Origin of the sequence: Kineosporia mesophila (assembly GCF_021129235.1) — a bacterium.
GTDB lineage: Bacteria > Actinomycetota > Actinomycetes > Actinomycetales > Kineosporiaceae > Kineosporia > Kineosporia mesophila.
Genome location: NZ_JAJOMA010000002.1, coordinates 228,133 through 285,803 on the forward strand (window position 1 = coordinate 228,133; position 57,671 = coordinate 285,803).

General features: G+C 69.0%; 44 protein-coding genes and 2 pseudogenes (2 of these 46 only partly in view). 33 read left to right on the forward strand and 13 right to left on the reverse strand.

Annotation, left to right across the window (positions count from 1 at the left end; genetic code table 11):
• The 3 genes from LR393_RS04125 to LR393_RS04135 form a co-directional block, all read left to right on the forward strand.
• On the forward strand, window positions 1-431 hold the 3' portion of the coding sequence (locus tag LR393_RS04125) for an ABC transporter ATP-binding protein (protein WP_231481630.1). 406 nt of this gene lie to the left of the window's left edge; 431 of the gene's 837 nt are visible here — the last part of the coding sequence; its start codon lies off the left edge, out of view; its stop codon occupies window positions 429-431.
• A gap of 74 nt (window positions 432-505) precedes the next feature.
• Window positions 506-1,192, forward strand: coding sequence for an ABC transporter ATP-binding protein (locus LR393_RS04130; RefSeq protein WP_269326668.1), 687 nt, complete (start codon window positions 506-508; stop codon window positions 1,190-1,192).
• Between the two features lie 324 nt (window positions 1,193-1,516).
• Complete coding sequence (locus LR393_RS04135; protein ID WP_231481632.1) at window positions 1,517-2,149, forward strand: GNAT family N-acetyltransferase; 633 nt, start codon at window positions 1,517-1,519, stop codon at window positions 2,147-2,149.
• A 209-nt stretch (window positions 2,150-2,358) separates the two neighbouring features.
• Here LR393_RS04135 and LR393_RS04140 read toward each other — a convergent pair whose 3' ends face one another.
• Entirely contained in the window at window positions 2,359-2,793 is a 435-nt protein-coding gene (locus LR393_RS04140) for a hotdog fold thioesterase (RefSeq protein ID WP_231481633.1), read from the reverse strand.
• Here LR393_RS04140 and polA point away from each other — a divergent pair.
• Window positions 2,792-5,536 (forward strand): DNA polymerase I, encoded by a 2,745-nt coding sequence (gene polA, locus LR393_RS04145; RefSeq protein WP_407937287.1) that lies wholly within the window; start codon window positions 2,792-2,794, stop codon window positions 5,534-5,536. The genes LR393_RS04140 and polA overlap by 2 nt on opposite strands.
• Before the next feature lie 133 nt (window positions 5,537-5,669).
• Here polA and LR393_RS04150 read toward each other — a convergent pair whose 3' ends face one another.
• Window positions 5,670-6,476 carry a class I SAM-dependent methyltransferase gene (locus LR393_RS04150; protein WP_269326608.1) on the reverse strand — a complete coding sequence of 269 codons (807 nt, stop codon included), beginning with the start codon at window positions 6,474-6,476 and terminating at the stop codon, window positions 5,670-5,672.
• A 250-nt stretch (window positions 6,477-6,726) separates the two neighbouring features.
• Here LR393_RS04150 and rpsA point away from each other — a divergent pair, with 250 nt between their 5' ends.
• From rpsA to LR393_RS04170, 4 genes are all read left to right on the forward strand, one after another.
• A complete protein-coding gene (rpsA, locus tag LR393_RS04155) occupies window positions 6,727-8,241 on the forward strand; it encodes a 30S ribosomal protein S1 (protein WP_231481636.1) in 1,515 nt (504 codons plus the stop codon).
• A 151-nt stretch (window positions 8,242-8,392) separates the two neighbouring features.
• Window positions 8,393-8,989 (forward strand): dephospho-CoA kinase, encoded by a 597-nt coding sequence (gene coaE / locus LR393_RS04160; RefSeq protein ID WP_231481637.1) that lies wholly within the window; start codon window positions 8,393-8,395, stop codon window positions 8,987-8,989.
• 56 nt (window positions 8,990-9,045) lie between these two features.
• Window positions 9,046-11,151, forward strand: coding sequence for an excinuclease ABC subunit UvrB (uvrB, locus tag LR393_RS04165; protein WP_231481638.1), 2,106 nt, complete (start codon window positions 9,046-9,048; stop codon window positions 11,149-11,151).
• Window positions 11,152-11,252: 101 nt separating this feature from the next.
• On the forward strand, window positions 11,253-11,780 hold the full coding sequence (locus LR393_RS04170) for a barstar family protein (protein ID WP_231481639.1): 528 nt from the start codon (window positions 11,253-11,255) through the stop codon (window positions 11,778-11,780).
• 52 nt (window positions 11,781-11,832) lie between these two features.
• Here the strand turns inward: LR393_RS04170 and LR393_RS04175 are convergent, their stop codons facing one another.
• Both LR393_RS04175 and LR393_RS04180 read right to left on the reverse strand, forming a co-directional pair.
• A complete protein-coding gene (locus tag LR393_RS04175; protein WP_231481640.1) occupies window positions 11,833-12,873 on the reverse strand; it encodes a homocysteine S-methyltransferase family protein in 1,041 nt (346 codons plus the stop codon).
• Between the two features lie 26 nt (window positions 12,874-12,899).
• A complete protein-coding gene (locus LR393_RS04180) occupies window positions 12,900-14,105 on the reverse strand; it encodes an NAD(P)/FAD-dependent oxidoreductase (RefSeq protein WP_231481641.1) in 1,206 nt (401 codons plus the stop codon).
• Between the two features lie 491 nt (window positions 14,106-14,596).
• Here LR393_RS04180 and LR393_RS04185 point away from each other — a divergent pair, with 491 nt between their 5' ends.
• The 4 genes and pseudogenes from LR393_RS04185 (at window position 14,597) to LR393_RS04200 (ending at window position 18,517) form a co-directional block, all read left to right on the forward strand.
• On the forward strand, window positions 14,597-16,366 hold the full coding sequence (locus tag LR393_RS04185) for a DUF4012 domain-containing protein (RefSeq protein ID WP_231481642.1): 1,770 nt from the start codon (window positions 14,597-14,599) through the stop codon (window positions 16,364-16,366).
• Window positions 16,367-16,412: 46 nt separating this feature from the next.
• Window positions 16,413-17,021, forward strand: a complete 609-nt coding sequence (locus LR393_RS04190; protein ID WP_231481643.1) for a hypothetical protein — start codon at window positions 16,413-16,415, stop codon at window positions 17,019-17,021.
• Window positions 17,022-17,297: 276 nt separating this feature from the next.
• The gene (locus LR393_RS04195; RefSeq protein WP_231481645.1) at window positions 17,298-17,876 is read left to right on the forward strand and encodes a hypothetical protein; all 579 of its coding nucleotides are present in this window, start codon (window positions 17,298-17,300) and stop codon (window positions 17,874-17,876) included.
• A 34-nt stretch (window positions 17,877-17,910) separates the two neighbouring features.
• A pseudogene (locus tag LR393_RS04200) lies at window positions 17,911-18,517 on the forward strand (cysteine hydrolase).
• Between the two features lie 107 nt (window positions 18,518-18,624).
• On the opposite strand, the gene LR393_RS04205 reads toward LR393_RS04200, so the two are convergent.
• The 3 genes from LR393_RS04205 to LR393_RS04215 form a co-directional block, all read right to left on the reverse strand.
• Complete coding sequence (locus LR393_RS04205; RefSeq protein ID WP_231481649.1) at window positions 18,625-19,485, reverse strand: aldo/keto reductase; 861 nt, start codon at window positions 19,483-19,485, stop codon at window positions 18,625-18,627.
• A 207-nt stretch (window positions 19,486-19,692) separates the two neighbouring features.
• Window positions 19,693-21,654: an HNH endonuclease signature motif containing protein gene (locus LR393_RS04210; RefSeq protein WP_231481650.1), complete on the reverse strand. Its 1,962-nt coding sequence runs from the start codon at window positions 21,652-21,654 to the stop codon at window positions 19,693-19,695.
• Between the two features lie 134 nt (window positions 21,655-21,788).
• Window positions 21,789-22,550: a TetR/AcrR family transcriptional regulator gene (locus tag LR393_RS04215; RefSeq protein ID WP_231481652.1), complete on the reverse strand. Its 762-nt coding sequence runs from the start codon at window positions 22,548-22,550 to the stop codon at window positions 21,789-21,791.
• 61 nt (window positions 22,551-22,611) lie between these two features.
• On the opposite strand from LR393_RS04215, the gene LR393_RS04220 reads away from it, so the two are divergent.
• From LR393_RS04220 to LR393_RS04240, 5 genes and pseudogenes are all read left to right on the forward strand, one after another.
• Entirely contained in the window at window positions 22,612-23,247 is a 636-nt protein-coding gene (locus LR393_RS04220) for a hypothetical protein (RefSeq protein ID WP_231481653.1), read from the forward strand.
• 49 nt (window positions 23,248-23,296) lie between these two features.
• Window positions 23,297-23,608 carry a hypothetical protein gene (locus LR393_RS04225; protein WP_231481655.1) on the forward strand — a complete coding sequence of 104 codons (312 nt, stop codon included), beginning with the start codon at window positions 23,297-23,299 and terminating at the stop codon, window positions 23,606-23,608.
• 131 nt (window positions 23,609-23,739) lie between these two features.
• Window positions 23,740-24,544 (forward strand): annotated as a pseudogene (locus tag LR393_RS36910) (transposase family protein).
• An 82-nt stretch (window positions 24,545-24,626) separates the two neighbouring features.
• The gene (locus LR393_RS04235) at window positions 24,627-25,466 is read left to right on the forward strand and encodes a helix-turn-helix transcriptional regulator (protein WP_231481658.1); all 840 of its coding nucleotides are present in this window, start codon (window positions 24,627-24,629) and stop codon (window positions 25,464-25,466) included.
• Window positions 25,463-26,365 carry an alpha/beta hydrolase gene (locus LR393_RS04240; RefSeq protein WP_231481660.1) on the forward strand — a complete coding sequence of 301 codons (903 nt, stop codon included), beginning with the start codon at window positions 25,463-25,465 and terminating at the stop codon, window positions 26,363-26,365. The genes LR393_RS04235 and LR393_RS04240 overlap by 4 nt, the downstream gene beginning before the upstream one ends.
• Window positions 26,366-27,060: 695 nt before the next feature.
• On the opposite strand, the gene LR393_RS04245 is transcribed toward LR393_RS04240, so the two are convergent.
• Window positions 27,061-27,726: an MBL fold metallo-hydrolase gene (locus LR393_RS04245; protein ID WP_231481662.1), complete on the reverse strand. Its 666-nt coding sequence runs from the start codon at window positions 27,724-27,726 to the stop codon at window positions 27,061-27,063.
• A 184-nt stretch (window positions 27,727-27,910) separates the two neighbouring features.
• On the opposite strand from LR393_RS04245, the gene uvrA reads away from it, so the two are divergent.
• The gene (gene uvrA / locus LR393_RS04250) at window positions 27,911-31,081 is read left to right on the forward strand and encodes an excinuclease ABC subunit UvrA (RefSeq protein WP_231481668.1); all 3,171 of its coding nucleotides are present in this window, start codon (window positions 27,911-27,913) and stop codon (window positions 31,079-31,081) included.
• Between the two features lie 547 nt (window positions 31,082-31,628).
• On the opposite strand, the gene LR393_RS04255 is transcribed toward uvrA, so the two are convergent.
• Entirely contained in the window at window positions 31,629-32,270 is a 642-nt protein-coding gene (locus LR393_RS04255; RefSeq protein ID WP_231481669.1) for a GNAT family N-acetyltransferase, read from the reverse strand.
• 92 nt (window positions 32,271-32,362) lie between these two features.
• Between LR393_RS04255 and LR393_RS04260 the strand changes: the two genes are divergently transcribed.
• A complete protein-coding gene (locus tag LR393_RS04260) occupies window positions 32,363-33,352 on the forward strand; it encodes a class I SAM-dependent methyltransferase (RefSeq protein WP_231481674.1) in 990 nt (329 codons plus the stop codon).
• 483 nt (window positions 33,353-33,835) lie between these two features.
• Here the strand turns inward: LR393_RS04260 and metH are convergent, their stop codons facing one another.
• Window positions 33,836-37,471, reverse strand: a complete 3,636-nt coding sequence (metH, locus tag LR393_RS04265; RefSeq protein ID WP_231481679.1) for a methionine synthase — start codon at window positions 37,469-37,471, stop codon at window positions 33,836-33,838.
• Between the two features lie 312 nt (window positions 37,472-37,783).
• On the opposite strand from metH, the gene pepN reads away from it, so the two are divergent.
• Window positions 37,784-40,216, forward strand: coding sequence for an aminopeptidase N (gene pepN, locus LR393_RS04270; RefSeq protein ID WP_231481685.1), 2,433 nt, complete (start codon window positions 37,784-37,786; stop codon window positions 40,214-40,216).
• 120 nt (window positions 40,217-40,336) lie between these two features.
• On the opposite strand, the gene LR393_RS04275 is transcribed toward pepN, so the two are convergent.
• Complete coding sequence (locus tag LR393_RS04275) at window positions 40,337-41,533, reverse strand: MFS transporter (protein WP_231481686.1); 1,197 nt, start codon at window positions 41,531-41,533, stop codon at window positions 40,337-40,339.
• Between the two features lie 153 nt (window positions 41,534-41,686).
• Between LR393_RS04275 and uvrC the strand changes: the two genes are divergently transcribed.
• The 10 genes from uvrC (at window position 41,687) to LR393_RS04325 (ending at window position 52,182) form a co-directional block, all read left to right on the forward strand.
• Window positions 41,687-43,723 (forward strand): excinuclease ABC subunit UvrC, encoded by a 2,037-nt coding sequence (gene uvrC, locus LR393_RS04280; protein ID WP_231481687.1) that lies wholly within the window; start codon window positions 41,687-41,689, stop codon window positions 43,721-43,723.
• A gap of 341 nt (window positions 43,724-44,064) precedes the next feature.
• On the forward strand, window positions 44,065-45,006 hold the full coding sequence (gene rapZ, locus LR393_RS04285) for an RNase adapter RapZ (protein WP_231481693.1): 942 nt from the start codon (window positions 44,065-44,067) through the stop codon (window positions 45,004-45,006).
• Window positions 45,003-45,980, forward strand: coding sequence for a gluconeogenesis factor YvcK family protein (locus tag LR393_RS04290; protein WP_231481699.1), 978 nt, complete (start codon window positions 45,003-45,005; stop codon window positions 45,978-45,980). Before rapZ ends, LR393_RS04290 begins: the two co-directional genes overlap by 4 nt.
• A 109-nt stretch (window positions 45,981-46,089) precedes the next feature.
• On the forward strand, window positions 46,090-47,070 hold the full coding sequence (whiA, locus tag LR393_RS04295; RefSeq protein WP_231481708.1) for a DNA-binding protein WhiA: 981 nt from the start codon (window positions 46,090-46,092) through the stop codon (window positions 47,068-47,070).
• Between the two features lie 250 nt (window positions 47,071-47,320).
• Complete coding sequence (gene gap, locus LR393_RS04300) at window positions 47,321-48,328, forward strand: type I glyceraldehyde-3-phosphate dehydrogenase (protein ID WP_231481715.1); 1,008 nt, start codon at window positions 47,321-47,323, stop codon at window positions 48,326-48,328.
• 5 nt (window positions 48,329-48,333) lie between these two features.
• A complete protein-coding gene (locus tag LR393_RS04305; protein WP_231481717.1) occupies window positions 48,334-49,545 on the forward strand; it encodes a phosphoglycerate kinase in 1,212 nt (403 codons plus the stop codon).
• Entirely contained in the window at window positions 49,545-50,351 is an 807-nt protein-coding gene (tpiA, locus tag LR393_RS04310) for a triose-phosphate isomerase (protein ID WP_231481719.1), read from the forward strand. The genes LR393_RS04305 and tpiA overlap by 1 nt, the downstream gene beginning before the upstream one ends.
• 138 nt (window positions 50,352-50,489) lie before the next feature.
• Window positions 50,490-50,744, forward strand: a complete 255-nt coding sequence (gene secG / locus LR393_RS04315; RefSeq protein WP_231481725.1) for a preprotein translocase subunit SecG — start codon at window positions 50,490-50,492, stop codon at window positions 50,742-50,744.
• A gap of 52 nt (window positions 50,745-50,796) precedes the next feature.
• A complete protein-coding gene (locus LR393_RS04320) occupies window positions 50,797-51,147 on the forward strand; it encodes an RNA polymerase-binding protein RbpA (RefSeq protein WP_285598766.1) in 351 nt (116 codons plus the stop codon).
• 117 nt (window positions 51,148-51,264) lie between these two features.
• Window positions 51,265-52,182, forward strand: a complete 918-nt coding sequence (locus LR393_RS04325) for an LLM class flavin-dependent oxidoreductase (RefSeq protein ID WP_231481728.1) — start codon at window positions 51,265-51,267, stop codon at window positions 52,180-52,182.
• A 197-nt stretch (window positions 52,183-52,379) separates the two neighbouring features.
• Here the strand turns inward: LR393_RS04325 and LR393_RS04330 are convergent, their stop codons facing one another.
• A complete protein-coding gene (locus LR393_RS04330; protein WP_231481730.1) occupies window positions 52,380-53,099 on the reverse strand; it encodes a class II aldolase/adducin family protein in 720 nt (239 codons plus the stop codon).
• Window positions 53,096-54,388, reverse strand: a complete 1,293-nt coding sequence (otnK, locus tag LR393_RS04335) for a 3-oxo-tetronate kinase (protein WP_231481731.1) — start codon at window positions 54,386-54,388, stop codon at window positions 53,096-53,098. The genes LR393_RS04330 and otnK overlap by 4 nt, the downstream gene beginning before the upstream one ends.
• A 145-nt stretch (window positions 54,389-54,533) precedes the next feature.
• On the opposite strand from otnK, the gene LR393_RS04340 reads away from it, so the two are divergent.
• The 3 genes in view from LR393_RS04340 to LR393_RS04350 are tightly spaced (at most 16 nt apart) and all read left to right on the forward strand, a layout consistent with a single transcriptional unit that may run on beyond the window.
• A complete protein-coding gene (locus tag LR393_RS04340; RefSeq protein ID WP_231481732.1) occupies window positions 54,534-55,889 on the forward strand; it encodes a hypothetical protein in 1,356 nt (451 codons plus the stop codon).
• Complete coding sequence (locus tag LR393_RS04345) at window positions 55,886-57,238, forward strand: GntT/GntP/DsdX family permease (protein WP_231481734.1); 1,353 nt, start codon at window positions 55,886-55,888, stop codon at window positions 57,236-57,238. Before LR393_RS04340 ends, LR393_RS04345 begins: the two co-directional genes overlap by 4 nt.
• A gap of 16 nt (window positions 57,239-57,254) precedes the next feature.
• On the forward strand, window positions 57,255-57,671 hold the 5' portion of the coding sequence (locus tag LR393_RS04350; protein ID WP_231481735.1) for a DeoR/GlpR family DNA-binding transcription regulator. It continues 387 nt past the right edge of the window; the window shows 417 of its 804 coding nt (coding positions 1-417); the start codon lies at window positions 57,255-57,257; the stop codon falls past the right edge of the window.

The window sequence follows — 57,671 nt, forward strand, 5'->3', positions numbered from 1 at the left end:
AGCGCCGCGAGGAGAAGGAGGCCCGCGAGTTCGCCCGCGAGCTCCTCGACTACATGGGCATCGGCAAGACCGCCGACGACTACGCCCGCAACCTCTCCTACGGTGACCAGCGTCGTCTGGAGGTCGCCCGGGCCCTGGCCCTGCGGCCCAAGGTGCTGCTGCTCGACGAGCCGACCGCCGGCATGAACCCGCAGGAGTCGGCCCAGTTCGTCGAGTTCATCCGGAAGCTGCGCAACGACCGCGACGTCTCGATCCTGCTCATCGAGCACGACATGAGCGTCGTGATGAAGGTCAGCGAGCGGGTCACGGTCCTCGACCAGGGCCAGAAGATCGCCGAGGGGCTGCCCGCCGAGATCCAGTCCGACCCGCGGGTCATCGAGGCGTACCTGGGCAAGACCGGTACCGAAGAGGGATACGGAGGCGACCTGTGAGCACCCCCACGGATGCGGCCCCGGCACAGCCCGGAGTCCGCAAGGCCGGCGAGGATCTCCTCACCGTCACCGATCTGCACGTCTACTACGGCAACATCGCCGCGGTGAAGGGTGTCTCGCTCTCGGTCAAGCAGGGCGAGATCGTCACGCTGATCGGCTCGAACGGCGCGGGCAAGTCCACCACGCTGCGCACCATCTCCGGCCTGCTGCGCCCGCGCACCGGCACCGTCGTCTTCGACGGCAAGTCGCTCGTGGGCATCCCCGGGCACAAGGTCGTCGGGCACGGCATCTGCCAGAGCCCCGAGGGCCGGCGCATCTTCCCGAAGATGACCGTCGAGGAGAACCTCGAACTCGGTGCCTTCCTGCGCAACGACAAGGCCGGCATCGCGGCCGACAAGGAGCGGGTGCTCGACCTCTTCCCGCGCCTGAAGGAACGCATCGCGCAGAAGGCGGGCACGATGTCCGGCGGTGAGCAGCAGATGCTCGCCGTCGGCCGGGCGCTGATGGGCAGCCCGAAACTGCTGCTGCTCGACGAGCCGTCGATGGGTCTGGCGCCGGTTCTCGTCGACCTGATCTTCGACACCATCCGCACTATTCGCGACCAGGGCACCACGGTTCTCGTGGTCGAGCAGAATGCGCTCGCCGCTCTGCGGATCGGGGACTACGCGTACGTGCTGGAATCCGGCCACTTGAAGCAGGAGGGCGTTGCCCGGGAATTGCTGAAGGACGACAGCATCGTCAAGGCCTACCTCGGCGGCTGAGGTTATTTCCTGACGATCAAGCAGGGCAGAACACGTAGGGCCGGACCCCGACCGGGGTCCGGCCCTACGGCATTCCGGGGCCGTTTTCCCGACCCTCCGGCGAACTTAACCGACAGTCGTCGAAGAAAGCATGGGGCCGGGCCGAATTCACTGACATAGGGGAACGTCAGTGATCTCGCGGGCTGAGATTTTCTCCATTCGATCCGCCTGATTCGCCGGGGTTCGCCATGATGTCGCTCGGTCGTGGGATGTCGCGGCCCGGCGCCGGGTGTGGTGCGTCGTGGAGACCGGGGCAGAATTCCGGTCGGGTGGCCAGGAGGCCCAGTGTCCCGAGAACCGGTCGAGATCCGGCGGGTGGTCGAGATCAGGAGGGCGGCGGTGGACGACGTCGGCGAGGTCCTCGCCCTCTGGGAGGCGTCCGCGGCGGAGGGTCCGCGCCAGGTCCGGGCGCTGCACGCCGATCATTCCGGTCAGGCCGCGGAGCGACTGGCCGAGGCGATCGGCAGCGGTGCGCTGGAGGTGCTCGTGGCGCGCTCGGGGGAGCGGGCGGTGGGGTTCCTGGTGATGCGCGAGACCACGCTCAACGTCCTCACCGGCTCGACCGCGCTGTCCATCGACGAGTTCTACGTGGCCCCCGCCGACCGCCGGCACGGAGTGGCCCGGGCCTTGCTGGCCCAGGTCGCCCCGCATGCCGAGCGGCTGGGGGTCGAGCAGGTCGTGGCCGGGGTGCCACCCTGGGCCAAGGAGACGCACCGCTACTTCGCCCGGCTGGGTTTCGCCCCCGTCCTCCTGCGCCGGGCCGCCACCCCGACCGCCCTGCGCCGTCGTCTGGCCGGCACCGACGCCCAGCGGGGTGCCCTGGAGAACCTGCTCGCCCGGCGCCGCTCCCTGCGAGCCCGGGCCCGCCGGCAGGGACCCGTGGGTGGCCCGGTCGACGAGTCTCCGGTCACGGCCTGAAACAGGGGACGCACGGGAGGCTCACGCGGGCGGGTCGCCCAGTCGTCGGCCCGGGAGCAGAGGACGTGGGGGAGACCCGGTCCTGCGGGTCGCCTCGGTCGGGGCGGCCGAGTCAGGAACTGCGGACGTCCACCACGCCTGCGCGGGCCCGCCCACCCGGGTGGGCGGGAAGGTGAGGTGGGGCCGGAAGGCTTACCTCGTCCGCAATTTCAGCTCTTGGCCGGGTCCGGCAGGAACATGCAGGTGAGCCGTGAGGTGCAGACCCGTTTGCCGCTCTCGTCGAGGATCTCGATCTCGTAGGTCGCGGTGCTGCGGCCGCGGTGCACGGCCTGCGCGGTGCCGGTGACGGTGCCGGAACGCAGGCCACGGTGGTGCGTCGCGCTGATCTCCAGGCCCACGGCGACCATGCCCATGGTGCCGGCGTGCACGTTGGCTGCGATCGAGCCGACCGTCTCGGCGAGCACGGCGGACGCACCGCCGTGCAGCAGGCCGAAGGGCTGGGTATTGCCCTCGACCGGCATCGTGGCGACCGTGCGCTCGGCACTGATCTGCGTGATCACGATGCCCATCTTGTCGGTCAGGGCGGAGGAGAAGTCCGGGGCAGCGGCGCCGCCGGCCGTCGGGACACCAAGACTGTCGGACATGGGCCATAGGGTGTCAGACGTGAGCGAGACAACGACCCCGGGGGCATCTGCCACCCGCCCACGGCTTCTGCTGATCGACGGTCATTCCCTGGCCTACCGCGCGTTCTACGCGCTGCCGGTGGAGAACTTCTCCACGGCCACCGGCCAGGTGACGAACGCTGTCTACGGTTTCACGTCGATGCTGATCAACGTGCTGCGCGACGAGGCGCCCGACCACGTCGCCGTGGCCTTCGACGTCTCCCGGCAGACCTTCCGCACCGAGACCTACGCCGAGTACAAGGGCAACCGGTCCAAGTCGCCGGAAGAGTTCGGCCCGCAGGTCTCGCTGATCAAAGAGGTGCTGGCCGCGCTGCGCGTGCCGGTGCTGGAGAAACCCGGCTACGAGGCCGACGACATCCTGGCCACCCTCGCCACCCAGGCGTCCGACGCCGGGTACGAGGTGCTGATCTGCTCCGGCGACCGCGACACCTTCCAGCTGGTGCGCGACAACGTCACGGTGCTGTACCCGACCCGCGGCGTCTCCGAGCTCTCCCGCATGACGCCCGCCGCGGTCGAGGCGAAGTACGGCCTGCTGCCCGAGCGCTACCCCGACCTGGCCGCCCTCGTCGGTGAGACCAGCGACAACCTGCCCGGCATCCCCGGGGTCGGGCCGAAGACGGCCGCCAAGTGGGTCGGCCTGTACGGCGACCTCGACGGCATCGTCGCCAGCGCCGACCAGATCAAGGGCAAGGCCGGGCAGAGCCTGCGCGACCACCTGCCTCAGGTGCTGATCAACCGCCAGGTCAACGGCCTGGTCCGCGACCTCGACCTGCCCCTGGGCCCGGCCGACCTGCGGCTGCCCGGCTGGGACCGCGAAGAGGTGCACCAGGTGTTCGACGGCCTGGAGTTCCGGGTGCTGCGTGAGCGCCTGTTCGCCACCCTGGCCACGCCCGAGCCCGAGGCCGAAGAAGGCTTCGACCTGACCGGTGAGAAGCTCACCGGCGAAGCTGTCGGCGCCTGGCTCCAGGCGAACACCGATGTGCCCGTAGGTATCACGGTGCTCGGCACGTGGAAGGCGGGCCACGGCGACGCCACCGGCCTGGCCATCGCGGCGCCCGAGCCCTCTCCCGGCAAGCCCGGGCCGGCCGCGTTCGTGAACCTGGTCGAGGTTGATCCCGACGCGCTCGCCGCCGTCACCGGCTGGCTCGCCGACGCCTCGAAACCCAAGGTGCTGCACGACGCCAAGGGCCCGCTCACCGCACTGTCCGACCGCGGCCTGGCCGTCGAGGGCATCATCGGCGACACCGCGCTCGCGGCCTACCTGTGCCTGCCCGACCAGCGCAGCTACGACCTGGCCGATCTCACGGTGCGGCACCTGGGCCGGGCGCTGAAGGCTGAGGAGGCGCCGGTCAACGAGCAGCTCACGCTCGACATGGAAGAGACGGCCGGGCCCGACGAGGGCGACCTGGCCATGGTGCGGGCCCGCGCGGTCATCGACCTGTGGGGCGCGCTGCAGTCCGACCTGGCCGCCCGCAACGCCTCCGGCCTGCTCACCGACGTCGAGCTGCCGCTGCTCGGGGTGCTGCGCGTGATGGAGCACCACGGCATCGCCATCGACCAGGACGCCCTGGGCGACCTCGACAGCTACTTCGCCGCGGCCGTGGCCGACGCCGGTAAACAGGCCTTCGAGGCGATCGGCAAGGAGATCAACCTCGGCTCGCCCAAGCAGCTCCAGGTGGTGCTGTTCGACGAGCTCGACATGCCGAAAACCAAGCGCACCAAGACCGGTTACACCACCGACGCCGAGGCACTCGCCGACCTCTTCGCCAAGACCGAGCACCCGTTCCTGGCCCACCTGCTGCGCCACCGCGACGCCACGAAGCTGCGCCAGACCGTCGAGGGCCTGCTCAAGGCGGTCGGTGACGACGGCCGGGTGCACACCACCTACCTGCAGACCATCGCGGCCACCGGGCGCCTGTCGAGCACCGAGCCGAACCTGCAGAACATCCCGGTCCGTACCGAGGAGGGCCGCCGCATCCGCGAGACCTTCGTCGTGGGGCCCGACTTCGAGTGCCTGCTGACCGCAGACTACTCGCAGATCGAGATGCGCATCATGGCGCACCTCTCGAACGACGAGGGCCTGATCGAGGCGTTCCGCAGCGGTGAAGACCTGCACCGCTTCGTCGGCAGCCGGGTCTTCGCGGTCGAGCCGGCCGACGTCACCGCCGAGATGCGCTCCAAGATCAAGGCCATGAGCTACGGCCTGGCGTACGGTCTTTCGGCGTTCGGTCTGTCCCGGCAGCTGAACATCCCGGTCGACGAGGCGAAGACGCTGATGGAAGACTACTTCGACCGTTTCGGCGGGGTGCGCGACTACCTGCGCGGCGTCGTCGACGAGGCCCGCCGCACCGGTTACACCGAGACCATCCTGGGCCGCCGTCGCTACCTGCCCGACCTGGTCAGCGACAACCGGCAGCGCCGCGAGATGGCCGAGCGGATGGCCCTCAACGCGCCGATCCAGGGCTCGGCCGCCGACATCGTCAAGGTCGCCATGCTCGAGGTCGACCGCAAGCTCCGCGAGGAGGGCCTGCGGTCGCGCATGCTGCTCCAGGTGCACGACGAACTGGTGCTCGAGGTGTCGGCGGGGGAGCTGGACCAGGTCAAGACCCTGGTGGGTCAGGCCATGGGCGGCGCCGCGGAACTGAACGTGCCCCTCGACGTCTCGGTCGGCGTCGGCCGGTCCTGGCACGAGGCGGCTCACTGACCAGCCGTGCCCCAGCTCCAACCGCGCCATCCTCACCCAGGGTGATAACAGGCTAAAGCGCCAGGTACCTTCCAGCAGTCGGCTCAGCGTGTGCATTCCTTGCGTCATCAGCGCAAGGAATGCACACGCTGACTCAGTTATGCAGCTCGCTGACGAAGATGGCCGTGCCCGGGATCAGCCAGCCCCGCAGGGGGCTCCACCCGCCCCACACGCGCTGGACGTCGTCCGGCCATTCCGGTTCGACCAGGTCGACGAGCCGGAATCCGGCGGCGGCCAGTTCGCGTACCCGGTCGCCGATCGTGCGGTGGTGCTCGGAGTAGCTGACCGCGCCGGAGTCGTCGGTCTCCACGTAGGGCGTGCGGTTGAAGTAGGAGCGGCTCACGGTGAGGCCGGGCTCGCCCCCGTCGTCGGGGAAGGCCCAGCGCACCGGGTGGGTCACGGAGAACACCCAGCGCCCGCCCGGCCGCAGCACCCGGGCGACCTCGGCGTGCACGCGCTCGGGGTCGGCGACGAAGGGGAGTGCGCCGTAGGCGGTGAAGACGATGTCGAAGGAGGCGTCGGCGAACGGGAGCACCCTGGCGTCGCAGACCAGCCGGGGCGGAGGGCCGTCGGGGTGATCGGGCGAGCGGTGCAGCATGGCGGACGAGATGTCGGTCGCCACCGTGCGGGCCCCCACCGAGCGCAGCCAGGCCGAGCTGTCGGCGGTTCCCGCACCGACCTCGAGCACGTCCCGGCCGTCGACCGGGCCGAGCAGGCGGGCGTCGGCCTCGTCGAGCAGTTCCGGGCCCCAGATCAGCCGGCCGGCCAGATCGGCGCCGTGTTCCTGCTGGTACTCGGCGGCGTTCTCGTCCCACCAGGCGCGGCCGGCGCGCGCACTCTCCTCGGCCCCGGCCTCGCGGTAGCCGGCCGAACGCAGATCGCTTGTGCTCACGCGGAGCATCCAAGCGCACCGGGCTCCGGAACGGGCCGTCCGGGGGTTGCTCAGGTCGACGCGCGTCCCGAGCCCGGGCGTGTCGGGGTGGGGCTGGCTTTGCCCTGCCTTCCTGTGAGCGATAGGCTAGGGAAGGCGCAACTGGGCTTTCTGACTAGCGAGATCAACCGGAGCAATTCGGGTCGATCCCGGGAGCCGGGGTGGCTGCGCCCACATCCATGTCCCATCTATAAACAGTCCGCATCGGAGCCCCTACTTTATGACCACCAGCACGGCCGAGAAGGCTCGTACGCCGCAGATCGCGATCAACGACATTGGTAGCGAGGCCGACTTCCTCGCCGCCATTGACGAAACCATCAAGTACTTCAACGACGGCGACATCGTCTCCGGGACGATCGTCAAGGTTGATCGCGACGAAGTGCTGCTCGACATCGGCTACAAGACTGAGGGCGTCATTCCCTCGCGCGAACTCTCGATCAAGCACGACGTCGACCCCAACGAGGTCGTCACCGTCGGCGACGAGGTCGAGGCTCTTGTTCTCCAGAAGGAGGACAAAGAGGGGCGCCTGATCCTCTCGAAGAAGCGGGCTCAGTACGAGCGCGCCTGGGGCACGATCGAGAAGATCAAGGAAGAAGACGGCATCGTCACCGGTACGGTGATCGAGGTCGTCAAGGGTGGTCTGATCCTCGACATCGGGCTCCGCGGCTTCCTCCCGGCCTCGCTGGTTGAGATGCGCCGCGTCCGCGACCTGCAGCCGTACGTCGGCAAGCAGATCGAGGCCAAGATCATCGAGCTCGACAAGAACCGCAACAACGTGGTTCTGTCCCGTCGCGCGTGGCTCGAGCAGACCCAGTCCGAGGTGCGCCAGACCTTCCTGCAGACCCTGCAGAAGGGCCAGGTCCGCTCCGGTGTGGTCTCCTCCATCGTCAACTTCGGTGCGTTCGTCGACCTCGGCGGCGTCGACGGTCTGGTCCACGTCTCCGAGCTGTCCTGGAAGCACATCGACCACCCGGGTGAGGTTGTCGAGGTCGGCCAGGAAGTCACGGTCGAGGTTCTTGACGTCGACATGGACCGCGAGCGCGTGTCCCTGTCGCTGAAGGCGACCCAGGAAGACCCGTGGCAGCAGTTCGCCCGTACCCACGCGATCGGTCAGGTCGTCCCGGGTAAGGTCACCAAGCTGGTGCCGTTCGGTGCGTTCGTCCGTGTCGACGAGGGCATCGAGGGCCTGGTCCACATCTCCGAGCTGGCCGAGCGCCACGTGGAGATCCCGGAGCAGGTCGTCCAGGTCAACGACCCGATCTTCGTCAAGGTCATCGACATCGACCTGGAGCGTCGCCGGATCTCCCTCTCGCTGAAGCAGGCCAACGAGGCCGGCTCCGGTGCGGGCGCCGAGACGTTCGACCCGGCTCTCTACGGTATGGCGGCCGAGTACGACGAGGCCGGCAACTACAAGTACCCCGAGGGCTTCGACCCGGAGACCAACGACTGGCTCGAGGGCTTCGAGAAGCAGCGTGAGGAGTGGGAGCAGCAGTACGCCGCGGCCCACGAGCGCTGGGAAGCCCACCGCAAGCAGATCGAAGAGGCGAGCGCGGCCGAGGCCGAGGCGCAGGCCGCCGGTGTCGACGAGGCTGCGGCCTCCTCGTCCTCGTCGTCCTCCTCCTCTTCGTCGGGCTCCAGCTCGAGCTACTCCAGCGAGCCGGCGGCGGCCGAGGGTACCCTCGCCACCGACGAGGCGCTGGCTGCTCTGCGGGAGAAGCTGACCGGCGGAAACTGACAGCTGATCCAGCTGTAGGTCCAAGCTCAGGAAGGCCCGGTCCCCTCTTCGGAGGGGGCCGGGCCTTCCGGCTTTTGCGAGGGCTCGCCGGGACGTCGACGTCCGGCCGGTGCTGCGTCATCTCAGTGCCGGGGCCATCTAAACTGCGGGCATGGTGCGAACCGCTCTCACGGGGGGCATCGGGGCCGGGAAGTCGACGGTCTCGCGGCGGCTCTCCGATCTCGGCGCGATCATTCTCGACGCCGATCTGATCGCCCGGGAGGTGGTCGAGCCGGGCACCAGTGGCCTGGCGGAGATCGTCGCGACCTTCGGTAAGAAGATCCTGCGGGACGACGCGACGCTGAACCGGCCCAAGCTGGGGAAGATCGTGTTCGCCGACGAGAAGAAGCTCGCCCGGCTGAACTCGATCGTGCACCCGAGAGTGGCGGCGCGGATGGACGAGATCGTGCATGCCGCCCCCGACGACGCGGTGCTGGTGCACGACGTGCCACTGCTGGTGGAGAACCCCCACCGGGCCGAGTACGAGCTGGTGATGGTGGTGTTCGCACCGGAGGAGGAGCGGATCCGACGGCTGGTCGACGACCGCGGCATGACCCGGGACGATGCCCGGGCGCGGATCGCGGCGCAGGCCACGGACGCGCAGCGGGCCGCCGTCGCGGACGTGGTGCTGGACAACTCCGGCTCGCTCGCGACCACTCTGGCGCAGGTGGATGCCTGCTGGCGCAACCACATCGAGCCACTGAGGTAGCGCGCCGGGACGAGCCGGGAACAAGACTGTCGGTGGCTGCGCTTACGGTATTCGTCATGAGGCCAGTCACCGATCTGAAGCGCACGGTCGCACCGTTCACGGTGGTGTCCGAGTACCAGCCGAACGGCGACCAGCCCAAGGCCATCGCTGAGCTGACGAAGCGGGTGAAGGCGGGCGAGGAGCACGTGGTGCTGCTCGGCGCCACCGGTACCGGTAAGTCGGCCACCACGGCCTGGCTGATCGAGCAGGTGCAGAGGCCCACCCTGGTGATGGCCCCGAACAAGACCCTCGCGGCGCAGCTGGCCAACGAGTTCCGTGAGCTGCTGCCCAACAACGCCGTCGAGTACTTCGTCTCGTACTACGACTACTACCAGCCCGAGGCGTACGTCCCGCAGACCGATACGTACATCGAGAAAGACTCCTCGATCAACGAGGAGGTCGAGCGGCTGCGGCACTCGGCCACCAACTCGCTGCTCACCCGGCGCGACGTGGTCGTGGTCGCCACGGTCTCCTGCATCTACGGCCTGGGTACCCCGCAGGAGTACATCGACCAGATGGTCCGGGTGAAGGTCGGGCAGACCCTCGACCGTGACGTCCTGCTGCGTCAGTTCGTGCAGATGCAGTACTCCCGCAACGACCTGGCGTTCACCCGGGGCACGTTCCGGGTGCGTGGTGACACGGTCGAGATCATCCCGATGTACGAGGAGCTGGCCGTCCGCATCGAGTTCTTCGGTGACGAGATCGACCGGGTCTACACGCTGCACCCGCTCACCGGCGAGATCGTGCACGAGGAGGAAGAGATGTATATCTTCCCCGCCTCGCACTACATCGCCGGGCCGGAGCGGATGGTCCGGGCGATCGAGCGGATCGAGGCCGAGCTGGCCGACCGCCTGGAGGAGATGGAGCGTCAGGGCAAGCTGCTGGAGGCCCAGCGGCTGCGCATGCGCACCACCTACGACATCGAGATGATGCGCCAGGTCGGTTCCTGCTCGGGCATCGAGAACTACTCGTCCCACATGGACGACCGGCCCTCCGGCAGCGCGCCGAACTGTCTGCTCGACTACTTCCCCGACGACTTCCTGCTGGTGCTGGACGAGTCGCACAGCACCGTTCCGCAGATCGGCGCGATGTACGAGGGTGACGCGTCGCGTAAGCGCACGCTGGTGGACCACGGCTTCCGGCTGCCCAGCGCGATGGACAACCGCCCGCTGAAGTGGGAGGAGTTCCAGGACCGGATCGGCCAGACCGTCTACCTGTCGGCCACCCCGGGCAAGTACGAGCTGGGCCGGGCCGACGGTTTCGTCGAGCAGATCATCCGCCCGACCGGCCTGATCGATCCGAAGATCGTGGTCAAGCAGACCAAGGGCCAGATCGACGACCTGCTCGGCGAGATCCGCGACCGGGCGGAGAAGAACGAGCGCGTCCTGGTCACCACGCTGACCAAGAAGATGTCGGAAGACCTCACCGATTACCTGCTGGAGCAGGGCGTGCGCGTGCGGTACCTGCACTCCGAGGTCGACACGCTGCGCCGGGTCGAGCTGCTGCGGGAGCTGCGCCAGGGCGAGTTCGACGTGCTCGTGGGCATCAACCTGCTGCGTGAGGGTCTCGACCTGCCCGAGGTGTCGCTGGTCAGCATCCTCGACGCCGACAAGGAGGGCTTCCTGCGCTCATCCACCTCGCTGATCCAGACGATCGGCCGGGCCGCCCGTAACGTCAGCGGCGAGGTGCACATGTACGCGGACAAGATCACTCCGTCCATGGAATACGCCATCGAGGAGACCAACCGCCGCCGCGAGAAGCAGGTCGCCTACAACACGGCCCACGGCATCGACCCGACGCCGCTGCGCAAGAAGATCCAGGACATCACCGACCTTCTCGCCCGCGAGGACGAGGACACCGAGGAGCTCCTCGGGGGTGGCGGCCGCCAGCGCAGCCGGGGTAAGGCACCGGTCCCGGGAATGAGCAGTGCCGCCGGGGCCAGGGCCCGCGCGGCCGGGGTGGAGAACGTGCCCGCCACCGACCTGGCCGACCTGATCAAGCAGCTGACCGAGCAGATGCACACCGCGGCCACCGAGCTCCAGTTCGAGCTGGCGGCCCGGCTCCGCGACGAGATCCGCGACCTGAAGAAGGAGCTGCGCGGCATGCAGGCGGCGAACGCGTAGGGAGTGAGGGCCGGGCGAGAGCGGGGCGTGGGCAGGTTTCGGGTGCTCCATCCGTGCGTCCGGGTCTCGTGAGGGCGGTCGGCTTGAGAGCATGACCCCTGATGAAGCCCTCGCCTATCCTGCTGCGGACGGAGGACACCTTCCGCCCGCTGCTCCGCCCGGCCGACGAGAGATCCCATGCCCTGGCTCAGCGTGGGTGGTCGGAGGCAGGGCTCGTGGTCCGTGTCGTACGGGGCCGTAAGTGCCGCACGCGGCAAGGACTGTTCGACGAGTTCGCGGCGGCGCTGCAGTTTCCCTGGTTCTTCCCCGAGACCTGGGACGCGTTCGGTGACTGCCTGGCCGACCTGGACTGGATGCCGCACCAGGCCGGGCACGTGCTGATGCTGAAGGAACCCGAGCAGGTCCTGGCCGACGGGCCGGACGCCGACTTCGCCGCGCTCGTCGAGTTCTTCCGTGGGGCGGCCCGGGAGTGGGGGCACCCCGCCGAGCGGGGCACCTGGTACGACCGCTCGCCCGTGCCCTTCCATGTCGTGCTCGCCTGCCTGCCGCACCACACCGACGACACCCGTCGCCGCTGGGAGGCCGCGGCCGAGCTGATCCTGCTCCCCGACCCCGCCACCGACCCATAGAAGACGCCCACCACGACTGTCGTGGTGGGCGTCCTCAACTATTTTTGCTCTTTCAGGCCGCGCTCCAGTCACCCATGACGTCCTGGGCGGAGTGGTCGGCCGGGGTGCCCAGCACCGGGTGCAGCTCGAGGGCAGGGGAGTAGCGGCTGGCCGGCGTCTCGCGGCCCAGGGCCTCGGCCATCGCGCGGACGTAGTGCGGTGCTCCGCCACAGCAGATGCCGACGAACGAGACCCCCAGGTCGGCCGCGCGCCGGGCCCAGTCGGCCATCTCGAAACGGGTGTGCGCGTACGGCTCCAGGGAGATCGGGAAGGCCCGGCCACCGCCGGGAGACTCCAGAGACTCGAACGCCGGGGTGGTGGGGCTCGTGCGGTAGGGCACCGGCTGGGCGGCGATCGGGATGTCGACCGCCGCGCGCAGCTTCTCGAGCATCGGCATCATCGTCCGGGGTCCGCGCGAGCAGTTGAACCCGACCACGGCCGCACCGGCGTCGGCCAGGCGCTTGCAGGCGTCGATGTAGTCGTAGCCGTCGTAGGTCTTCTCGGGCTGCACACTGGCGAAGGTGACCACGGCGGGCAGGTTCAGCTCCTGGCACACCTCCAGGCCGATGAGCGCCTCACCGACGAAGTCGTTGGTCTCGGCAATCACGAAGTCCACTCCCTCGTCAACGGCCCAGGTCAGCTGCTCGCGGTACTGCTCGCGCACCACCGCGCCGGAGGTCTGCGGGTTCGCCGGGTCGTACGACCAGGTGTTGCAGATGTTCCCGGCCACGAGAGCACCACCCTCGGCGGCGATCTCGTTGGCGATGCGGACGGCCTGCCGGTTCAGCTCTTCCAGCTGCCCGTCCCGGCCGACGTCCTTCAGCTTCTCCCGGTGCGCGTAGTAGGTCAGCGCCACCATCACGTCGGCGCCGGCCCGCAGGAACTCGCGGTGCAGCTGCCGCAGCGCGTCCGGGGCGTCGAGGATCACCTCGGGCACGTACGGGCCGGCCTTGATGTAGCCGCGACGCTCGAGTTCGAAGACGTAGCCCTCGGCGCCGATCATCACGCCGTCGGCCAGTCGCTCGGTGAAGGTACGGGAGCTCGGTCGGGTCATTGCTCAGTCCTGTCTGGGAAGAGGTTTCAGGCGGTGACGAACCTGCTGGGCGCGAAACGGGCCACGTCGTAGACGGTTCCTTCCTGACACGAGAGCTCGGCCAGTACCCGCCCGACCCAGGGCGCGTACTTGTAGCCGGTCCCGCGCCAGCCGACGCCGACGAAGACATTGCCGAAACCGGGCACGGCGCCCAGCACGAAGTCGTCGTCGGCGACCAGGTCGTAGTCGCAGCCGTCGACGTCCGTCACCGGAACCGATTCGGCCTCCAGCAGACCGGGCATGCACTGCTCGACGAAGTCGCCCACGCTGTTGATGCTCGTAGTGCCCCGCGGCATGTCCGGCGGGTTGTAGAAACCGATCTTCACGGCGTCGATCACGCCCTCGACGATCGGGTGCAGATAGATCCCGGTGTCCAGGTACGCCATCACCGGCATCCGGTCGGACGTGTACAGGTGCCGCGTCGCGGGCGGCGGTGTGAAGTACTTCGCCTCACTGGGACGGTCTTTCGTGATCGGCACGCGCAGCTGATTGCCCGGCAGCAGAGCCAGCACGTCGTTGGTGCCGTGCCCGGCCGTGATCACCAGCGACCGGGTGGTGAAGGTACCGGCCGAGGTCGTGACCGTCACCAGTTCATCGGTGGACGAGGTCGGGGTGGTCGGGTTGGTCCGGGTGGTCCGGGTGATCTTCGTCGTCGAGGTGCGCTCGTGGACCGTCACCCCCGCGTCCTCCAGCGACTTCTGAAGAGTCCTGGTGACGGTGCGCAGGTCGACCAGACCACCGACCGGGTCCAGGTCGCCGAGATCGGCCTGGAGATACGGATACTCGGCGGCGATGCCCGCGGTGTCGTACGAGGTGACCGGGATGCCCATTTTCTTGAGCACCGTGGTGCTCAGGGTGGCGTAGGTGTTGTCGAGGTCGGGCGTGATCGAGGTACTGGCAATGTTCATGCACCCGCAGCGCACCAGGACATCGGCCCCGGTGGCGGTCTCGAACTCGGTCCAGAGCCGGATCGCCTCGTCGGCGAACCGGGTGTACCCGGCCTCCAGGTAGTCCCGCCGGTAGGAGCGGGTGCGGCCGAACGACGCCGTCATCGGGTCGCCGATCTCACCGGTCTCCACCACTGCCACCCGGGCCTGGGTGCGGCTCGCCTGATAAGCGGTGAACAGGCCCATCACCCCGCCGCCGATCACCAGCAGGTCCAGGACCTCACCACGGCCAGTGCCGTCCGTCATCAACGATCTTCCTCTCGGTCACATCCCTGAGCGCAGATTAAGCCGCCGGGAGGCCGCAACGGGAGAGGGAACGGTGAAGCGGTTCACTGATGTAACAAACGACGCGGTTTCTGCTCCGGCTTCGCTCTCCTCCGGTCCGTACGGCCACCCCTACTGGTGACTGGTGGTCACCAGAGGGGCGACTGTTCAATGATGGACGAGGCGGCCTGCGTCGGGTCGACAGTGCCACTCCCGGTTCCGGAGAGGAATCGGGTTCGCCCGATTGCCTGGTCGCCGGGCTGCCGGATGTCCGGGTTGTCACCCTGTGTCGTCGAAGGTTGTTGATCACCCCTACGACGTTCGGCCCATAGGGTTCGACCAGGAGTGTCTGTTCATTCACTCTGTGTCAGACTCGCGCCGTGGGGCGGCGAGTGAGTGAAGAGCGTCAGGGCCGCAGGCTGCCTGTCGGCAGACTGGGTCGTTTCGGCCGGTTCGGCAGACCAGGGGTCGTCGTGGCGGTCCTCGCCGTGCTCTCCTTCGGGGCCGCCGGAGCCTGGCTGGCCGTGCGCGCTCAGCAGGCCCGGGTCGCCGTCGAGGCACTGAAGACCGACGGCAAGGTGCTCCAGAGCCAGCTCGAGGCCTACGACCTCGTCGCCGCGGGGCAGACGCTCGCCCAGGTGCGCGAGGACGCGCAGCGCGCCCGCGGCCTGACGTCCGACCCGGTCTGGGGTGCCGCTTCCTACGTTCCCGTGCTCGGCCGTGACCTGTACGCCGCGCGTCAGGTCAGCGCGGTCATGAACGACATCACCCAGTCCGCCCGCCCGCTGGAGACCGCCCTGCCGAAGCTGCGGCCCACCGGCACGGCCGGCAACCAGGGGCAGCTCGACACCGCCGCGATCCAGGACGTCGCCGAGGCCATGCCCGCTCTCTCCGCCGCGGTCTCCTCCGGGGCCGTGAAGGTGGGGGAGATCGATCCCGGCCCGCTGCGTCCCGAGGTGGCCGACGGCGTCTCCACTCTCAGCTCCGCCCTGGAGTCCGCCCGCGGCCCGTTCGCCGACGCTGTGCCCCTGCTCCAGCAATTGCCCGGCATGCTCGGGTCCGACGGTCAGAAGACCTGGATCGTGCTGCTCCAGCAAGACGCGGAGGCCCGCGGCACCGGCGGTCTGGTCGGTGCGTTCGCCGAGCTGAAGACCGACCAGGGCCGGATGGTGCTGTCCGACGCCGAGTCCCGCTCCGCACTCGACCGGGGTCCGGCCATCCGGTCGAGCGTGGTGCCGCAGAATCTGCGGGAGCACTACGGCAAGGACCTCACCGAGTGGGCCGGTTTCAACGCCAGCCCGCACTTTCCGCACACCGGCGAGCTCGCGGCCAAGGGCTGGAACGAGCGCACGCAGCAGCGGGCCGACTTCGTCGCGGGGGTTGACCAGAATGTGGTCGCCTCGATGCTCGCAGCCACGGGTCCGGTGAAAGTCCGTGGTGTGACCATCGATTCGTCGAACGCCGCGAACTTCCTGAGCAAGGGCGTATACGCCCGCTGGAACAATCCACAGGTCGTGGACGCCGTGACCACCGAGCTCGTCCAGGCGGTCTTCGGTAAGTTCTCCAGTGGAGAGTTCAGCATGCCGACGCTGATCAAATCGCTGCGCGAGCCGATCCGCGAGCGGCGTCTCCTGCTCTGGGCCAACGACGACGAGGTCCAGGCCCGGCTGGAGCAGCTCAGCATCTCCGGCACCATTCCGGGTGATCCCGGACCGTTTGCCATGACCGTCATCAACAACGGCGGCGGCAACAAGATGGACGCCTATCTGCAGGTGGACACCAAGTACGACCCGGGCACCTGCACGAACAGCGCCAGGGTGGGCCAGATCGCGGTCACCCTGGACAACACGGCTCCCAAGGACGGGGAAGGGCTGCCGTCCTATGTCAACGTCCGGACAGACCTCATACAGCGGGGTTTCACCGGTCGGGCGACGCGTGACGGCAGCAACCGGATCGTTCTGGACATTTATGGCCCGGTGGGGAGCAGTGCCGTGCTCACCCAGCTCGACGGGTCGACGGTCATTCCGGTGACCGGTCTCGACAACAACCACCCGGTGTGGCGCCTCAGCGTGCCCATCGCAGCGGGGCAGACCCGCACGGTGAACGTCGTGATGTCCACCCCGGTCGTCGAGGACGACGCCGGGCAGATCCCGGTCGTGCTGAACCAGCCCATGGTGAAGCCGGCCACCAGCAGCACCGAGCCGCTGAGTGCTTGCAAGACCTCATCCGTCGTCGGGGGATGACCATCGCCCCCGATCTGCCTCCCGTACCAGAGGGGACCAGCGAGTCATGAACTTCAGCAAGATCAACCGAAAAGCCGCCGTGGTGGGGATTCTCGCCATTGCCGGCATCGGCGGAGGGGCGGCCTACGCCTATCCGTCGGGTGTGCCACTGACCATCTCCGCCTCGGCCGTGCGCGTGGACGACAGCAATTCCACGCTCACCGTCACCTTGGGCAACGCCGATCCCCGGTGCTCGACGGCCGTCACCGTCAACGGTGCGCCCTTCGTCACGCTGGGCCCCGGCCAGACCACGGCATCCGGCCCGGCCACCACCGGTTCCGGCCGGAACCGGGTACGGGCCCGCACGATCGACTGCGCGCTGAAGGAGAGCGCCCGCAGCGATTTCGTGGTGCCGAACGCGGTTCTTACGGGCCCCACCTCGGCCGTGGTCAAGGAGCAGGTCCGGTTCAGTCTCACCGGTCTGGAGCCGGGTCTGGACGTCACCGTGCAGGCCGTCAAGGTCGGCGGTGGGGCCACCTACTCCGACACCGACATCTCGAACCGGCGTGGTGAGGCCAAGGTGCGCCTGAAGTTCAAGGTGAAGGGCACCTACGTGGTGACGGCCAGCATCAACGGCAGCGCGGTGGGCAACAGCATCACCATCACCGTCAACTGAACCGGCCCGGCGTAGCCGGTTCCGGCGGCATCTGATCCGTTCCCCTTCCGGGATCGGCGCCGCCTTTCGACGACCGGGCCCGGACCATCCGTGGTCCGAACCGGTCAGCAGCCCGGCCGGCCGTCCCGATCTCACCCCCGGGGCGGCCGACCGGGCCGATCTGTGTGTGCCCCCACGACCGTGTTCGACGAAGTTCCAGACCATCGGGGGAATTGACGCGTGACGTCCTCAGCACCTTCAGGGCCAGACAACTACGCACCCGACGAACCGACCCACGTGAGCAAGATTTTCGTGATCATCGGAACGGTCGGGGTGCTCGGCGCGATCGCCTGGGGATCGCTGGCCCTGGTGAACAACGAGAGTCCGGCCGACGACCGGACCCTGCCCGCGGCCACGGGCCGTCCGCTCTGGCGGCCGACCCCGTCCGGTTCCCCGGACGCGACGACCCCCGCCGCCACCACCCGCCCGGTGGTGCTGTTCGACGGCCCGCTGACCATTGCCGGAGGCCTGGGCATCGACGTCGATCAGGCTGACGAAAGAGCGGCCAAGGCAAAACCAGGCACCAGCCGCAGGTCGAGCGCGCTCGACGTCTACTGGGACCAGAAGACCGGCTTGTCACCCGTCGACGGCAAGCTGTTCATGGACCAGGGTCTGCCCCAGGGCGCGGCCGCCCGCTGCGCCTCACGGGTTGCCTCGGGTAAGCAGGGTTTCCCGTCGCTCGACGTGTTCCCGGGCGACCAGTTCTGCTTGAGGACGTCCGACGGGCGGGTCGCCTGGCTCCGGGTCGGCGAGGGATCGGACCGGCCCGACGAGCTGTCCGTCCAGGTGACCGTGTGGGACGGCGTGCCGGGTTGAAGACAGCACCGATGAAGCTGCCGAAGGAGTCGACATGCCCACCGATCCGTCCAGCACCGCCCTCGTCCTCATCGAGTACCAGAACGATTTGACCAGCGAGGGTGGTGTGCTGCACGGGGCGGACGCGCCGGTGATGGCCGGCACCGGGATAGCTGGCTAAGACACAGGCCGTGGCGAAGGCCGCACGGGCCGCCGGGATCACGGTGATGCACGCGCCCATCAGTTTTGCCGAGGGCTACAACGAGATCGGCTCGCATCCCTACGGGATCCTGAAGGGCGTCGTCGACGGCAAGGCCTTCGTCAAGGGATCGTGGGGCGCCGGGATCGTCGACGACCTCGCTCCGCAAGCCGGTGACATCGTGGTCGAGGGCCAATGGGGCCTGGACACCTTCGCCAGCACCAACCTGAATTTCATGCTGCGCAGCAAAGGAATCCGCACCATCGTCCTGGGCGATTTCCTCACCAACTGCTGCGTCGAGTTGACGATGCGCAGCGGCTACGAGAACGGGTACCGGGTGGTCACGCTGTCCGACTGCATGGCAGCCACATCGGCGCAGGAGCACGAGAACGCTCTGCGTCTCGACTTCCCGATGTTCTCGGTGCCGACAACGGCGGAGGAGTTCCTCGCCGGGCTCCCGTGACCCGCCAGCCAGCTACCTCTCCGCACAGAATGAAGGACGCCGGCGCACCGACGGTTACCGGCGTCCTCCATTCTGCTGGTCGCCATTCTGCTGGTCGCCCCGGAAGATCAGATGGCGTCGGCTAGCGTCGTGAATTCCTCGTCGGTGAGCGTGATGTCGGCCCCACCGAGATTCTCCTCAAGGTGGGAGACCGACGACGTACCCGGGATCGGCACCATCACGGGGGAGCGGCGCAGCAGCCAGGCGAGTGCCAGCTGTGACGTGGTGGTGCCCGGGTGGTTCCCGGCAACCTTCTCCAGCGGGCCGCCCGGACGGGCCAGGGATCCGGCGTTGACCGGAGCCCAGGGGATGAACGCGATGCCCTGCTGCTCACAGTAGTCCAGCACGTCTTCCGCCCGGCGATCGCCCAGGTTGTAGCGGTTCTGCACCGAGGCCACGGGGAGCCCGGCGTCCTGCGCGGCCCGGATCTCCTCGACACTGACCTCGGACAGGCCGACCTGCAACGCCAGCCCTTCGTCGACGAATTTCTTCACCTCGGCGAAGGTTTCCTCGCGAGGCGTCTTGGCGTCGATACGGTGCAGCTGCCAGAGCGGGATCTGCTCCAGACCCAGCCGGCGCAGCGACATCAGGATGCACTGGCGCAGATACTCCGGACGCGCCAGCGGCGGCCAGACGTTCGGCCCGCTCCGAGTCAGGCCGCCCTTCGTCGCGATGATGACGTCGCCGTACCCCGAGCCGTCGTGCAGAGCTTCCCGGATCAGCTCTTCGGAGATGTACGGTCCGTACGAGTCGGCCGTGTCGATGAAGTCCACGCCCAGCTCGACGGCCCGGCGCAACACGCGGATCGCCTCGTCGTGGTCCTTGGGCGGACCCCAGATGCCGTCACCCGTGATGCGCATCGCGCCGTACCCGAGCCGGTGCACCTTCTTGCCACCGAGCTCGATCGTGCCACTGTCAGCCACTGCCATCAGGATTCTGCCTTTCGATCTGCTGCGTGCCGTGCCGTTAACGCCGTTCGTGGCCAACCCGGCCCGGAAGGTTTTCCTTCCCCGCGCTCTGGAAAGTCTTGTCTCCACAGATGACTTTGTCTCCACAGAGGGCCTGGACAGTCTTGCCGCTCTCGACAGTCTCGTCCTCGGTGACTATTCGACTGGCTGGGAGCAGGAGTCGGCGGGTCAGAACGTCGGTTCCCTGAAGTCTGGTGTCGGGGTTGGTGACGAGGCTGAGGGTGAGGCTGCGCGGCGCCTGCCGGAGGCAACCTGCTGAAGTTCGCGGTCCCATTCCTCCTGCCGTGCGGCGGCGGTGTGACTGTCGAGGTCGGCGGAGTCGGGCAGGACGTGTGGACGTTCGACATGAATCTGCCCGAGACGGCTGTTCCAGATGATTGTGCCGGTCGGATAGGGCTCGTCGGGGCGGGTCAGGCGCAGGGTCCAGCCGGCGTGTGTCTTGAGGCGGTGGTGGAAACGGCACAACGGAATCAGGTTGCACGGACACGACTTCCCACCCTTGGCATACGGGATGGCATGGTCGATGTCGCACTGCACGGCGTCTCGGGTGCAGCTGGGATGGACGCATCGCTGGAAGCGCCCGAGGACCTGGTCGATGACGCTCTGGCGGGGCTTGTACCGGGTGGACGGCTCGGCACAGTGAGCCTGGTCGCCCGGCGGATGTGATCTGCCCGTGTCACTGATCACTGTGACTTTCTCGGCCTGGCGGGCGATCTCCCGGGCCAGGTCGGCGGGGACAGCTCCGTGGCGACTGAGCTCTCCGGGTAGGTCGTCCAGTCCCAATAGAGTCGTAGCGCTCATCGTGATGACCAGATGGGGACGGCGCCCCTGCCGGGTCGGAAGCCGTGGGGGCAGCCACCAGGCAAAAACCTGATCATCACTGGTCGGTGAAAGGACGGGGCTTGCCGAGCCTGCTGGTCCTGTCAGACCTAATGAGCCTGTCGGACCTGCCGGGTTTGATGGACGGGATGGGCTTTCTGGGCTTGTCGGGCTGGCCGGGGCGCCAGGCTCTTTCGGAAACTGGGAGCCTGCCGGCTCCTTCGGGGCTGCGGGATCGGCCAGCTCGGTCAGGACCACACCCTCCTCCGGGGTGGCGGGGACCGGAGATGACTTCGGAGCTGACGGAGCTGACGGAGCTGGCGAAGCTGACGGAGCTGACGGAGCTGACGGAGCTGACGGAGCTGACGGAGCTGATGGAGCTGATGGAGCTGATGGAGTGGATGGAGCTGACGGTGCGGATGGTGCGGCGGGATGCCCGGCCGGGACGACACGTCCGGCGAAGGTCGTGTCATCGGGTGAAGGGTTCGCCGGTACGAAGGGTATGGGGTGGTTCTCGTGAATGGCCCGGAAGATCGCTACGAGCGCGTCGGCGCAGCGCTGGTCATGGGTGCGTAGATCCGGAACTCCGGTGCGGGCCTTGTAGTCCCGGCACGCATCGGCCAGCGCATCGAGAACCGACTGGATCAGCTGCGCCTGGTCGGCGCGCAGGGTGGCGGTCACACCACCCATGCCGTCGGCCAGGGGATAGGCCATGACGCAACGCTTCTCGAAGGCCAGCTGGTGGTTGCGCCGGGCCGATTCGGGATCGGCCTTCAGGATCTCCCGCTTGGCCGCGCTGATGGCATTGCGCACGGACTTACCGGCCAGGTTCGCCGCCAGCGCCCGTTGCACTTGGTCCCACAGCGGACTTCCGGGATGCAGGCGATCGATCATCTGCGTGTGCACCGACACCGCTGCACACCAGTCCAGATCTCCCCGCTCCACCAGTGCCAGGATCAGCGGCAGTTCCCGGCAGACGGCGACAGCGGTAGCGACGTAGTTCTCAGCCTGACCACGGGACAGACTCAGGGCCAGACCGATCTCTGCCGCCACCAGTTCCACGGCGTCAATGGCTTCGCGGGGCCCGCCGGGTGTGGCAGGGAGGCTCGCCAGACGAGTCGCTCGCTCCAGAAAACGCGCCATCCGCGCGTCCAGCTGCCTTTGCAGCCGCTTCGCCGCGGCCACTGCCCCCAGGCACTCGCTCTCCCCGGCCGAGGCCCGGTCAACGGCATCGACCGCCCGCATCAATACCCGGGCGGGCAAGCCCTTCAATTTCACGCCGGGCCACCCCGCCAGCATGCTCCCCGTCATGATCGGTACCCCCGCACCGTCGATCGAACGTATGTTCGAATGATACCTCAAAAGGTGACCGCCGACGTCCTCAAAGCATGTGGTCCAGATCGTGCATCTCTCGCTCGATCGAGCCCTCGGCACGCGAGAAGCTTTTACCCCTGAGCTTTTTCTGGGCGCGCCCGACCCGAGCGTTCGACGATGCGCTCCAGCCAGCGTTCCAGGAGGGACTCCTCGGCCGGTTCCAGCGCCTCGCTGCCGGTGAGGGTGAGCTGGGAGTGCAGTTGCCGGGCGGCGTCACCGACCGGGTCTTCGGTGGCGCTCGCGACCGGCTGCGTGAGCACCGCGCCGAAGGCGGCGTCGCGGGCGCGGTGGGAGAGACCGTCGTCGAAGAGGGCGGGCTCGGCGATGCGGCTGAGGGCGACGCCGACATTGGACGAAAGGATGAGCTGGGCAGCGTGACTCACGTCGATCCGCAGGGCGCCGACCGCTGAGCAGCGCAGCAGGGAGGCCTCGAGCAGGCCGAGGATATGTCGGCGGGCCTGGCTGTGGGAGTGCGGACGGGGTGCGAACATCAGCTGATAGAGCGCCGGGTTGGCGACCGCGAAGTCCATGTGGTCGTCCCAGCCGGCATAGAGGTCGACCACCGGGTCGTCGGTCTGCTCGAGCTGCGCCTTGTGCCGCGCGTAGCGTTCGAAGCCCGCGTCGGCCACCGCGTCGAGCAGGCCGCGCTTGTCGCCGAAGAGCCGGTACAGGCGGGGCTGAGTGACGCCAACCGCTTCGCACACAGCCCGGGTCGCGATGTCCTGATCGTCGGAGTGGGCCAGAAGCTTCTCCGCGGCCTCGATCATGGCTGTCCTCAGCAGGTCGTCGTCAGTATGGGGGCCGCGGCGAGTGGCTTCCGGGGACGCAGTCATGGATCAATGATACGGCTTGTTCGTAGCGAGGGTTCCCCGATATCGGTGGGAGAATTTCCCGATGCGTGACTACGTCTCCTGGCACGACGCCTACGACGATCCCGGCTCGGCCCTGTCCTGGCGGTTGTCGCGGGTCCGCCACCACATCACCGCAACCCTGAACGGTAGACCCGGCGAGCCGATCACGGCCGTGAGCCTGTGCGCGGGGGACGGCCGGGACCTGATCGGCGTGCTGTCCGCCCGCCCCGACGCCGACCGGGTCGAGGGCGTGCTGGTGAAGTTGAGCCCGGAACTTGCCGCCCGGGCCCGCGCGGCGGCCGGCGAGCGCGGGCTGCGGATTCGGGTCCTCACCGCCGATGCGGGCGCGGCCGCGACGTACGCCGGCCTGGTCCCCGCCGACCTGGTATTGATGGTGGGCGTCTTCGGCAACATCACCGACGGGGATCTGGAGGAGCTGATCCGTGCGGCTCCGGCGTTCTGCCGGTCCGGTGCCACGCTGGTCTGGTCGCGGGGCCGGGACGACGACATCCGTGATCTGAACGATGCCGTCCGGGGCTGGTTCGCAGAAGCCGGATTCAGCGAACTTGCCTACGAGACCATGGAAGACGGCGAGAAAGCCGCGTTGGGGGTCGTGCGCTACGACGGTGGCCCGGTGCCGATGGACTTCGCGCGTCGGCTCTTCAGTTTCGTCCGCTGAATTCGATCGTTCGGTACCCGCACTGCCCCCAGGATGTAACGCTCCGGACATGAACGACACAGTGGTCGCAACGGTGGCACCACGTCAGGTCCGGGTGGACACGGCCTGGATTCTTCGCGGCGTGGCCGTGGTGGCCTGGATCGTCTCCGGGAGGGCGGGGCTGATCCTGATGTTCGAGGACCGGGTCGTCGGTGGCACCTGGCTCGCGCTGGGGCTGATCGCGGCGGTCGAGCCGACACCCCGAGCCGGCCCCGGCCTCCCGGCGGGCGCGGCCTGTGGTTCGACGTCGGCGAAGGTCATGGTCGACCAAGGAACCGGTGACGGGTCAGGCAGGTCAGGCCGTTCTGTGCTCAGTCATTGAAGACTTCCCCACCTCCTGCGTCACAGGGGTTACGGGGGCGGTAAGAGTGCACGTAGCGGCGGTAGGGACATGAAGAAGCTCCTGGTGAAATCGCGATTGTCGAGATCAAGATCCATCACCAGGAGTTCCGTGTGGTTGTCTGCCGCTCGGGCATGACCGTGTCCACTCAGACGCTGCGGTTCGTTACGAACGCGTTGCGCACCCACCGGCGGACCGGGACCCGGTGGTGTGTGTTGTTCTCGGGGCAGTTGGCTTTGATGGTTTTAGCGCATCCGACGAAGGGTGAGACCTACCGCGATCTGGCCGTGGGATTCAGGGTCGGCACCACCACGGCCTATCGGTATTTGCGTGAGTCGCTGGAGGTCTGGAGTTTCTGGCTGCTCTGGCCCCGACGCTGGAGCAGGCGATCCAATCGGCGGTGAACAGGGCTTAGGTGACGCTGGACGGCATGCTGCTGCGCATCGACCGGGTGGCCATGGTCTCCGGTGGTGACCGGGTCTACTACTCGGGTAACACAAGGCCTCTGGCGTGAATGTGCAGGTCATCGCCGATCCGGCAGGCCGGCTGATCTGGGCCTCACCCGCCCTGCCCGGCGCTCGCCATGATGCCGGAGCGGTTCGGAAGCACGCGATCCCAGCAACTTGGGCCGCGGCCGACGTGACCACCTTCGCCGACGCGGCCCATATCGGAGCCGGATCCGCGATCCGAGCACCATTCCGGCGCCTGCGCCGTGACCCGGCATCTCATCTCTTCACTCGCCGCGAGCTCTCTGCCGGCCAAAAGGCCGTCAACACGTCAATCTCGCAGATGCGTGCTCCAGGCGAGCGAGCTGACGCCGAGCTCAAGAGCTGGCGTCTCCTGCGCAAGATCCGCTCCAGCCCCGCCCACACAGCGTGCCTGGTCAACGCGGTTCGGATTTTGATCCGTAACTCCTAAGGAGGTTGGAAAGTCCTCACTGAGCCTGGCTACCACCAGCAGAGGTATTTTCCCTCTGTCCCGGCATCCCTAGGTTGGCGGCATGGAGTCGAAGGATCTTGGTCAGTATCTACGTGCGTTGCGTAGTCGGTTCGAAGCCGGGGAGCTGGGAGTTCCTGCTGATAGTCGGCGCAAGGTAGCCGGCCTGCGTCGGGAGGAACTGGCCGAGCGCGCCGGTGTGAGCCTCTCGTATTACACGAGTCTGGAGCAGGGGCGGGCCGTGCGCGCATCGCCGGAGGTGCTGCAGGCGATAGCCCGGGCCCTTGACCTTGGCCAGGTCGAGAAGGACCACCTGATGAATCTGGCCAGCACGTTGCAGTCCTGGCGCCCGGCCGGAGCGCGGGTCTCTCGCCCCCTGCAGACGCCGGACACCCTCGACGAACTGCTGGAGGCGATGCCGGACGTCCCGGTCCTGGCCCACGACACCCACCTCGACCTGGTCGCGGCCAACCCCATGGGCCTGGCCCTGTACTTCCCGGACAGCCGCCTGGACACGCCGCTGAACCTGGCCCGAACGTTCTTCCTCGAACCCTCGCAGCGGGAACTCTACGTCGACTGGGAGACGAAGGCACAGAGCCTGACCGCGATGTTCCGCCTCGCCGCCGGACAGCAGCCGGACGACACCGGACTGAGCGGCCTCATCGGCGAACTCATGGTCAAGAGCCCGGAGTTCGAGCGGATGTGGTCACTGCATCAGGTCGTCTCTCCCGGGAGCGGACCGGTGGAGCTGAAGCATCCGCATGTCGGGCGGCTGACGGTGAATCAGCACGCCCTGGCCGTGATGGCCGTTCCCGGGATCTATCTCGTCGCGTCCACGGCCGAACCGGGGTCGCCGTCCGCCGAACGCCTGCAACTCCTGCCCATCTCGGAGAAGGCCTCATGAGCCGGCAGCAGCGCCAGGCAATTGATGCCTTGATGCGGGCGCCACGGATTCCACCGGTCACGGTGGAAGAATTACGCGAGGGATTTGCGGCCGCCCGCGCAAGCATGCCGGTTCCCGATGGCGTCCACACCTCACCCGTGGTCCTGGGTCCCCGGCCGGCGCTGCGCGTGGACCCGCCTGGGGATCCTGCCCCGGGCGCGATCCTGTACCTGCACGGTGGCGGCTTCGTGGCTGGCTCCCCGCGCACCTCCCTGACGATGACCGCGAATCTGGTGGCCAGCACCGGTATCCCGGCCTTCTCCCTGGACTATCGGCTCGCCCCCGAGCATCCGTTCCCGGCAGCCGTGGACGACACACTCGCCGCATACCAGGCCTTGCTGAAAACCGTTCCGCTTCCGGGCGGCGGGAGCCATGCCCAGATTGCTGTGGTCGGTGACTCCGCCGGGGGTAATCTCGCTGTCACCACATGTCTGGGTGCCCGGGCCGGCGGGTTGCCGATGCCCGAGGCCGTCGTGACTTTCTCGGCGGGCCTGGATTTCACCTACTCCGGGTCGAGCATGCGCACCAAGGAAGGGATCGACCCGCTCTTCACCCGGGCCAAGCTCCGGGCGGGACTGGCCCCGTACGTCGGTCATGCCGATCCCGAACACCCTCTGCTGAGCCCGGCCCTTACCGCTGATGTGACCGGGTTCCCGCCCGCCCTGCTCCAGGTCGGCACGAACGAGGTGCTCCTGGACGACTCGGTGCGGATGGCCGCACGCCTGCGGGACGCCGGGGTGGACGTCGTCCTGGACGTGGTAGCCGACGTCCCCCATGTCTTCCAAGCTTTCGCGGGTACTCTCGACGAGGCCGACGAGGCACTGCAGCGGGCCGCCCGGTTCATCGCCCAGTACCTATAGGCACGAACCCCTGTGCTCTTCGCCGGCGCCGGGAATGGGCAACGCGGCACCTGGCGGCCCGAGGTGATGGCCGCAGCGAAGCTACGTCGCGCCTTTGTGGGCGTGAGCCAGCACGAGCAAGGCCTGTAATGGGTATATAGCGCGTTCGGCACAAAGGTGGGCGTCTTGGTGCACGCGTTCAGGGCAGAACGGTGGAGCAGCTCATGCGGCTCCCGGCGGCGCTGATCTGGGCAATCCCTATCCCACCAGGAACTTCTTGATGTTTGTGAACCGCCATGGGCACCCCAGAACCACTGTTACTCAGGAGGTTGGAAAGGGCTCACTTTTCCACAGGCGCGTTCGCCTACGTGGCCGCATGAACCTGGGGACACGAAATCCCGGACTCCGCGCAGTTCGAGGGCTTCCTGACCCAAAAGATTGCGGTCGGTCGCCTTGATCTCGTGGCTCACCTTCTGATGGCCCGACCTGACTCCCAGTCAACCCCGCAGACCCGGCCTGGTTCGGGTTGTGCTTCGTGCAGGTGGGCGGCCGGCCTGTGTAGGCGGTGCGGGGTTGACTGCGAGCCTGCCGGGGCGGGGTTTCTCAGCCCCCGCAGCGGCCACCGACAAGAACATCGAGGCCTACCTCGGGTGGGGAAAGCCGCCGTCAAACGTTCTGGGCGAGAGGTCAAACGTCAACGACTGGTGAGCTGGGAATCACCAGCCGCGCTCCCGCCAGACCGGGATCGCCGGCCGCTCCCGGCCGAGTGTCGAGTCCTTCCCGTGTCCGGGGTAGATCCAGGTAACGTCCGGGTAGACGCCGAAAATCCGCTCCTCCAGGTCATCCATCAGGCTGTTGAACTCGTCCGGATTTGTTGTCCGCCCAGGACCCCCCGGGAAAAGACTGTCGCCCGTGAAGGCGTGCACGCTGCCGTCCGAACTGGTGAGCACCAGCGTGACCGACCCGGGCGTGTGGCCGCGCAGGTGCACGACGTCGAGGGTGAGTTCGCCCACGGTCACCACGTCGGCGTGACGCAGCCGGACGTCGGGCTTGACCGGGAGCTCGTCGGCGTCGTCCTCGCCCGCCAGGGTGGGGGCGCCGGTCACCTCGGCGATCTCCGGCAGAGCCCGGTGATGATCCCAGTGCTGGTGCGTGGTGACGATGCCGCGCAGCGGGCCACCGCCCTCACCGATCAGGGCGCGCACCCGTTCGGCGTCGTCCGCGGCGTCGATCAGCAGCTGGTCCCCGGTCTGCCGGCAGGTGATCAGGTACGCATTGTTGTCCTGGGGCGAGACGCTCGCTTTCCGGATCACCGCGTCGGGGAGCTCGCGGACGTCTGCGTGCCCTCCAGGGGTGACTTCTCCGTTGTAGACCATGGTCATACCCTGCCATCCCCGACAGGCCGCCGGGCAACAGTGGGCCAGAGGACGAGGTGACTGGCGATGTGCGCCGGTCCAGTTTTCACTTCCACAAATCCCGTCAATGCCGTCACTCGCGCACCGGTGTTCGCGCTGCGGGGCCCGCTCGACGCGAAGACTGTCGGTGGGGGCACCTAGCATGGCCTGCGTGAGTGACCGACTGATCGTTCGCGGAGCCCGCGAGCACAACCTGAAGGACGTCTCGCTCGATCTTCCTCGTGACGCACTGGTGGTTTTCACCGGTCTGTCCGGGTCGGGCAAGTCGTCCCTGGCGTTCGACACCATCTTCGCCGAGGGGCAGCGCCGGTACGTCGAGTCGCTGTCCGCCTACGCCCGGCAGTTCCTCGGCCAGATGGACAAACCCGATGTCGACTTCATCGAGGGGCTGTCACCGGCCGTCTCGATCGACCAGAAGTCAACGTCGCGTAACCCGCGGTCCACCGTCGGCACCATCACCGAGGTGTACGACTACCTGCGCCTGCTCTGGGCGCGGGCCGGGCGGGCACATTGCCCCATCTGTGGCGAGCCCATCACCAAGCAGACGCCTCAGCAGATCGTCGACCGGCTGCTCGACCTGCCCGAGGGCACGCGCTTCCAGGTGCTGGCCCCGGTCGTGCGGGCGCGCAAGGGTGAGTTCGTCGACCTTTTCGCCGACCTGCAGACCAAGGGATTCTCCCGGGCCCGGGTCGACGGCAAGGTGGTCTCGCTCGCCGACTCGCCCACGCTGGACAAGCGTTACAAGCACACGATCGAGGTCGTGGTCGACCGGCTGGCGGCCAAGGCCTCGTCCAAGCAGCGCCTCACCGACTCCGTCGAGACGGCGTTGCTGCTGGCCAACGGCATCGTGGTGGCCGACCTGGTGGACGAGCCCGAGGGCGCGCCCGACCGGGAACGGCGCTTCAGCGAGAAGATGGCCTGCCCCAACGAGCACCCGATCGCGATCGACGACGTCGAGCCGCGGGTCTTCTCGTTCAACAATCCGTTCGGTGCCTGCCCCGAGTGCACCGGTATCGGCACGAAGCTCGAGGTCGATGCCGAGCTGCTCGTGCCCGACGAGGATCTCACCCTGGCCGAGGGCGCGATCATCCCGTGGACGCAGGGTTCGGCGGAGTACTTCCTGCGCCTGATGAAGGCCTTGGGCAAAGACCTCGGGTTCAACGTCAACACCCCGTGGCGGGCCCTGCCGGAGCGGGCGAAGACGGCCCTGCTCGAGGGGCAGGACTACCAGGTGCACGTGAAGTTCAAGAACCGCTTCGGCCGGGAACGCTCGTACACCACGGGTTTCGAGGGTGTCGTCCCGTTCATCCAGCGCCGTCACTCGGAGACCGAGTCGGACTGGAGCCGCGAGCGGTACGAGGGCTTCATGCGGCAGATCCCGTGCCCTGTGTGCAAGGGCAGCCGCCTGCGTCCCGAGGTGCTGGCCGTCACGGTCGGTGGCCGGTCGATCGCCGATGTCTGTGCGCTGCCGCTGCGTGAGGCCGCGGAGTTCCTCGGGTCGCTCGAGCTGACCAGCCGCGAGAAGCAGATCGCCGACCAGGTGCTGAAGGAGATCCACGCCCGCGTCGGCTTCCTGCTCGACGTCGGCCTGGAGTACCTGTCGCTCGACCGGGCCGCGGGCACGCTGTCCGGTGGTGAGGCACAGCGCATCCGCCTGGCCACGCAGATCGGGTCCGGGCTGGTCGGGGTGCTCTACGTGCTGGACGAGCCGAGCATCGGCCTGCACCAGCGCGACAACCGGCGCCTCATCGACACTCTCACGCGCCTGCGCAACCTGGGCAACACGCTGATCGTCGTCGAGCACGACGAGGACACGATCCGGGCCGCCGACTGGGCGGTCGACATCGGCCCGGGCGCGGGTGAGCACGGTGGTTATGTCGTGCACTCCGGCACCGTGAAAGAGCTGTACGAGCACCCCACCTCGCTGACCGGCATGTACCTGTCGGGCCGCAAGGAGATCGAGGTGCCGCAGGTCCGGCGCCCGCGTGACCCGAAGCGTCAGCTGACCGTGGTCGGTGCCCGCGAGCACAACCTCAAGGGCCTGGACGTCTCGTTCCCGCTGGGTTGTCTGGTGGCGGTCACCGGGGTCAGCGGTTCTGGTAAGTCCACGCTGGTCAACGACATTCTCTACACCGTGCTGGCGAACAAGCTGAACGGCGCCCGCCAGGTGGCCGGCCGGCACAAGACGGTGAAGGGCCTGGAGCACCTCGACAAGGTGGTCCACGTCGACCAGAGCCCGATCGGGCGCACCCCGCGCTCGAACCCCGCCACCTACACCGGGGTCTGGGACCACGTGCGCAAGCTGTTCGCGCAGACCCAGGAGGCCAAGGTCCGCGGCTACCAGCCAGGCCGGTTCTCGTTCAACGTCAAGGGCGGTCGCTGCGAGGCGTGCTCCGGTGACGGCACCATCAAGATCGAGATGAACTTCCTGCCCGACGTCTACGTGCCGTGCGAGGTCTGCCAGGGGGCCCGGTACAACCGGGAGACCCTCGAGGTGCACTTCAAGGGCAAGACCGTCGCCGACGTGCTGGACATGCCGATCGAGGAGGCCGCAGAGTTCTTCGAGGCCGTCCCGGCGATCGCCCGGCACCTGCGCACCCTGGTCGACGTCGGCCTCGGGTACGTGCGTCTGGGTCAGTCGGCGCCGACCCTGTCCGGCGGTGAGGCTCAGCGCGTGAAGCTGGCCAGCGAGCTGCAGAAGCGCTCGACGGGCCGCAGCATCTACGTGCTGGACGAGCCGACCACGGGTCTGCACTTCGAGGACATCCGCAAGTTGCTGGGCGTGCTCCAAGGGCTGGTGGACAAGGGCAACTCGGTCCTGGTCATCGAGCACAATCTCGATGTGATCAAGTCGTCCGACTGGATCGTCGACCTCGGTCCTGAGGGAGGTAGCGGCGGCGGCACCCTGGTCGCCGAGGGCACGCCGGAAGACGTCGCGACGGTTCCGGAGAGCCACACGGGTCGCTTCCTCGCCGACCTCCTCGACATCGAGAACCCGAACGCGATCGAGGGCCGCGGGGCGGAGATCAAGAAGTCCCGGTCGGTGGCCGCGACGATCACGAGTGTCGGCAAGCCCGCCACCAGTAAGGCGGTTCCGGCCCGGAGCACGGCAACCAAGACCACAGCGGCCAAGGCCACGACCACAAAGAGCGTGACGGCGAAGACCACGGCGGCGAAAACCACGGCGGCCAAGACCGCGGCGGCGAAGAAGGCGCCCGGGGCCAAGAAGACGCCGGCGAAGAAGGTTGCGTCCCCGGCCCGGGCCGCGTCCAGGCGGGTCGACCTGGACGCTTCGGATTCGGTGAGCACGCGGCGTCGGTAGCTCGTGGGGCGGGGTGTCCCCGGCACGTGGACATCCCGCTCCTAAATCGCTGTCGGTGGTGGACCGCTGGGAGAGGGTCCGAGCTGTCCTACCAGCACATATACGCCGCTGAGACCGGCGGCCACCCCCGTGGCCCCGGCTCAGTCATGTTCACCGGTGACGTCCAGGTGCGCGAAGTGCGCCCGTCCACGGAGATCTTCAGGCGGTGTGGGCTCAGGCCTGGTCGGGCCCGGGGGCAGCAGCGGCTGAAAAGAGAGCCTGGGCAGGAGTGCCGGTCCCGTGTCCGTGGTGGACGGGTGGTTGACGCGGTTTCAGGTGTCCGGGTCCGGTGGGCGTGGGGCCTGGAACTGCGTCACCCGGGCGTCGAGGCCTGGGACGAGCGGGATGGGAGTGCCACAGTTCGGACGTGGTGGTGTCCGGACGTGGTGGTGTCCGGACGTGGTGGTGTCCGGACGGCACGGGCTGAGGGGGCTTGGCTAAGGGCCGGTTCCACGTCCGCGGTGGACCGGGCACGTGGTTTCTCAGGGGAGGCCGGACGCGTGGGGTGTCACAGACCGAACGAGGCTCGACAGGGGGCCATCCCCGTGACCGTGACAGTTGGCTGGGTGCTTTCGCGCCAGGCCTCGACGGTCAGGCGCAGCCGATCGGAGATCAGGGCCTCACCGTTGCGGGCGTCCACGCGGATGCCGTCGTGCCGGTAGCCGAGTTTGCGGGAGACGCCCTGAGACGCGTGATTGTCCTGGAACACCTCGGTCAGCGCCGCGGTGGCGCCGAGCTGGTCGAAGGCCAGGGCGAGCAGGCCTGTCCTGGCCTCGGTTCCGTAGCCGTGGCCCTGGTGCGGCAGGCCCAGCCACGATCCGCTGGTGACCTCCCGGACCACGGGGAAATCCCGGGCGCGCAGGCCCACGAGTCCGATCGGCTGCCCGGCCAGGAACACCCCCCGGTTCAGTGCCCACGACGCGACGTCCCAGGCGGCGAGGTCCCGCCAGTGCGCCTGCAGCACGTTCCGGGCCCGGTCGGCCGGGGAACCGTCCGACCACGGGGTCAGGAACGGGCGCTCGTCCGGGGGATGCACGCCCCGGCCGGCGACCTGCGCGATCTCGGCGATCTCCTCCTCACGGGGAAGGCGTAGCTCGAGGCGTGGTGTGACGACGGAGAGCCCGTACAGCGGCCAGAGATCGGGGAGCACACCACGGGAGTCTGCCAGCCGCTGAGGGACGAACGGCGAAGAACACGTTCGTCCGGTGTCCCTTTGGTCGCTTTTTCGGGCACTCTGTAGCTGTGCGAGAAGCATCCGTAACCGAGTCCTCCGTCGTCGGGCCGCCCTCACGGGGCAGCGCCTACTACGACCGCTGGTACTCCGACATGCAGGTGTCGCCGGTCAAGGACGCCATCCTGGCCCGCCGCCTCGGGATCCCCGCCGACTTCGGCCCGGTGGGCGTGCTGCCGTTCGGGGCGCTGGACGACATCGCCGGGAGACTGGCCCTGACCGAGGGCGCTCTGCTGGCCGACATTGCCTGTGGCCGCGGCGGTTACGGGATCGAACTGGCCCGGCGCGCGGATGCGCGGCTGGCGGGCGTCGACTTCTCCGCCGTCGCGCTCGGGCAGGCCCGGAGTACGGCCGCCCGCCGGCTGGGACGGGAAGTGACGGCGGCGGATCTGGGGAGATCGGCACACACCGGTCTGCCGGGGCCGCGGGAGAACGGTGACGGCCTGGACGCTGCGCACGGTCTGGACGCTGCGCACGGTCTGGACACTGCGCACGGCCCGGGCGCTGCGCACGGCACGCCGGCGAGCACCGGCTGGCCCGGTTCGCCGTACCTGGACACGGGCCGCGCACGGTTCTGGCTCGGCACGCTGACCGCCACCGGCCTGTCCGCGGCATCGGTCGATGCCCTGCTGTGCACCGACTCGATCCAGTTCGCCGGGCCACCGGCCGCGGCGCTCGCCGAATTCCACCGGGTGCTGCGTCGTGGGGGCCGCCTCGCGCTCACCACCTGGATGGCTGCGGATCCTGAGGATGCCCGGGTGCCGGAGCGGATCCGGCAGCTCGATCTGCAGCGGGATCTGGTCGATGCGGGATTTGAGGACGTCGTGGTCGAGGAACGTCCGCAGTGGGCGGCTGTGGAGCGCGGCCTGTACGAGGAGGCCGTCGCCACTTCGAACGACGGGAAAGACCTGGCGCTGGCCTCGCTGCAGGACGAGGGGCGCGCGGCTCTGGAAGACTTCGACAAGATGCGGCGGGTCGTGGCCTTCGCGACCCGACCGTAGACCGAACGGTGGACGTCGACGAGAAGCTCGTCGACGTCCACCATTTCAGATTTTACGGATCGTGGGGCGCAGCTTCGGAGGGACGATCCGCGCGGTGTGCGAACGGTGAGGGCCGCTCGCGGTGGGGGTGCGGCGCCGGAGGCGGAAACTCCTGGGGCTCAAGAGCATCCGCCCTCATCGGGTCCGGGGGCTACTTGAAGTACTGGTACACGAGGTAGACGACGAGCAGGATGATCAGGACTTCCATGGGCACCTCACCTTGGCCGAAGGGGTCCTGGAAATAGTCATCCGCGGGAACCGGGCGGACAAGGTGCCCTCGATGCGCCGGCGGGACCGGCCGATGCACCGACCGACAGCCATCCGCAGGACAGGTGCCGTGTGACCGATCCGGTGCCGGGGTGTACGGGGGCAGGATCCGTGCACTGTGGATGCACTCTGGGAACTGCGGCGACGGGCCCTCTCCGGACCCGTCACCGAGCGCGGTTACTTGGGGTCGTAGGCGAGATTCGGGCGCAGCAGCTTCTCTGTCTCGGACTGGGTCAGACCCCGGCGGGCGGCGTAGTCGGCCACCTGGTCGGCACCGATCCGGCCGACCGTGAAGTACTTGGCCTCCGGATGGGCGAAGATCAGGCCGCTGACGGCGGCGGCGGGGCTCATGGCCCAGCTCTCGGTCAGCGTGATCCCCACCTGGTCGGCCTTCAGCAGGTCGAAAAGCTCTTCCTTGAGCTTGTGGTCGGGGGAGGCCGGGTAACCGAGCGCGGGGCGGATGCCGCGGAACCGCTCGGCGTGCAGGTCTTCCAGCAGGGGCTGGGCGTCGGGCTCGAACCACTCCCGGCGGGCCTGCAGGTGGATCTGCTCGGCGAAGGCCTCGGCCAGCCGGTCGGCGAGCGCCTTCACCATGATCGAGCGATAGTCGTCGTTCTGGGCCTCGTACGAGGCGGCGAGCTTCTCCGCGCCCTGGATGGCCACGGCGAAACCGCCCAGGTGGTCACCCGAGCCGCGGGGGCCGATGTAGTCGGACAGGGCCCGGTTGGGGCGGCCCTCGGGCTTCACCGTCTGCTGGCGCAGCATCGGGAAGCGGACGCCGCCCTCGAGGACGATGTCGTCGCCCTCGGTGTGGGACGGCCAGAAGCCGTAGGCACCCTGGGCGGTGAAGTGCCCGGCCGAGATGATTTCGTCCAGAAGGGTGTTCGCGTCGTCGAAGAGTTCCTGGGCCACCGGTTCCTTCAGGATGGCCGGGTACTTGCCCTTGATCTCCCAGGCCAGGAACAGGAAGGTCCAGTCGATCAGGCCCCGCAGTTCGGTGAGGTCGGCGTCGACGGTGCGCAGGCCGGTGAACGTGGGGGTGGGAAGGTCGGAGAAGTCGACCTTCTCGGCGTTCAGCCGGGCCTGTGTGACCGGCAGCAGCGGGTTGGCGCGGCGGTTGGCGTGGGCCACCCGCAGGCGTTCCTGCTCGGTGCGGGTCTCGTCCAGGAATCCGGCGGACTGCGTGGGGCTGAGCAGCGCGGCCGTGACCCCGACGACCCGGGAGGCGTCGAGCACGTGCACGGTGGCACCCTCGTAGGTGGGGGCGATGCGGACGGCCGTGTGCTGGCGTGAGGTGGTGGCCCCGCCGATGAGCAAGGGCATCGTCATGCCCTTGCGCTGCATTTCCTCGGCCACGTTCACCATCTCGTCGAGCGACGGTGTGATCAGGCCGGAAAGCCCGACCACATCGGCGTTCTCGGCAATCGCGGTCTCCAGGATCCTGGCCGCCGGAACCATCACGCCGAGGTCGATGACCTCGTAGTTGTTGCAGCCCAGCACCACACCGACGATGTTCTTGCCGATGTCGTGCACGTCGCCCTTCACGGTGGCGAGCACGACCTTGCCCTGGTTGGCGCGGCCGGTGGGAACGTTGCCCAGCCGCAGAGCCTCTGCCTTCTCGGCCTCCATGTACGGCTCGAGGTAGGCGACGGCGCGCTTCATCACCCGGGCGCTCTTCACCACCTGGGGCAGGAACATCTTGCCCGCGCCGAACAGGTCACCGACGACCTTCATGCCGTCCATCAGCGGGCCCTCGATCACCTCGAGAGGCCGGGCGAACTCCTGCCGGGCCTCCTCGGTGTCGGCCTCGATGAAGTCGACGATGCCGTGCACGAGCGCGTGGCTGAGCCGGTCACCGACGGAGGCCTCACGCCAGGAGAGGTCGATCACGCGCTTGGTGCCCGACCCGCTGACCGAGCCCGCGAACGTCACCAGGCGATCGGTGGCGTCCTCGCGCCGGTTGAACAGCACGTCCTCGATCAGCTCGAGCAGGTCTTTCGGGATGTCCTCGTACACCGCCAGCTGCCCGGCGTTGACGATGCCCATGTCCAGGCCCGCGCGCACTGCGTGGAACAGGAACGCCGAGTTCATCGCCTCGCGCACCACGTTGTTGCCGCGGAAGGCGAAGGACAGGTTCGAGATGCCGCCGCTGATCTTCGCGCCGGGGCAGCGCTCCTTGATGCGCGGCAGCGACTCGATGAAGGCCTTGGCGTAGTTGCTGTGCTCGCTCATGCCGGTCGCGACGGCCAGGACGTTCGGGTCGAAGATGATGTCCTCGGCGGGGAAACCGAGCTCGTGGGTGAGCAGGTCGTAGGCCCGCCCGCACACCTCGACCCGGCGGTCGGCGGTGTCGGCCTGGCCGGTCTCGTCGAACGCCATCACCACGACGCCCGCGCCGTAGCGGCGGATCTGCCGGGCGTGGTCGAGGAAGATCTCCTCGCCCTCCTTGAGGCTGATCGAGTTGACGATGCCCTTGCCCTGCAGGCATTGCAGCCCGGCCTCCAGCACCGTCCACTTGGAGCTGTCGACCATCACCGGGATCCGGGCCACCTCGGGCTCGGTCGCGATCAGGTTGAGGAACGTGACCATCGCCTGCTCGCTGTCGAGCAGGTCGGCGTCCATGTTCACGTCGAGCACGTTCGCGCCGCCGCGCACCTGCTCCACGGCCACCTCGACCGCGGTCTGGTAGTCGTCGGCCTCGATCAGCCGGCGGAACTTCGCCGAGCCGGTGACGTTGGTGCGTTCGCCGATCATCACGAAACCGGTGGTTTCGGTGATGTTCATCGGCTCCAGGCCGCTGAACCGGCTCTGGTGCGGGATCTGCGGCACCGGACGGGGTTTGAGGCCCTTGACCTTCTCGGCGATCTTCGCGATGTGTGCCGGGGTGGTACCGCAGCAGCCGCCGACCACGTTGACCAGGCCGTCGTGTGCGAAACCGGCCACCAGGTGACTGGTCTCGTCGGGGGTTTCCTCGTACTCACCGAACGAGTTCGGCAGGCCGGCGTTGGGGTGGCTCGCCGTGTAGGTGCCCGCCAGCCGCGCCAGATCGGACACGTAGGGACGCATCTCGGCGGCGCCCAGCGAGCAGTTCACGCCCACGACCAGTGGGTTCGCGTGCTCGATGGAGCGCCAGAAGGCCTCGACGGTCTGCCCGGAGAGCGTGCGCCCGCTCATGTCGACGATCGTCACGGAGAACCAGATCGGCAGGCCGGGCGCCACGTCGCGGGCGGCGGCCAGAGCGGCCTTGGCGTTCAGCGTGTCGAAAATGGTCTCGACCAGGAGCAGGTCGACGCCGCCGTCGCGCAGGGCCTCGATCTGCTCGGCGTACGAGTCGTGCACCTGGTCGAACGTGACGGCCCGGTAGGCCGGGTCCTCCACCTTCGGCGACAGGGACAGCGTGACGTTCAGCGGGCCCACCGACCCGGCGACGTACCGCCGCACGCCGGTCTCGCGCTCCGCCTCGTCGGCCGCCTGGCGGGCCAGCTTCGCCGCCTCCAGGTTCATCTCGCGCACCATGGACTCCAGGCCGTAGTCGGCCTGCCCGATGCTGGTGGCGGTGAAGGTGTTGGTAGTGGTGATGTCGGCGCCCGCGGCCAGGTACTGGCGGTGCACGTCGAGCACCACGTGCGGTGCGGTGATGTTCAGCAGGTCCGGGTCACCGGTGACGTCTTTCGGATGATTCGCCAGACGTTCCGTCTGATAGTCGGACGGTGCGAGCTTCGCGTTCTGGAACATCGTGCCCCAGGCGCCGTCCAGCACGGCGATTCTGCTGTCCAGCAGGTCACGCAGCGCACGGGTTCGATCTTCAGCCATCTTGCAACCCCACTCCGACACGGAATCGACATGTTCTGAGAGGGGCGCCCTTCTGTGCTCTGAGCCTCGGTGAGCGTGGCGGGCTCTGATGGTGGCAGTGCCCGTTGCAGCGCCTCTCACGTGCGGCCGACGCACAAGTTTACGAGGTAAGGGCCCAGAAACCGAGTCGCGGGGGACCAACGGGGTGGCAGGTACCCTTCCGGCCGACACTTCCGCACCTGAAAATGAGGGACGCGGGTGCGCCCCGGCAGGTGGTTCGGTCGCGGAACGTTTAGGGTTGGAAACACCCGGATCGTCCGTCGCAGGATTCTCGTGGAGTCGCTGGTCGTGAAGAGCCTGACGGAGGGGGAAGCCCGGGAACGTGCGGACCTGCTCGGGGTGGAGCGGTACGACATCGCGGTGGATCTCACCGATCTGCCGACCGGGCCACGGGTGCGCACCACCTCGACGATCACCTTCTCCTGCCGCACCCCGGGGGCCGCCACGTTCGTGGACGCTGCGGCGACCGTGCTGGGCGCGACGCTCAACGGACGTGCGCTGGGCCCGGCCTCGGAGGGCAGGCTGTCGCTGGACGACCTCGCCGCGCAGAACACGCTGGTGGTGGAGTGCGAGCAGACGAACACCCGGGACGGCGCCGGTGTGCACAAGGCCGTGGACCCGGCCGACGGTGAGGTCTACCTGTGGACGTCGTTCGAGCCGGACCAGGCTCGCTGGGTGTGGGCGTGCTTCGACCAGCCCGACCTGAAGGCGCCGCACGCGTTCACCGTCACCGCTCCGGCGGAGTGGACGGTGACCAGTAACTCGGGCACCGCGCGGGTGTCTGACGGGCCGGGCGGGTCGCGGGTCTGGGAGTTCGGCGCGACGCCCACGCTCTCGCCCTACAACACCGTGGTCAACGCCGGGCCGTTCCACCAGGTGCGGCGCCGGGTCGACGGGTACGACCTGGGCCTGTTCTGCCGCCGGTCGCTGGCCCCGGTGCTCGACCGGGACGCCGAGCAGCTGTTCACGGTCACCTCCCAGGGGCTGCGGTTCTTCGGCGAGCAGTTCGAGATGCCCTTCCCGCAGGCCCGTTACGACCAGGTGTTCGTGCCGGAGTTCGGTGGCGCGATGGAGAACTTCGGCTGTGTCACCTGGAGCGACGGTTTCCTGCGCCGCAGCGCTCCGACGCCGGTCGAGAACGAGCAGCTGGCCCGTGTCCTGCTGCACGAGATGGCGCACATGTGGTTCGGCAACATCGTCACCATGCGCTGGTGGGACGATCTCTGGCTGAACGAGTCGTTCGCCGAGTTCGCCTGCAACTGGGCCGCGGGCGAGGCCACGGAGTACACCGACTCCTGGGCCCGGCACCTGGTGGCCGGCAAGCTCTCGGCCTACCTCGCCGATCAGGGACCGGTCTCGCACCCGATCCGCCAGCCGATCCGCGACGTGGCCGAGGCGATGTCGATCTTCGACTCGATCACTTATCCCAAGGGTGCTTCGGTGCTGCGGCAGTTGCAGGTCTATGTCGGGGAGAAGGCGTTCCGGGCCGGTACGGCCGCCTACTTCGCGAAGTACGCCTGGCAGAACACCACGCTGCAGGACCTGGTCGACGAGCTGGCCGCCGCGAGCGACAAGGACCTGACCACGTGGCGGGACGGCTGGCTGGGCACGGCCGGCACCGACCACTTCACCCTGGACACCTCGGGGGAGCAGCCGGTGCTGGTGGGACGGGGCCCGCAGGGTCCGCCGCGACCGCAGGTGCTCGCGGTCGGCTCCTACCGCTCCGGCCTGGCCCCGGGGAACGGCCTGACCCGCACGCACCGGGCCCTGGTCGAGGTGAGTTCCGCGCGGACGTCGCTCGACCTGCCCGGTGACGCGGACTTCTACCTGGTCAACGACGACGACCTGACTTTCGCGACCACCCGCCCGGCCGACCCGGCCGCGGCCGCGCGACTGCCCACCCCGATCGCCCGCGCGGTCGCCGTCACGAGTCTGTGGGACGCCCTGGTCACCGGTGAGATGAGCGCCGACCGGACCGTGGCCGGTCTGGTCGCGGTGCTCGACGTGGAGACGGTGCCCGTCCTGATCGGGACCTACCTGAACCTGGCCGGTGACGTGGCCGGCGACTGGGCCCCGGCCGCTCACCGGACCGCGATCGAGGCGCAGGTGGCGGAGGTAGCCCGGCGTCTGGCCGCCGACCCGGCCCGGCGGAGCGTGGCGTTGCGCACCCTGGCCCGTGTCACCGGTGATCTCGAGGCCCTGTTCGGTGAGGTCGGTGACGACATCGATCTGGCCTGGCGGGCACTCGTGCGCAAGTCCGAGCTGGGCGGCGACACGACGGCACAGGTCCAGGACCTGCTGGACCGCGACCCGGACCCGGACGCCGGGATACGGTCGATGGCGGTGCGCGCGGCCGCTCCCGACCCGGAGGCGAAAGCCACGGCCTGGCAGGCCCTGGTCGACCGGACCGTTCCCCCTCCCGCCGTCCGGGCGGTCAGCTCCGCCTTCTGGCGCCCCGGTCAGGAGACCGTGCTGGCCGGGTACGCCGAGCGGTACCTGGCCCTGCTGCCCACCCTGCACCGGGGCGGCATGATCCCGGCGCTCCACCTTTCCCGCGACCTGTTCCCGGTCTTCGGCATCGACGAGGCTTACGTGGCGCGGGCGACCGAGGCGGCCGCCGCCGGCGACGTGGCGCCGGTGGTCGCCAAGACCCTGGCGGAACGTGCCGACGAGGTGGCCCGCATGCTGCGGGCCCGGAAGGGGTGAGCCCTGGTTCCCGGGCTGGTTCCCTGATTGCTTCCCGCCCACTGAGACCTGGATGACGGACCCCGCGCGCAGCGGCAGCAGGGTGCCGTCGATGTCTCCGGGGTGCTCACCGGCCATCGTTCACACCTGCCGGAACGGGCGGGAGGAGAACCCCAGCAGGCCACTGAGCAGGAGCAGTGACGCGGCCAGCGCCGTGACGGGCGTGGGGTCGACGGCGTCGGCGAGGGCCCCGACGACATTGTTGGTCACGAGCAGGGCCACGGTCTGGACGAGCACGAGCACCGCCTGCACCCGGGACAGGTGCGTCGGCGGGGTGGCGCCCAGGACCGCGGGGGAGGCATGCCCGGCGAACAGGCCGGTGCCCGCGCCGGAGACGGCGGCGCCGAGGACGGCCAGGGCCGGACTCGGCGCCAGCGCCACGAGCAGGAGCCCGGCGGCGGCGATCACGGTGCCGGCCGCGACCGCCTGCCCGGCACGGGGCAGGGCTCCGCGCCGGGCGATCAGCAGGGCCACCGCGATCGTGCCGAGGGCCTGGGCGCCGACGACCAGGCCCGCGCCGCGGGCACCCCAGCCGTGGTCGCGGGCCAGCAGTGGCACGAGGATCGAGAACGCGGGCAGCACCAGGCCCGCGACGGCCCCGGTCAGCAACAGGATCGTGCGCAGCACCGGGTCGGCCAGGGCGAGACGCAGGCCGTCGAGCGCAGACGCGGCCAGGCTCCCGGTGGCCGGGACGTGGTCACTCATCGGTGTGATCAGGAGCAGGACGGCCAGCACGGCGGCGAACGTGATCGCGTCGAGCAGGAGCACCCCGGAGAGCCCGACCGCCACCACGAGCAGGCCGCCGAGAGGCCCCGCGATCAGCTGGGCCACCTGGCCCCCGGCCTGGCGCAGGCCCAGCGCCCGGGGCAGTTGCCCGGGGGTGACGAGCAGGCGGGGCAGGCTGCCGGAGGCGGGCAGGTAGAAGGCGTCGACGAGACCGAGCACCAGGCCGGTCACCAGGAGGATCCCGGCGGCCGGCCCGGACCGGTGCAGGACGAGGGCCAGGACGAGGCAGAGGCCGATCATCACCGCGTCGCCGGTGATCATCACCCGCCGGGCGCCGACCCGGTCACCGAGCGCCCCGCCGATCAGCAGGAACAGCGCCCGCGGCAGGTTGACCGCGGTGAGCACCAGCCCGGCGAGGGCTCCGCTGTGCCCGGTCGCGGTCCAGCCCAGGGCGAAGTAGAGCACGCCGTTGCCCAGGATCGAGATCACGGCGCCGCTCACCCACAGCAGATATGCCTGGGGCAGAGGTTCTTTCGCGGTGGTGATGGTCACTGTCCGGGCTCCCCGTCGGCCGTGTCCGGTATGTCGGGGTGGAGCCTACGGACGGGGTCCGACAATTTCGGCGGGGTCCTGGCCGGGTCTCGGTGGGGACCGCTGCCGGACGGCGGGACAGAACTGTCGGTGGGGGCACTTAGTGTGGTGGCCGTGGCTGATCCCTCGACGTACCGACCTGCCGTCGGAACCATCCCCGAGCAACCGGGTGTCTACCGGTTCCGTGACGACTCCGGGCGGGTCATCTACGTCGGCAAGGCCAAGAGCCTGCGGCAGCGGCTGAACTCGTACTTCGCCGATCCGGCCGGGTTGCACCCGCGCACCCAGACGATGGTGTTCACCGCGGCGAGCGTGGAGTGGACCACGGTGAACACCGAGGTCGAGGCGCTCCAGCTGGAGTACTCCTGGATCAAGGAGTACGACCCGCGGTTCAACGTGAAGTACCGCGACGACAAGTCCTACCCCTACCTGGCCGTGACCATGGGTGACGAGTTCCCGCGGGTGCAGGTGATGCGCGGGGCCAAGCGCAAGGGCACCCGTTACTTCGGGCCGTACGCGCACGCCTGGGCCATCCGCGAGACCGTCGACCTGCTGCTGCGGGTCTTCCCGGTGCGCACGTGCAGCAACGGCGTGTTCAAACGGGCGGGTCAGGTGGGGCGTCCGTGCCTGCTCGGCTACATCGACAAGTGCTCGGCGCCGTGCGTCGGCAAGGTCACGCCCGAGCAGCACCGGCGGCTGGCCGACGACTTCTGCGACTTCATGGGCGGCAAGACCGAGCGCTACGTGAAGCGGCTCGAGCGCGACATGCTGCAGGCCTCGCACGACCTGGAGTTCGAGCAGGCGGCCCGGCTGCGCGACGACGTCCAGGCGCTGTCGCGGGCGATGGAGAAGAACGCCGTGGTGCTGGCCGACGGCACCGACGCCGATGTGTTCGCGCTCGCCGACGATGAGCTCGAGGCCGCCGTGCAGGTGTTCCACGTCCGCGACGGCCGGATCCGCGGTCAGCGCGGCTGGGTGGTGGAGAAGGTGGAGGACGTCACCACCGCCGACCTGGTCGAGCACCTGCTGCAGCAGGTCTACGGCGACGTGAACGGTGAGGCGGTGCCGCGCGAGGTGCTGGTGCCGCACGAGCCGCCGCTGCTGGACGAGGTGGAGAGCTGGCTGGCCGGTCTGCGGGGTTCCCGGGTCGAGGTCCGGGTGCCGCAGCGTGGTGACAAGCGCACGCTGATGGAGACGGTGGCGCGGAACGCCGGGCAGGCCCTGACGCTGCACAAGACCCGCCGGGCGGGCGATCTCACCACCCGCTCGAAGGCGCTGCAGGAGATCCAGGAGGCCCTGGAACTGCCCTCGGCCCCGCTGCGCATCGAGTGCTACGACATCTCGCACATCCAGGGTTCCAACGTGGTCGCGTCGATGGTCGTGTTCGAGGACGGGCTGGCGAAGAAGTCCGAGTACCGCAAGTTCACGATCAAGGGCCTGAACGGCACCTCCGACGACGTCGCCTCGATCCGGGAGGTGATCACCCGGCGCTTCCGGCGGTACCTGGGGGAGAAGGAGGAGGAGGCCGCGCTGGCGGCGGGCGCCGACCCGGCCACCGGCGAGATCCTCGACGAGGCACCGTCCCTGGAGGAGGACGGCGTGCCTCCGGGCATCGACCCGCAGACCGGCCGGCCGAAGAAGTTCGCCTACGCCCCGAACCTGGTCGTGGTCGACGGTGGCGCCCCCCAGGTGGCGGCCGCCGCGACGGCGATGGCCGAGCTCGGCATCGAGGGCGTGGCCCTCTGCGGTCTGGCCAAGCGTCTGGAGGAGGTCTGGATCCCGGACGACGAGATGCCGGTGATCCTGCCCCGCTCCAGCGAGGGGCTTTACCTCCTGCAGCGGGTGCGCGACGAGGCGCACCGTTTCGCTATCACCCACCACCGCCAGCGTCGCAGCACCGCGATGACGGCCAGCGAGCTGGACACCGTGCCCGGCCTGGGGCCGGCCCGCAAGAAGGCACTGCTGGCGCACTTCGGATCGGTGAAGAAACTGCGCGCGGCCTCGGTCGAGGCCATCGCCTCGGTGCAGGGCGTGGGACCGAAGGTGGCCCAGTCGGTGGTGGACAGCCTCAATCCCCCCGATACCGCTTCGGGGGCGGCCACGGAGAACCGGCCCGCGATCGACATGGCCACCGGGGAGCTGCTCGACTGACGCGCGTCCCGCTGTCCGGAGAACTGCTCGGCCGGCGGCTTCCCGGTCTGCCGTGGCTTTCCGGGGACTGCTCGGTGGACGGCTTCGTGGGCTCGATCTCCGCTGCTCGAGGGAGGGGGTCCGCACCGATCGGCCGGTTCTGCCAGGACCCGGGAATCGGCTAAGAGTGGTCGCGACGCACCAGGGGGCCCACCGGTCCAGTACCGGAAGTCCTACGGGTCAAGGGCCGCCAGGGCCCTCCTGCACGAGCCGGACCGCAGGGGCGCAATAATGACCAGCCCCCACGAATCCGGCACGACATCGACAGCGAACAGACATCCGACAGGTTTGGAGAGCTACAGGTGACGACCACCCCGGAGGCGAACGGGCCGACGGAGCCGGAGGGCCGTGCGGAGCATCGCGCGGAGCAGACCGGTTCGGCGACCACGTCCGAACTGCTCATCATCACCGGCATGTCCGGGGCCGGGCGCAGCACCGCGGCCAAGGCCCTCGAAGACCTCGGCTGGTACGTCGTCGACAACCTGCCGCCGCAGCTGATCGCCGAGCTGGCGATGCTCGCGGGCTCGGCCGAGCCCCGCGTCCGGCGCATTGCGGTGGCCGTCGACGTGCGGGGGCGCTCGTTCTTCAGCGCCCTGGCCGACGCCGTGTCCACGGCCGAGAACAGCGGCATCCGCACCCGCCTGCTGTTTCTCGACGCCACCAACGAGACCCTGGTGCGCCGGTTCGAGTCGGTCCGCCGGCCGCACCCGCTGCAGGGCGACGGTGCCCCGCTGGACGGCATCCGCGCCGAGCGCAAGGTGATGGGTGAGCTGCGGGGCAACGCGGACACCCTGATCGACACCTCGCGCCTGAACGTGCACGAGCTGGCCAGCAAGATCATCGCGATGTTCGGCGACGAGGGCGACCCGGCGATCCGGATCCTGCTGATGTCGTTCGGGTTCAAGTACGGCCTGCCGCTGGACGCCGACCAGGTGGCCGACGTGCGCTTCCTGCCCAACCCGTTCTGGGTGCCGGAGCTGCGCACGCACAACGGGCTGGACGCCGACGTGGCCGACTACGTGCTGGGGCAGGAGGGCGCAGCCGAGTTCGTCGACCGGTACGCCCTGGCCCTGCAGCCGGTGCTGGCCGGCTACGTGCGGGAGAACAAGCGCTACGCCACGATCGCCGTCGGCTGCACCGGTGGCAAGCACCGTTCCGTCGCGATCACCGAGCTCCTGGCCCAGAAGCTGGAGGGCGACGGGGTGGCCGTCACCGCTGTGCACCGTGACCTGGGGCGCGAGTGAGCCCCACCTCCTCCGGCCGGGGCCCGAACGTCGTCGCGCTCGGCGGCGGGCACGGCCTGGCGGCGTCGCTGTCGGCGCTGCGGCACCTGACCGACCGGCTGACGGCCGTGGTCACGGTGGCGGACGACGGCGGCTCGTCGGGGCGGCTGCGGCGCGAGTTCGGCGTGCTGCCGCCCGGTGACCTGCGGATGGCGCTGTCGGCCCTGTGCGACGACAGCGAATGGGGCCTGCTGTGGCGCGACGTGCTGCAGCACCGCTTCGCCAGTGCGGGCGCCATGAACGACCACGCCCTCGGAAACCTCCTGATCGTCACCCTCTGGGAACTGCTCGACGACCCGGTCAGCGGGCTGGACTGGGTGGCCCGGCTGCTCGGGGCCCGAGGACGTGTGCTGCCGATGGCCGCGGTACCCCTGGACATCGAGGGCACGGTGCTCGGCATCGACCCGGACGACCCCGCGGGCCTCACCACGGTGCGTGGTCAGGTCGCGGTGGCGACCACCCCGGGGCGGGTGATCGGGGTGCAGCTCAGCCCGAACGATCCACCGGCCCGGCCGGAGGTGCTCGAGGCGGTGCGCGACGCCGACTGGGCTGTGCTCGGCCCCGGCTCCTGGTACACCAGCGTGCTCCCGCACCTGCTGGTGCCGGAGCTGGCCCGGGCCCTGGCGCGGACCGAGGCCCGGATCTGCCTGACGCTGAACCTGGGGCAGCAGCCCGGGGAGACCGACGGTTTCTCGCCCGAGAACCATCTCGAGGTGCTGGCCGCGCACGCCCCCGACCTGCGGATCGACGCCGTCCTGGTGGACCCGTCCCAGATCGAGGACGCGGTGTCACTGGAGCGCGTGGCGCGGGGGATGGGTGCGGTCGTCGTCAGCCGGGACGTGGCCATCGGTGACGGTACGCCCCGGCACGACCCTCTGCGCCTGGCCGCTGCTTACCGTGACCTGTTCAGCGGGGCGATCGTCCCGAACAGGTGAACTGCTCCCGGCAGAAGGGCTGACGCCGGACGGGCATTCGAAGGGGCTCCCGTCCGGAGCTTTCACAAGCGCACGAACCATGCTTGCGCACGGTGGCAAGATGCTGTTCATGGCATTGACGGCACTGGTCAAAGACGAATTGAGTCGGCTGCAGGTCACCAAACCCTGCTGCCGCAAAGCCGAGGTGTCGGCAACCCTCCGGTTCGCCGGAGGGCTACACATCGTCGGGGGCCGCATCGTCGTGGAGGCCGAGCTCGACACCGCCCACGCGGCCCGCCGGCTGCGCAAGGACATCAGCGACGTGTTCGGCCACACCAGCGACATCGTCGTGCTGGCGCCCGGCGGCCTGCGCCGCGGCAGCCGGTACGTGGTCCGCGTGATCCGTGACGGGGAGTCACTGGCCCGGCAGACCGGTCTGGTCGACGGCCGCGGCCGCCCCGTCCGTGGGCTCCCGCCGCAGGTCGTCTCCGGCGCCACCTGCGACGCCGAGGCCGCCTGGCGCGGCGCGTTCCTGGCCCACGGCTCGCTCACCGAGCCGGGCCGCTCCAGTGCCCTCGAGGTGACCTGTCCGGGCCCGGAAGCGGCCCTCGCGCTGGTCGGCGCCGCGCGCCGGCTCGGCATCCAGGCGAAGGCCCGCGAGGTGCGGGGCGTGGATCGCGTGGTGATCCGCGACGGCGACACGATCGGCGCCCTGCTCACCCGCCTCGGCGCGCACGACGCGGTGATGGCCTGGGAGGAGCGGCGGATGCGCCGCGAGGTGCGGGCCACCGCGAACCGCCTGGCGAACTTCGACGACGCGAACCTGCGGCGCTCCGCCCGGGCCGCCGTGGCGGCCGGTTCGCGGGTGGAGCGGGCCCTGGAGATCCTCGGCGACGAGGTTCCCGAGCACCTGCGGTCCGCCGGCCGGCTGCGCCTGGCCCACAAGCAGGCCAGCCTGGAGGAACTCGGCCAGCTGGCCGAGCCGCAGATGACGAAGGACGCCGTGGCCGGCCGGATCCGCCGGCTCCTGGCGATGGCCGACAAGCGGGCCTCCGACCTGGGCGTGCCGGGCACCGACGCGAACCTGACGCCGGACATGCTCGACGCCTGAAAGTCCTTGACAGGCGCTTCAAAGGTGACCGGAGACAGACCGGGACCACCGGCGCGCCAGGTGACCGACGTCCTTCATTCATGGACTTTTGGCCCCCCGATCACCCTGAAATCCCGGGTCCGGACGTGGGACCCGGCAGGGTGCTGTCTGGACACCTGCCCCCGAAATGCACCGCGTAGGGTGAGTGCTGCACACCACAAATCAGCGTCGGGCCTCCCGGCGCTCTGTGGCTGACGAGAGGAAACGACAAGTGACTGTTCGCGTTGGCATCAACGGCTTCGGCCGCATCGGCCGTAACTTTTTCCGCGCTGCCCGGGCGGCCGGTGCGGACATCGAGATCGTTGCCGTCAACGACCTCACCGACACGAAGACGCTCGCCCACCTGCTCAAGTACGACTCGATCCTGGGTCGTCTGGATGCCGAGGTGAGCGTCTCCGGTGACGACATCGTCGTGGACGGCAAGGCCATCAAGGTCCTGGCCGAGCGTGAGCCGGCCAACCTGCCGTGGAAGGACCTCGGCGTCGACGTCGTGGTCGAGTCCACCGGCTTCTTCACCGACGCCACCAAGGCGAAGGCGCACATCGACGGTGGCGCCAAGAAGGTCCTGATCTCGGCCCCGGCCAAGAACGAGGACCTGACGATCGTGTTCGGTGTCAACCACACCGAGTACGACCCGGCGAAGCACCACATCGTCAGCAACGCCTCCTGCACCACGAACTGCCTGGCCCCGATGGCGAAGGTGCTGAACGACACGTTCGGCATCGAAAAGGGCCTCATGACGACGATCCACGCCTACACGCAGGACCAGAACCTGCAGGACGGTCCGCACAAGGACCTGCGTCGCGCCCGCGCCGCCGCGCTCAACATCGTGCCGACCAGCACCGGTGCCGCGAAGGCCATCAGCCTGGTGATCCCGGCCCTGAAGGGCAAGCTCGACGGCTTCGCGCTGCGCGTCCCGGTCCCGACCGGCTCGGCCACCGACCTGACCTTCGAGGCCGCTCGTGAGACCACGGTCGAAGAGGTCAACGCCGCGATCAAGGCCGCCTCCGAGACCGAGGCGCTCAAGGGCATCCTCAAGTACACCGAGGACCCGATCGTCTCCAGCGACATCGTGACCGACCCGCACTCGTGCATCTTCGACGCCGGCCTCACCAAGGTCATCGGCAACCAGGTCAAGGTCGTCGGCTGGTACGACAACGAGTGGGGCTACTCCAACCGCCTCGTCGACGCCGCGGTACTCGTCGGCACCGGTCTCTGAGTTTCATGAAGACCATCGACGACCTCACCGCCGAGCTCGGAACCCTTTCCGGCAAGCGCATCCTGGTCCGCAGCGACCTGAACGTGCCGCTGGACAAGGAGACCGGAGCGGTGACGGACGACGGCCGGATCCGGGCGTCGCTGCCGACCTGGCAGCGACTCCTGGACGCGGGCGCGAAGGTCATCGTCGTGGCGCACCTCGGCCGGCCGAAAGGCGTTCCGGAGGCGAAGTACTCCCTCGCCCCGGCGGTCGAGCGGGCCAAGGAGCTGCTGCCCGGGGTGACCATCACCCTGGCCCAGGACACCGTGGGCGAGTCCGCGCAGGCCGCGGTCACCGCCCTCGGTGACGGCGAGCTGCTGGTGCTGGAGAACCTGCGTTTCAACGCGGGGGAGACCAGCAAGGACGACGCCGAGCGCGGTGCGTTCGCCGACCAGCTCGCCGCTCTGGCCGACGGTTTCGTGAGCGACGGCTTCGGCGTCGTGCACCGCAAGCAGGCCAGCGTCTACGACGTCGCGCAGAAGCTGCCGCACGCCGCGGGTGGCCTCGTGCTGGCCGAGGTCGAGGTGCTCAAGCGCCTCACGCAGACCCCGCAGCGGCCCTACGCGGTCGTGCTGGGCGGTTCGAAGGTGTCCGACAAGCTCGGCGTCATCGACAACCTGCTGAACACGGCCGACCGGCTGCTGATCGGCGGAGGCATGGTGTTCACCTTCCTCAAGGCCCAGGGTCACGAGGTCGGCAAGAGCCTGCTCGAGGAGGACCAGCTCGACACCGTCCGCGGGTACATCACGCGGGCGCAGGAGCAGGGCGTGGAGCTGGTGCTCCCCGTCGACGTGGTTGCGGCCACGGCCTTCGCGGGCGATGCCGAGCACGACGTGGTCGCCGCGGACGCGATTCCGGCCGACCGCCTGGGCCTGGACATCGGCCCGGAGTCCGGCAAGCTGTTCGCCGCCAAGCTGGCGGACTGCGAGACGGTCTTCTGGAACGGCCCGATGGGCGTCTTCGAGCTGGAGGCGTTCAGCCACGGCACCCGTGCGGTGGCCCAGTCGCTCGTCGACTCGTCGGCGTTCAGCGTCGTCGGTGGCGGGGACTCGGCCGCAGCGGTGCGCACGCTCGGCTTCGACGAGAAGGCCTTCGGCCACATCTCGACGGGCGGCGGCGCGAGCCTGGAATTCCTGGAGGGTAAGACCCTTCCGGGCCTGACCGTCCTGGAGAACTGATGGCTAAGTCCGACGAGAAGAGCCGCATCCCGCTGATGGCGGGGAACTGGAAGATGAACCTCGATCACTTCGAGGCGGCTCATCTGGTGCAGAAGCTGGCGTGGACCCTCGACGACGCGAAGCACGACTTCGACGTCGTCGAGGTGGCGCTGATCCCGCCGTTCACCGACCTGCGCTCCGTGCAGACGCTGGTGGACGGCGACAAACTCGGCTTCAAGTACGGCGCACAAGACCTGTCGCAGTACGACAAGGGCGCGTACACCGGGGAGATCTCCGGGGCGATGCTCGCGAAGCTGAAGTGCACCTACGTGGTGGTCGGCCACTCCGAACGCCGGCAGTACCATTACGAGGACGACGCCGTGGTCAATGCCAAGACCAAGACGGCCATCAAGCACGACCTCATCCCGATCGTCTGCATCGGTGAGGGGCTCGAGGTGCGCAAGGAGGGCCGTCAGGTCCAGCACTGCCTCGCCCAGCTCGACGCCGATCTGGCCGGCGTTCCCGCCGACAAGGTCGCGTCGCTCGTGATCGCCTACGAGCCGGTCTGGGCGATCGGCACCGGCGAGGTCGCCACCCCGGACGACGCGCAGGAGGTCTGCGCGGCGATCCGGAAGCGGATCGGCGAGCTCTACTCGCCCGATGCCGCGGCTGCCGTCCGGGTCCTGTACGGCGGTTCGGTCAAGGCGCAGAACGTGGCCGGGATCATGGCGAAGGAAGATGTCGACGGTGCACTCGTCGGCGGCGCCGCGATCGATCCGGGTGAGTTCGCGTCAATTGTCCGCTATCGGGACCATAAGACAGTCTGAGCCTGACGCTCAGGTCTGGTAAAAACCGCGTGTCCGGCGGCGCGCGGCCTCCGATCTGTCCGATCGGGGGCCGCGCATCGCCTACGCTGTGACTTCAAAGTGCTTCCCAGATCGAGCAACGAGATAGAGGTCCGCGTCGTGTCCGTGCTACGCCTGAGCCTTCAGGTGCTTCTCGTCATCACCAGCCTCATCCTGACGCTGCTGATCCTTCTCCATAAGGGGAGGGGCGGTGGGCTGTCGGACATGTTCGGTGGTGGCATGTCCTCCAGCATGGGCAGCTCCGGGGTCGCCGAGCGCAACCTCAATCGCTTCACGATCGCGATCGGCGTCACCTGGGCAGTGGTGATCGTGCTGCTCAACCTGATCTACAGGTTCTTCCCCGACGCGTTCTGAACGACATAACTGCAACCGGCGCGAGTCCGGGTACTGAAGGAGAGGATTCACGGTGGCGAGTGGCAACGCTATCCGCGGTAGCCGAGTTGGCGCCGGGCCGATGGGAGAGGCGGAGCGGGGCGACACGGCCCCCAGGTTCCGCGTCTCCTACTGGTGCGCGAACAAGCACGAGACCAAGCCGAGTTTCTCGGAAGAGGCGGGTGTGCAGCCCCCGGAGACCTGGGACTGCCCCCGTTGTGGTTTCCCCGCAGGGCAGGACCGCACCACGCCGCCGTCTCCGCCCCGCAACGAGCCTTACAAGACGCACCTCGCGTATGTGAAGGAGCGTCGCAGCGACGCGGACGGCCAGGCGATCCTGGAAGAGGCGCTGGCCTCTCTGCGGGCCCGCCGGATCATTCGCTGAGATTCCGCGAATCCAGGCACTGACGATCGGCTCCCGGCATCGTGCCGGGAGCCGATCGTCGTTTGGCGCTGGGTGGTGGTTCCAGAACTGTCGGTGGTCGCGGGCATGATGTCCGTCATGACCTCGATCGCTGAGAACACCCGTACGACACCGCCGCGGCTGGGAATCGCCTTCGTGCCGGTCGTTCCTCCCGAGCGCTTCCGCTCCATCGTCCTGGCTGCCGAGGAATCGGGGCTGGACGAGCTCTGGGTCTGGGAAGACTGCTTCAAGGAGAGCGGGGTCGCCACCGCCGCAGCGGCCCTGGCCTGGACCGAGCACATCCGGGTCGGCATCGGCCTGATGCCCGCCCCGCTGCGCAACGTGGCGCTCACCGCCATGGAGATCGCCACCCTGTCGCGGATGTTCCCCGGCCGGCTCATGCCCGGAGTGGGTCACGGTGTGCAGGACTGGATGGGGCAGGTCGGCAACCGCGCGGTCTCACCGCTCACCCTGCTGCGGGAGTACTCGACCGCGCTGCGCCGGTTGCTGCACGGCGAGAAGGTCACCGTCGACGGCACGTACGTGAAGCTCACCGACGTGGCGCTGGACTGGCCGCCGAGCCCGGTGCCGCTGCTGTACGTCGGGGGTGAGGGCCCGAAGACGCTCACGCTGACCGGTGAGGTCGGTGACGCCACGATGCTCAGCTGGGCCGGCGACGACGAGTCGATCCGCCGGCGCGTGCAACTGGTGCGCGACGGGCTGGCAGCCGATGCCAAACCCGGCGCCCTCGGCCCGCACGAGATCACGATCGGGCAGATAGCGGCGACCGGTCCCGGTTCCCAGGCCCGGGTGGACGCCGAGCTCCCGATCTGGGGACGCACGCCGGGCCCCGGTGACGGGGTGGCCGGCGATGCGGCCACGATCGCGGCCGATGTGCTCCGGCTCGGCGCCCTGGGCTGCACCACGGTCATCCTTCAGCCCACGTCGGACGAGCCCGATCTTGAGGGCTTCATCCGCTTCCTGGGGCAGGAGGTGCGGCCGTTGCTTGCGGGGTGAGATGGGGGGCGACTCGGCGCGGGAGTGGTCGTGCCCGCGAGTGGTGTGGCTGTGCCCGCGAGGTGGGCCGTGCCTGCGGGTGGTGTGGCTGTGCCTGCGGGTGGTGTGGCTGTGCCTGCGGGTGAGGTGGTCGTGCCTGCGGGTGGCGTGGCCGTGCCTGCTGGTGCTGGGGTCTCAGTCGGTGGGCTGGTCCTGTCTCAGCTGGCGGAGCCCCAGTAGCTGCCGTACTTCAGGGCCAGTTCCTCGGCTTGAGCCGTGGTGAGGAGGCGGGGGGAGTGGCCGGAGGTGAGGAGGGTGAGTTTGCAGGCCTCCTCCAGTTCCACGGCGGCGTTCATGGCGGCGGACAGGGTGGACTGGGCCACCACTGATCCGTGATTGGCCAGCAGGGCCGCCCGGAAGGGGAGGTCCAGGGCCTCCAGTTCCTCGGCCTGGGCGATGTCACCGGGCGGGGCGTAACCGATGAGGGGGGTCTGGCCCACCCGCATCACGAAGTACGGGGTGATCGGGGCGACGGCGCTGGATTCGGACCAGGGGGTGAGGCAGGCGGCCGCTACGGCGTTCACGCTGTGCAGGTGCACCACCGCGCCGGCATCGGGGGTGCGGCGGTAGAAGGCCCGGTGCAGGGTGAACTCCTTGGACGGCTTCGGGCCCGCCAGATGTTTTCCGGACAGGTCCAGCACAGCCAGGCGTTCGGGGTCGAGCGCGCCCATCGACTCGTTCGTCGGGGTGAGCAGCATGCGGTCACCGAGGCGCACGCTGATGTTGCCCGAGGTGCCCGGGCTCAGGCCGAGTTCGACCAGCCGGCGGCCGGTCTCGACCAATTCGGCCCGGGCCGCGGCTTCGTCCGGGGCGGTCGTCCGGTCGGCGGCTGTCGTCTCGTCCGGTGCCGTTGTTCCTTCTGGCGAAACACTGCTCATGACAGCACCGTCCAGGCCCCGCTCATCAGATCCTCGTCCCCGAAATTGCCCGACTTCAACAGCAGATTCATCACCCGCCCGCGCGAGTCGCCCTGGGCCCAGGTGACTCCCGCGGCGACCGGCTGGCCGATCACGAGTTCTCGTACGTTCAGGGCCGAGACCACGGCCCCGGAGGTCTCGCCGCCGGCCACGATCATCTGGCGGCACCCGGCGTCGGCGAACTCCGACGCCAGGCGGGACAGGGCCTGCTCGACCAGGTCCGAGGCCGGGACCTCGCCCGCTGCCGCAGGTTGCACGTCCGACAGTTCCCCGACCGCGTAGACGAGCACCGGCTTCTCGCTGTCCTGCTGCCATTCCCGCACGGCCCAGGTGCGCAGCCCGGCCACGGCACCCTCGAAATCCGCGCGCAGCGCGGCGATGTCGAGTCGGCGGTGCGGCATCAGCGCCTGGGCGTGGGCGATCTGGCCCCGGGTGGCCGCCGACGCACTGCCGGCGAGCACCGCCTTGGGTCCGCCGTGGGCGGACAGCCGGACGGGCGGGGCCCCCGGACCACTGAGACCGAGCGCCAGGCCGGAACCACCGGTGATCAGCGGAAGGTCGGCGGTCGCGGCGGCGATGGTGACCAGATCATCCTCGGACTGGGCGTCCACGACCACGGCGACCACTTCGTCCCCCCTTCGCAGGGACTCCGATCGCAGCGACTCTGATCGCAAAGACTCTGATCGCAAAGACTCCAGAGCCTCCCGCAGGCCGCCCGACCGCACCGTCCCCAGACCGACCTGCACGACCGACGCCGTGCTCTGCGCGGCGAGAAGCCGGGGCACGTCCGAATCGGTCATCGGGGTGAGCGGGTGGTGGCGCATAGGGCTCTCACCCAGGGGCGTCCCGTGCACGTACAGCTGCCCGTCGACGACCGTGCGGCCGGCTGCGGGGAACGAGGGCACCACGACGGTGAGCGACGTGCCCAGATCCGAGGCCAGGGCGTCGAGGATCGGCCCGATGTTGCCGGCCGGCGTGGAGTCGAACGTCGAGCAGTACTTGTCGTAGATACGCGTGGCACCCATCCGGCGCAGTGCGCGCAGCGCGGTACGGCTGGCCGCCACGGCTGCCGACGGTTCGATGGTGCGGGTCTTGAGAGCGATGACGACCGCGTCGGCCTGTTCGGGCAGAACGGTCAGCCGCTCGTGGCTGGGTACGCCGATCGACACCACGGTGCGGAAACCGCGCGCGACCAGCGCCATCGCCAGGTCGGTCGCGCCGGTGAAGTCATCGGCCAGGGCGCCGAGCACGCGTCCCTCCAGAAGTCATTGAGACAATGTGTGAAATCAAGTTACATCAGTTGACGCTCATGTGAATCGTGGTTAGCGTCTCGCCACACCTCACCGTCGAGGCCCAACACCCTCGGCGGCCCGAACGACCTTGGTTAGGAACACCATGAACCTCGGGTTGCTGCTGTCCCAGCACGAACCGGCTGTCGTCCGCTATGCCCTCTCCGGAGCAGGCGGCGGCTTCGGTCGCACCCTTCTGGCCCAGACCCTTCTCATCGACGCCCTGCGCCCCTCGCTGCTGTGCGACGTCGACGTGGAGAAGGTGCACGCGCTGTGCGTCGAGCTCGGCTACGACGACCTGGCGATCTGCCGGACCGCCGACGAGGTCCGGGGCGCCACGGCCGGGACCGTCATCGTGCCCAGCGCCGACCTCCTCGACCCCGACCGGTACGACGTGCTCGTCGAGGGCACCGGCAGCCCGGCCCACGGTTACCGGATGGCCCGCGCCGCCCTGCTGGCCGGCCGTCACGTCGCGATGGTCAGCAAGGAGGTGGACTCGGTCACCGGCGTCGAGCTGGCCCGGGTCGCCGCCGAGAACGGCGTGGTCTACACCCCTGCGGACGGCGACCAGCCCGCGAACCTGCTGGCCCTGGTCAGCTGGGTCCGCACGCTGGGCCTGGAGATCGTGGCGGTCGGCAAGTCCGGTGAGTACGACGTGGTGCTGGACGGTGACGAGATCCGTTACCTCGACATCACGATCCCGGCGGGCGAACTGCCCCGATTGATGACGCTCGGGGTCAGCCCCGGCGAAACGCTGGCACGGCGCGCGGAGGCGGTGAAAACGCTCAAACTGCGGGCTGCGGCTGACCCCTGCGAGATGGCCGTCGTCACCACGCACGGCGGTTTCGTCCCCGACACCGAGTCGATGCACTACCCGCTGGCCCGGATCAGTGAGCTGGCCGACATCTACTCGCTGCGGGAGGACGGCGGCATCCTCGCGAAGAGCGGTGTGGTGGACGTCTTCACGGTGCTGAGGAGGCCCGACGAGGCGAGCTTCGGCGGTGGCGTCTTCGCGATCGTGCGCACCGGCGACCCGGAGACCTGGAAGCTGCTCGAGGGCAAGGGTCACGTGGTCAGCAAGAGCGGCAAGTACGCCTGCCTGTACCTGCCGTACCACGTGATGGGCGTGGAGACGCCGGTCTCGCTGCTCGCGGCGGTCCGGCTGGGGATCGGCTCGGGGGTGGCCGCACCACGCCAGAACGCGGTGATGGCGGGGCGGGCGCGTACCGGCCTGCCGAAGGGCACCGTGCTGCACATGGGTGGCCATCACCACGAGATCGACGGCGTGGAGCCAGTTCTCCTGCCCACGACCGAGGCTGCGCCGAACCCGGCGCCGTTCTACCTCGCCGCGCACGCCACCCTGGCGCGGGACGTGGAGGCCGGCGAGCTCATCACGTTCGAGGACCTGGCCGACGCGGACGCCGACCTGGTCGCCGCCTGGACCCGGGGCCTGCGCGCATGAGTTCCGAGATCGTCTCCCTGCTCTGGGCGCTCGCGGCCGTCGTCGTACTGATCCTGATGATCACGCGGGCGAAACTGAACCCCTTCCTCGCCCTGTCGATCACCGCGATCGCGCTCGGTCTGGTCAACGGCCTCACCCCGGGCGAGGTGATCGACGCGTTCAAGGACGGTGTCGGCGCCATCCTCGGCGGTACCGCCCCGACCATCGGCCTGGGCGTGATCCTCGGCAGCCTGCTGCTCGGCTCCGGCGGTGCGGACAAGATCGTCGACTCGTTCCTCGGTCGGCGTCCGGTCGCCTGGATCCCGTCGCTGATCTGCGTCGCGGCCGTGATCATCGGTCTGCCGCACCTGTTCGACGTCAGCTTCGTGATGCTCGCGCCGCTGGTCTACACCGTGGCCCGGCGCCGCAACGTGCACCTGTTGTGGGTCGGCCTGCCGCTGGCCTCCGGCCTCTACGTGTCGCACGGCCTGCTGCCCCCGCACCCGTCACCGACCGCCGCGGTCAGCGCCTACGGTGCCAACACCGGTCTGACCATCGCCTACGGCCTGATCATCGCCGTGCCCACGGCCATCGTCTGCGGCCCGCTGTTCACCCGGTTCGCCCGGCGCTGGTTCGGTCCGGCGCCAGACCTGGACGGTGGCCCGGCCCCGGTCACCGACGTGGAACCGGAACGGCCGGGTCGGCCGGTCTCCCTGGCCCTGAGCCTGATCTCGGTGCTGATGCCGCCGGTGCTCATGCTCATCGGCACGATCGGCACGGCGAACACCGCCGAGGGCACCGCCCCCTACAACGTGTTCGAGGCGTTCAACGACTCGATCATCTCGCTGCTGGTGGCCGTGGTCTTCGCGTTCTTCGCCCTGGGCCGGCGCAGTGGTTTCTCCGCCGGTCAGCTGCAGAAGATGTCGGGCAAGGGCCTGGCCGCCGTCGGCCCGATCATCCTGATCCTGGGTGCGGGCGGTGCGCTGAAGCAGATGTTCACGGCCACCGGGGTGGACGCGATCATCGCCGACCACGCCGGCAGCTGGTCGATCCCGGCGGTGGTGCTGGCCTGGGTCGTCGCCGCGCTGCTGCGCATCTGCCTGGGCTCGGCCACGGTCGCCACCACGGCCGCCACCGGCATCGTGGCACCGCTGCTGGCCGCCGACCCGACCCTGTCGCCGGAGCTGCTGGTGCTGGCCACAGCCTCCGGATCGGTCATGCTCTCGCACGTCAACGACTCCGGGTTCTGGCTCTTCAAGGAGTACTACCAGCTCAGTGTGAAGCAGACGTTCCGTACCTGGACGCTGATGCTCAGCATCCAGTCGCTGATCGGTCTGGCCGGTGTGGTGGTACTCAGCGCGGTGATCTGATGGACTGGGCGACAACATGCCCGAGGAACTCATCGAAACCCCGCTGATCCCCGACCAGCGCCGCGAGCTGCTGCTGCGGCACCTCCAGCGCGAGCGCGTGCTGTCGGTGCACCAGCTCACCGACCTGCTCGAGGTGTCGCACATGACCGTGCGCCGCGACATCGCGACCCTCGAGCGGGAGGGCCGGGTCGTGCCGGTGCCCGGCGGTGTCCGCATCGCCGGGGCCACCCGGCATCTGCAGGCCGAGGCCTCGCGTCACGACAAGGCCATGGTCGAGCCCGCGGGCAAGGCGGCCATGGCCGCCCGGGCCGCCGCCGAGGTGCTCACCGACCGGATGACCGTCTACCTGGACGCCGGCACCACGCTCGCCCAGCTCGTGCCGCACCTCGTGCAGCTGAGTGGGATGACCGTCGTCACCAACGATTTCGCCGTT

Excerpts from the sequence above, each read along its gene's own strand:
- LR393_RS04140 (WP_231481633.1), bottom strand. The coding sequence starts at position 2,793 with ATGTCCGACAGTCTTGGTGTCCCGACGGCCGGCGGCGCCGCTGCCCCG.
- LR393_RS04150 (WP_269326608.1), bottom strand. The coding sequence starts at position 6,476 with ATGCTCCGCGTGAGCACAAGCGATCTGCGTTCGGCCGGCTACCGCGAG.
- LR393_RS04245 (WP_231481662.1), bottom strand. The coding sequence starts at position 27,726 with ATGACCATGGTCTACAACGGAGAAGTCACCCCTGGAGGGCACGCAGAC.
- whiA (WP_231481708.1), top strand. The coding sequence starts at position 46,090 with ATGGCATTGACGGCACTGGTCAAAGACGAATTGAGTCGGCTGCAGGTC.
- LR393_RS04305 (WP_231481717.1), top strand. The coding sequence starts at position 48,334 with ATGAAGACCATCGACGACCTCACCGCCGAGCTCGGAACCCTTTCCGGC.
- LR393_RS04345 (WP_231481734.1), top strand. The coding sequence starts at position 55,886 with ATGAGTTCCGAGATCGTCTCCCTGCTCTGGGCGCTCGCGGCCGTCGTC.
- LR393_RS04210 (WP_231481650.1), bottom strand. The coding sequence starts at position 21,654 with ATGACGGGGAGCATGCTGGCGGGGTGGCCCGGCGTGAAATTGAAGGGC.
- LR393_RS04205 (WP_231481649.1), bottom strand. The coding sequence starts at position 19,485 with ATGGCAGTGGCTGACAGTGGCACGATCGAGCTCGGTGGCAAGAAGGTG.
- LR393_RS04340 (WP_231481732.1), top strand. The coding sequence starts at position 54,534 with ATGAACCTCGGGTTGCTGCTGTCCCAGCACGAACCGGCTGTCGTCCGC.
- coaE (WP_231481637.1), top strand. The coding sequence starts at position 8,393 with ATGGTGCGAACCGCTCTCACGGGGGGCATCGGGGCCGGGAAGTCGACG.
- LR393_RS04215 (WP_231481652.1), bottom strand. The coding sequence starts at position 22,550 with ATGACTGCGTCCCCGGAAGCCACTCGCCGCGGCCCCCATACTGACGAC.
- tpiA (WP_231481719.1), top strand. The coding sequence starts at position 49,545 with ATGGCTAAGTCCGACGAGAAGAGCCGCATCCCGCTGATGGCGGGGAAC.
- LR393_RS04240 (WP_231481660.1), top strand. The coding sequence starts at position 25,463 with ATGAGCCGGCAGCAGCGCCAGGCAATTGATGCCTTGATGCGGGCGCCA.
- LR393_RS04330 (WP_231481730.1), bottom strand. The coding sequence starts at position 53,099 with ATGAGCAGTGTTTCGCCAGAAGGAACAACGGCACCGGACGAGACGACA.
- LR393_RS04235 (WP_231481658.1), top strand. The coding sequence starts at position 24,627 with ATGGAGTCGAAGGATCTTGGTCAGTATCTACGTGCGTTGCGTAGTCGG.
- LR393_RS04175 (WP_231481640.1), bottom strand. The coding sequence starts at position 12,873 with ATGACCCGACCGAGCTCCCGTACCTTCACCGAGCGACTGGCCGACGGC.
- rpsA (WP_231481636.1), top strand. The coding sequence starts at position 6,727 with ATGACCACCAGCACGGCCGAGAAGGCTCGTACGCCGCAGATCGCGATC.
- LR393_RS04170 (WP_231481639.1), top strand. The coding sequence starts at position 11,253 with ATGAAGCCCTCGCCTATCCTGCTGCGGACGGAGGACACCTTCCGCCCG.
- LR393_RS04180 (WP_231481641.1), bottom strand. The coding sequence starts at position 14,105 with ATGACGGACGGCACTGGCCGTGGTGAGGTCCTGGACCTGCTGGTGATC.
- polA (WP_407937287.1), top strand. The coding sequence starts at position 2,792 with ATGGGCCATAGGGTGTCAGACGTGAGCGAGACAACGACCCCGGGGGCA.
- LR393_RS04220 (WP_231481653.1), top strand. The coding sequence starts at position 22,612 with ATGCGTGACTACGTCTCCTGGCACGACGCCTACGACGATCCCGGCTCG.
- metH (WP_231481679.1), bottom strand. The coding sequence starts at position 37,471 with ATGGCTGAAGATCGAACCCGTGCGCTGCGTGACCTGCTGGACAGCAGA.
- uvrB (WP_231481638.1), top strand. The coding sequence starts at position 9,046 with ATGAGGCCAGTCACCGATCTGAAGCGCACGGTCGCACCGTTCACGGTG.
- LR393_RS04325 (WP_231481728.1), top strand. The coding sequence starts at position 51,265 with ATGACCTCGATCGCTGAGAACACCCGTACGACACCGCCGCGGCTGGGA.
- LR393_RS04225 (WP_231481655.1), top strand. The coding sequence starts at position 23,297 with ATGAACGACACAGTGGTCGCAACGGTGGCACCACGTCAGGTCCGGGTG.
- LR393_RS04190 (WP_231481643.1), top strand. The coding sequence starts at position 16,413 with ATGAACTTCAGCAAGATCAACCGAAAAGCCGCCGTGGTGGGGATTCTC.